The sequence below is a fragment of the Flavobacterium sp. 3HN19-14 genome (assembly GCF_051373205.1).
Taxonomy (GTDB): domain Bacteria; phylum Bacteroidota; class Bacteroidia; order Flavobacteriales; family Flavobacteriaceae; genus Flavobacterium.
Genome location: NZ_JBPPZT010000001.1, coordinates 807,402 through 865,072, shown reverse-complemented (window position 1 = coordinate 865,072; position 57,671 = coordinate 807,402). Strand labels below are relative to the sequence as shown.

46 protein-coding genes and 16 pseudogenes (2 of these 62 cut by a window edge) are annotated in these 57,671 nt (G+C 40.2%); 23 read left to right on the top strand and 39 right to left on the bottom strand.

The window, feature by feature from the left end:
• The 7 genes and pseudogenes from hppD to uvrC all read right to left on the bottom strand — a co-directional run.
• A pseudogene (hppD, locus tag ACSLFW_RS04515) lies at positions 1-833 on the bottom strand (4-hydroxyphenylpyruvate dioxygenase); it reaches 323 nt to the left of the window's first position.
• Positions 834-890: 57 nt separating this feature from the next.
• The gene (locus tag ACSLFW_RS04510) at positions 891-1,253 is read right to left on the bottom strand and encodes a four helix bundle protein (RefSeq protein ID WP_436554811.1); all 363 of its coding nucleotides are present in this window, start codon (positions 1,251-1,253) and stop codon (positions 891-893) included.
• An 83-nt stretch (positions 1,254-1,336) separates the two neighbouring features.
• A complete protein-coding gene (locus tag ACSLFW_RS04505) occupies positions 1,337-2,494 on the bottom strand; it encodes a homogentisate 1,2-dioxygenase (protein ID WP_436554810.1) in 1,158 nt (385 codons plus the stop codon).
• A gap of 292 nt (positions 2,495-2,786) precedes the next feature.
• Positions 2,787-4,235 carry an amino acid permease gene (locus ACSLFW_RS04500; RefSeq protein WP_436554809.1) on the bottom strand — a complete coding sequence of 483 codons (1,449 nt, stop codon included), beginning with the start codon at positions 4,233-4,235 and terminating at the stop codon, positions 2,787-2,789.
• Positions 4,220-4,432, bottom strand: a complete 213-nt coding sequence (locus tag ACSLFW_RS04495) for a hypothetical protein (RefSeq protein ID WP_436554808.1) — start codon at positions 4,430-4,432, stop codon at positions 4,220-4,222. The genes ACSLFW_RS04500 and ACSLFW_RS04495 overlap by 16 nt, the downstream gene beginning before the upstream one ends.
• 245 nt (positions 4,433-4,677) lie before the next feature.
• A pseudogene (locus ACSLFW_RS04490) lies at positions 4,678-6,902 on the bottom strand (patatin-like phospholipase family protein).
• Between the two features lie 30 nt (positions 6,903-6,932).
• Positions 6,933-8,739, bottom strand: a pseudogene (gene uvrC, locus ACSLFW_RS04485) (excinuclease ABC subunit UvrC).
• A gap of 325 nt (positions 8,740-9,064) precedes the next feature.
• Here uvrC and ACSLFW_RS04480 point away from each other — a divergent pair.
• From ACSLFW_RS04480 to ACSLFW_RS04465, 4 genes are all read left to right on the top strand, one after another.
• A complete protein-coding gene (locus tag ACSLFW_RS04480; protein ID WP_436554807.1) occupies positions 9,065-9,238 on the top strand; it encodes a hypothetical protein in 174 nt (57 codons plus the stop codon).
• Positions 9,216-9,551 (top strand): hypothetical protein, encoded by a 336-nt coding sequence (locus ACSLFW_RS04475; protein WP_436554806.1) that lies wholly within the window; start codon positions 9,216-9,218, stop codon positions 9,549-9,551. The genes ACSLFW_RS04480 and ACSLFW_RS04475 overlap by 23 nt, the downstream gene beginning before the upstream one ends.
• A gap of 3 nt (positions 9,552-9,554) precedes the next feature.
• Positions 9,555-10,547 (top strand): succinylglutamate desuccinylase/aspartoacylase family protein, encoded by a 993-nt coding sequence (locus ACSLFW_RS04470; RefSeq protein ID WP_436554805.1) that lies wholly within the window; start codon positions 9,555-9,557, stop codon positions 10,545-10,547.
• 87 nt (positions 10,548-10,634) lie between these two features.
• Positions 10,635-11,201, top strand: a complete 567-nt coding sequence (locus ACSLFW_RS04465) for a 5-formyltetrahydrofolate cyclo-ligase (RefSeq protein ID WP_436554804.1) — start codon at positions 10,635-10,637, stop codon at positions 11,199-11,201.
• A gap of 88 nt (positions 11,202-11,289) precedes the next feature.
• Here the strand turns inward: ACSLFW_RS04465 and ACSLFW_RS04460 are convergent.
• The 12 genes and pseudogenes from ACSLFW_RS04460 to gdhA all read right to left on the bottom strand — a co-directional run bounded on the left by ACSLFW_RS04460 (position 11,290) and on the right by gdhA (position 22,475).
• Positions 11,290-11,936 (bottom strand): annotated as a pseudogene (locus ACSLFW_RS04460) (lipoprotein signal peptidase).
• Positions 11,937-12,087: 151 nt separating this feature from the next.
• Positions 12,088-12,468: a TraR/DksA family transcriptional regulator gene (locus ACSLFW_RS04455; protein ID WP_436554803.1), complete on the bottom strand. Its 381-nt coding sequence runs from the start codon at positions 12,466-12,468 to the stop codon at positions 12,088-12,090.
• Positions 12,469-12,475: 7 nt separating this feature from the next.
• Positions 12,476-12,931 (bottom strand): DUF5915 domain-containing protein, encoded by a 456-nt coding sequence (locus tag ACSLFW_RS04450; RefSeq protein WP_436554802.1) that lies wholly within the window; start codon positions 12,929-12,931, stop codon positions 12,476-12,478.
• Entirely contained in the window at positions 12,876-13,751 is an 876-nt protein-coding gene (locus ACSLFW_RS04445) for a class I tRNA ligase family protein (RefSeq protein WP_436554801.1), read from the bottom strand. The genes ACSLFW_RS04450 and ACSLFW_RS04445 overlap by 56 nt, the downstream gene beginning before the upstream one ends.
• Positions 13,748-15,873, bottom strand: a pseudogene (ileS, locus tag ACSLFW_RS04440) (isoleucine--tRNA ligase). Before ileS ends, ACSLFW_RS04445 begins: the two are co-directional and overlap by 4 nt.
• Positions 15,874-15,972: 99 nt before the next feature.
• Positions 15,973-16,687 (bottom strand): annotated as a pseudogene (recO, locus tag ACSLFW_RS04435) (DNA repair protein RecO).
• A 77-nt stretch (positions 16,688-16,764) separates the two neighbouring features.
• Complete coding sequence (locus ACSLFW_RS04430; protein WP_436554800.1) at positions 16,765-17,364, bottom strand: T9SS type A sorting domain-containing protein; 600 nt, start codon at positions 17,362-17,364, stop codon at positions 16,765-16,767.
• Positions 17,309-17,566, bottom strand: coding sequence for a two-component regulator propeller domain-containing protein (locus tag ACSLFW_RS04425; protein WP_436554799.1), 258 nt, complete (start codon positions 17,564-17,566; stop codon positions 17,309-17,311). Before ACSLFW_RS04425 ends, ACSLFW_RS04430 begins: the two co-directional genes overlap by 56 nt.
• Positions 17,567-17,570: 4 nt before the next feature.
• Complete coding sequence (locus tag ACSLFW_RS04420) at positions 17,571-19,061, bottom strand: hypothetical protein (protein WP_436554798.1); 1,491 nt, start codon at positions 19,059-19,061, stop codon at positions 17,571-17,573.
• A gap of 82 nt (positions 19,062-19,143) precedes the next feature.
• The gene (locus ACSLFW_RS04415; RefSeq protein WP_436554797.1) at positions 19,144-20,277 is read right to left on the bottom strand and encodes a hypothetical protein; all 1,134 of its coding nucleotides are present in this window, start codon (positions 20,275-20,277) and stop codon (positions 19,144-19,146) included.
• On the bottom strand, positions 20,277-21,017 hold the full coding sequence (locus ACSLFW_RS04410; protein WP_436554796.1) for a glycosyltransferase family 2 protein: 741 nt from the start codon (positions 21,015-21,017) through the stop codon (positions 20,277-20,279). The genes ACSLFW_RS04415 and ACSLFW_RS04410 overlap by 1 nt, the downstream gene beginning before the upstream one ends.
• Before the next feature lie 114 nt (positions 21,018-21,131).
• On the bottom strand, positions 21,132-22,475 hold the full coding sequence (gene gdhA, locus ACSLFW_RS04405; RefSeq protein WP_436554795.1) for an NADP-specific glutamate dehydrogenase: 1,344 nt from the start codon (positions 22,473-22,475) through the stop codon (positions 21,132-21,134).
• Positions 22,476-22,741: 266 nt separating this feature from the next.
• On the opposite strand from gdhA, the pseudogene ACSLFW_RS04400 reads away from it, so the two are divergent.
• Positions 22,742-23,549, top strand: a pseudogene (locus tag ACSLFW_RS04400) (THC0290_0291 family protein).
• Positions 23,550-23,696: 147 nt separating this feature from the next.
• Here ACSLFW_RS04400 and ACSLFW_RS04395 read toward each other — a convergent pair.
• Positions 23,697-24,838 (bottom strand): annotated as a pseudogene (locus tag ACSLFW_RS04395) (cystathionine gamma-synthase).
• Between the two features lie 168 nt (positions 24,839-25,006).
• Between ACSLFW_RS04395 and ACSLFW_RS04390 the strand changes: the two are divergent.
• Positions 25,007-25,750, top strand: a complete 744-nt coding sequence (locus ACSLFW_RS04390) for a DUF3298 domain-containing protein (RefSeq protein WP_436554794.1) — start codon at positions 25,007-25,009, stop codon at positions 25,748-25,750.
• Here ACSLFW_RS04390 and ACSLFW_RS04385 read toward each other — a convergent pair.
• Complete coding sequence (locus ACSLFW_RS04385) at positions 25,743-26,198, bottom strand: DinB family protein (protein WP_436554793.1); 456 nt, start codon at positions 26,196-26,198, stop codon at positions 25,743-25,745. The two genes, ACSLFW_RS04390 and ACSLFW_RS04385, sit on opposite strands and share 8 nt — an antisense overlap.
• 73 nt (positions 26,199-26,271) lie before the next feature.
• Between ACSLFW_RS04385 and ACSLFW_RS04380 the strand changes: the two genes are divergently transcribed.
• The 6 genes and pseudogenes from ACSLFW_RS04380 to ACSLFW_RS04355 all read left to right on the top strand — a co-directional run bounded on the left by ACSLFW_RS04380 (position 26,272) and on the right by ACSLFW_RS04355 (position 30,767).
• On the top strand, positions 26,272-26,622 hold the full coding sequence (locus ACSLFW_RS04380; protein WP_436554792.1) for an arsenate reductase family protein: 351 nt from the start codon (positions 26,272-26,274) through the stop codon (positions 26,620-26,622).
• A 123-nt stretch (positions 26,623-26,745) separates the two neighbouring features.
• A pseudogene (locus ACSLFW_RS04375) lies at positions 26,746-27,605 on the top strand (YicC/YloC family endoribonuclease).
• Positions 27,606-27,646: 41 nt separating this feature from the next.
• Positions 27,647-28,220, top strand: a pseudogene (gene gmk / locus ACSLFW_RS04370) (guanylate kinase).
• The gene (nadD, locus tag ACSLFW_RS04365; protein ID WP_436554791.1) at positions 28,220-28,801 is read left to right on the top strand and encodes a nicotinate (nicotinamide) nucleotide adenylyltransferase; all 582 of its coding nucleotides are present in this window, start codon (positions 28,220-28,222) and stop codon (positions 28,799-28,801) included. Before gmk ends, nadD begins: the two are co-directional and overlap by 1 nt.
• Positions 28,802-28,803: 2 nt before the next feature.
• Positions 28,804-29,217 (top strand): hypothetical protein, encoded by a 414-nt coding sequence (locus ACSLFW_RS04360; RefSeq protein ID WP_436554790.1) that lies wholly within the window; start codon positions 28,804-28,806, stop codon positions 29,215-29,217.
• A gap of 553 nt (positions 29,218-29,770) precedes the next feature.
• Positions 29,771-30,767: pseudogene (locus ACSLFW_RS04355) on the top strand (NAD(P)H-dependent glycerol-3-phosphate dehydrogenase).
• A 151-nt stretch (positions 30,768-30,918) separates the two neighbouring features.
• On the opposite strand, the gene ACSLFW_RS04350 reads toward ACSLFW_RS04355, so the two are convergent.
• From ACSLFW_RS04350 to ACSLFW_RS04335, 4 genes and pseudogenes are all read right to left on the bottom strand, one after another.
• The gene (locus ACSLFW_RS04350) at positions 30,919-31,329 is read right to left on the bottom strand and encodes a hypothetical protein (RefSeq protein ID WP_436554789.1); all 411 of its coding nucleotides are present in this window, start codon (positions 31,327-31,329) and stop codon (positions 30,919-30,921) included.
• Between the two features lie 146 nt (positions 31,330-31,475).
• Positions 31,476-32,496: pseudogene (gene pheS, locus ACSLFW_RS04345) on the bottom strand (phenylalanine--tRNA ligase subunit alpha).
• A 125-nt stretch (positions 32,497-32,621) separates the two neighbouring features.
• Complete coding sequence (locus ACSLFW_RS04340) at positions 32,622-33,152, bottom strand: hypothetical protein (RefSeq protein WP_436554788.1); 531 nt, start codon at positions 33,150-33,152, stop codon at positions 32,622-32,624.
• A 7-nt stretch (positions 33,153-33,159) separates the two neighbouring features.
• On the bottom strand, positions 33,160-33,516 hold the full coding sequence (locus ACSLFW_RS04335; protein WP_436554787.1) for a hypothetical protein: 357 nt from the start codon (positions 33,514-33,516) through the stop codon (positions 33,160-33,162).
• 108 nt (positions 33,517-33,624) lie between these two features.
• Between ACSLFW_RS04335 and ACSLFW_RS04330 the strand changes: the two genes are divergently transcribed.
• Positions 33,625-34,131 carry a CvpA family protein gene (locus ACSLFW_RS04330; RefSeq protein WP_436554786.1) on the top strand — a complete coding sequence of 169 codons (507 nt, stop codon included), beginning with the start codon at positions 33,625-33,627 and terminating at the stop codon, positions 34,129-34,131.
• Between the two features lie 81 nt (positions 34,132-34,212).
• Here the strand turns inward: ACSLFW_RS04330 and ACSLFW_RS04325 are convergent, their stop codons facing one another.
• The 10 genes and pseudogenes from ACSLFW_RS04325 to ACSLFW_RS04280 all read right to left on the bottom strand — a co-directional run bounded on the left by ACSLFW_RS04325 (position 34,213) and on the right by ACSLFW_RS04280 (position 43,144).
• On the bottom strand, positions 34,213-34,956 hold the full coding sequence (locus ACSLFW_RS04325; protein WP_436554785.1) for a tetratricopeptide repeat protein: 744 nt from the start codon (positions 34,954-34,956) through the stop codon (positions 34,213-34,215).
• A 7-nt stretch (positions 34,957-34,963) separates the two neighbouring features.
• Positions 34,964-35,152, bottom strand: coding sequence for a hypothetical protein (locus tag ACSLFW_RS04320; RefSeq protein ID WP_436554784.1), 189 nt, complete (start codon positions 35,150-35,152; stop codon positions 34,964-34,966).
• Entirely contained in the window at positions 35,149-36,624 is a 1,476-nt protein-coding gene (locus ACSLFW_RS04315; RefSeq protein WP_436554783.1) for a BatD family protein, read from the bottom strand. The genes ACSLFW_RS04320 and ACSLFW_RS04315 overlap by 4 nt, the downstream gene beginning before the upstream one ends.
• A 150-nt stretch (positions 36,625-36,774) precedes the next feature.
• Entirely contained in the window at positions 36,775-37,332 is a 558-nt protein-coding gene (locus ACSLFW_RS04310) for a tetratricopeptide repeat protein (RefSeq protein WP_436557369.1), read from the bottom strand.
• Positions 37,221-37,466, bottom strand: coding sequence for a hypothetical protein (locus tag ACSLFW_RS04305; RefSeq protein WP_436554782.1), 246 nt, complete (start codon positions 37,464-37,466; stop codon positions 37,221-37,223). Before ACSLFW_RS04305 ends, ACSLFW_RS04310 begins: the two co-directional genes overlap by 112 nt.
• A gap of 6 nt (positions 37,467-37,472) precedes the next feature.
• A complete protein-coding gene (locus tag ACSLFW_RS04300) occupies positions 37,473-38,513 on the bottom strand; it encodes a vWA domain-containing protein (RefSeq protein ID WP_436554781.1) in 1,041 nt (346 codons plus the stop codon).
• Between the two features lie 73 nt (positions 38,514-38,586).
• A pseudogene (locus ACSLFW_RS04295) lies at positions 38,587-39,587 on the bottom strand (vWA domain-containing protein).
• A pseudogene (locus tag ACSLFW_RS04290) lies at positions 39,587-41,201 on the bottom strand (hypothetical protein). Before ACSLFW_RS04290 ends, ACSLFW_RS04295 begins: the two co-directional pseudogenes overlap by 1 nt.
• Before the next feature lie 5 nt (positions 41,202-41,206).
• On the bottom strand, positions 41,207-42,073 hold the full coding sequence (locus ACSLFW_RS04285; protein WP_436554780.1) for a DUF58 domain-containing protein: 867 nt from the start codon (positions 42,071-42,073) through the stop codon (positions 41,207-41,209).
• Between the two features lie 67 nt (positions 42,074-42,140).
• Positions 42,141-43,144 (bottom strand): annotated as a pseudogene (locus ACSLFW_RS04280) (AAA family ATPase).
• A 211-nt stretch (positions 43,145-43,355) separates the two neighbouring features.
• Between ACSLFW_RS04280 and ACSLFW_RS04275 the strand changes: the two are divergent.
• The 3 genes and pseudogenes from ACSLFW_RS04275 (at position 43,356) to ACSLFW_RS04265 (ending at position 46,307) form a co-directional block, all read left to right on the top strand.
• Positions 43,356-44,279, top strand: coding sequence for an aldo/keto reductase (locus ACSLFW_RS04275; protein WP_436554779.1), 924 nt, complete (start codon positions 43,356-43,358; stop codon positions 44,277-44,279).
• Positions 44,276-45,025: an SDR family NAD(P)-dependent oxidoreductase gene (locus ACSLFW_RS04270; protein ID WP_436554778.1), complete on the top strand. Its 750-nt coding sequence runs from the start codon at positions 44,276-44,278 to the stop codon at positions 45,023-45,025. Before ACSLFW_RS04275 ends, ACSLFW_RS04270 begins: the two co-directional genes overlap by 4 nt.
• A gap of 135 nt (positions 45,026-45,160) precedes the next feature.
• Positions 45,161-46,307, top strand: a pseudogene (locus ACSLFW_RS04265) (ATP-binding protein).
• Between the two features lie 75 nt (positions 46,308-46,382).
• Here ACSLFW_RS04265 and ACSLFW_RS04260 read toward each other — a convergent pair.
• From ACSLFW_RS04260 to ACSLFW_RS04245, 4 genes are all read right to left on the bottom strand, one after another.
• Positions 46,383-46,703, bottom strand: a complete 321-nt coding sequence (locus ACSLFW_RS04260; protein ID WP_436554777.1) for a hypothetical protein — start codon at positions 46,701-46,703, stop codon at positions 46,383-46,385.
• Between the two features lie 171 nt (positions 46,704-46,874).
• Positions 46,875-47,531: a response regulator gene (locus ACSLFW_RS04255; RefSeq protein WP_436554776.1), complete on the bottom strand. Its 657-nt coding sequence runs from the start codon at positions 47,529-47,531 to the stop codon at positions 46,875-46,877.
• A 15-nt stretch (positions 47,532-47,546) separates the two neighbouring features.
• Positions 47,547-49,535, bottom strand: coding sequence for a tetratricopeptide repeat-containing sensor histidine kinase (locus ACSLFW_RS04250; RefSeq protein WP_436554775.1), 1,989 nt, complete (start codon positions 49,533-49,535; stop codon positions 47,547-47,549).
• Between the two features lie 29 nt (positions 49,536-49,564).
• Positions 49,565-51,211: a tetratricopeptide repeat protein gene (locus ACSLFW_RS04245; protein WP_436554774.1), complete on the bottom strand. Its 1,647-nt coding sequence runs from the start codon at positions 51,209-51,211 to the stop codon at positions 49,565-49,567.
• A gap of 231 nt (positions 51,212-51,442) precedes the next feature.
• Here ACSLFW_RS04245 and ACSLFW_RS04240 point away from each other — a divergent pair, with 231 nt between their 5' ends.
• The 7 genes from ACSLFW_RS04240 to ACSLFW_RS04210 form a co-directional block, all read left to right on the top strand.
• Positions 51,443-52,243 (top strand): metallophosphoesterase family protein, encoded by an 801-nt coding sequence (locus ACSLFW_RS04240; RefSeq protein ID WP_436554773.1) that lies wholly within the window; start codon positions 51,443-51,445, stop codon positions 52,241-52,243.
• Positions 52,244-52,727: 484 nt separating this feature from the next.
• Positions 52,728-52,928: a hypothetical protein gene (locus ACSLFW_RS04235; RefSeq protein WP_436554772.1), complete on the top strand. Its 201-nt coding sequence runs from the start codon at positions 52,728-52,730 to the stop codon at positions 52,926-52,928.
• Entirely contained in the window at positions 52,919-53,488 is a 570-nt protein-coding gene (locus ACSLFW_RS04230) for a LytR/AlgR family response regulator transcription factor (RefSeq protein ID WP_436554771.1), read from the top strand. Before ACSLFW_RS04235 ends, ACSLFW_RS04230 begins: the two co-directional genes overlap by 10 nt.
• A gap of 225 nt (positions 53,489-53,713) precedes the next feature.
• Positions 53,714-53,908 (top strand): hypothetical protein, encoded by a 195-nt coding sequence (locus ACSLFW_RS04225; protein ID WP_436554770.1) that lies wholly within the window; start codon positions 53,714-53,716, stop codon positions 53,906-53,908.
• Between the two features lie 75 nt (positions 53,909-53,983).
• Entirely contained in the window at positions 53,984-56,041 is a 2,058-nt protein-coding gene (locus ACSLFW_RS04220) for a tetratricopeptide repeat-containing sensor histidine kinase (RefSeq protein WP_436554769.1), read from the top strand.
• 192 nt (positions 56,042-56,233) lie between these two features.
• Positions 56,234-56,392, top strand: coding sequence for a hypothetical protein (locus ACSLFW_RS04215; RefSeq protein WP_436554768.1), 159 nt, complete (start codon positions 56,234-56,236; stop codon positions 56,390-56,392).
• A 35-nt stretch (positions 56,393-56,427) separates the two neighbouring features.
• Positions 56,428-57,671: the 5' portion of a tetratricopeptide repeat protein gene (locus tag ACSLFW_RS04210; RefSeq protein WP_436554767.1), read on the top strand. The gene runs 304 nt beyond the window's last position; the window shows 1,244 of its 1,548 coding nt (coding positions 1-1,244); it begins with the start codon at positions 56,428-56,430; the stop codon falls past the right edge of the window.

Sequence of the window (57,671 nt, the reverse complement as noted above, 5' to 3'; positions counted from 1 at the left end):
TTGATAATATCATCAGTAGCGATGGCAACATGCTGGATGCCGGGCCGCCATAAAAATCTAAGTATTCTTCGATTTGGGATTTTTTCTTGCCTTCGGCCGGTTCGTTGATCGGGAATTTGATACGTCCGTTTCCGTTTGACATTACCTTACTCATCAATGCGGAATATTCAGTATTGATTTGCTTGTCGTCGAAAGATAGGAAATTCACGAATCCCATTACATCTTCGTACCATTTCACCCAGGTGTTCATTTCGCCCAGCCTACGTTTCCAACCATGTGGTCGATATATTTGAGTCCGGTTGGTGCCGGGTTGTAATCAGATTTCCATTCTTTATAGCCAGGAAGAAACACGCCTTTGTAATTTTTTCTTTCAACGAAAACGTGAACAGTTTCGCCATAAGTGTAAATTCCGGAACGCACCACTTCGCCGAATTCGTCAGATTCAACGGTTGGTTCCATGAACGGTTTTGCGCCTCTTTTACCGTTTCTTCGAAAGCGCTTCTGGCATCTTCAACCCAAAGGGCAGCTACTTTTACGCCGTCACCGTGTTTTTTCAAATGTTCGTTGATTGGCGAATCTGCGTTTAAAGGCGTAGTCAAAACCAAACGGATTTTGTCTTGTTTCAACACATAAGACGCGCGGTCTTTGACGCCGGTTTCGAGTCCGGCATACGCCAATGACTGGTAACCGAAAGCTGTTTTGTAGAAATGCGCCGATTGCTTGGCGTTGCCTACATAAAATTCTACGTAATCTGTTCCGAGCAGCGGCAGGAAATCCTGTGCACCTTCGAATATTTTTTCTAATCCGTATTCTACTGATTTTACTTCTTTCATTTTTAATTAGATAATTTGAAAATTAGATAATGAGATAATTATTGGATTGTCTATAATCTAATTTTTCAATTTAGTTGTTGCTATAATTTTATTTAAGATTTTTGTTATCTCTGATAATTCGCTTAGTAAAAATCCGCAGTTCGGATAAGAATGATGCGCGTCACACAAAAACAACCAATATTCTGTTTCATCTGCTTCTTTTATTGCAATCTTCAACTTGTGAATAAAATCAGCTTTGCTCTCAGCGTTTTGAGCTTCTTTGGAATTGGCTCCAATTGAAGTACCTGATTTCAAAATCTGATTCGCTAAAACGAATTTTCGTTTTTCCTGAAGTTCTTCTGCAAAATTGATAATCTTCAAAGAAAATTCAAACGATTTCAGCAGAAGCACATTGCCCTTGTACTTTTCGTTAAATGTCATAATATCTTGAATGGCTTGTAAAGTTTTATTTTGGCTTGAATGTCAATTTTCTAATTGACTAATTATCTCATTTTCTAATTGAACTATTCTGTCCAGGATTTATAATACTGCCCGTCATCCAATCCCATAGCAGCTTCCGTAACTTTTAACGGACGGAATGTATCCACCATTACCGCCAATTCTTCAGTTACTGTTTTACCAATACTGCGTTCCATCGCACCTGGTGCCTGTCCATGCGGAATGCCTTTTGGGTGCAATGTAATATGTCCTTGTTCTATATTATTCCGCGACATAAAATCGCCATCCACATAATACAAAACCTCATCGCTGTCGATGTTGCTGTGGTTGTATGGCGCCGGAATGGATTTCGGATGGTAATCGTATAATCTCGGGCAGAATGAACAAACGACAAATGTAGACGTTTCAAAAGTCTGGTGCACCGGTGGCGGCTGGTGAACCCTTCCTGTAATCGGCTCAAAATTGTGAATGCTGAAGGCGTAAGGAAAATTATATCCATCCCAACCCACAACATCAAACGGATGCGTCGCATAAACGACTTCGTGCATCATGCCTTCTTTCTTGATTTTGATAAGGAAATCGCCTTTTTCATCGTGTGTCTCTAATTCTTCTGGCATTTTGAAATCTCGTTCGCAGAATGGCGAATGTTCGAGTAATTGACCTGAAGCATTTTTATAGCGTTTCGGCGTATAAAACGGCGCATGTGATTCTACATAAAAAAGCCTGTTCTCAGCAGTTTCGAATTCAATCTGGTAAATGATGCCGCGTGGAATGATCAGGTAATCGCCGTATTCAAAAGGGATATTGCCCATCATGGTGCGCAATTTTCCTTTTCCTTTGTGGATGAAGATCATTTCATCTGCATCTGCATTTTTGTAGAAATATTTGGTGAGTGATTCCTGCGGCGCGGCCAACCCGATGGTGCAGTCTGTATTGACGAGCATGTCGGTGCGGCTCTCGAGGAAATCGGCTTTAGGTTGTAGCTCAAAGCCTTTGAATAATAATGATTTGATGTTTTTACCGATAGCGATTTTCGGCTCAACGGAATAAGAATCCCGGATTTCCTTTACCTGTGTCGGACGGTGAACGTGGTATAATAATGACGAATGTCCGTGGAAACCTTCAGTACCGAACAATTGTTCGTAGTAAAGTCCGCCTTCGGGTTTCTCGAATTGCGTGTGCCGTTTTTGCGGGAATTTCCCAAGTTTATGATATATTGGCATGAGATTTAATTAGATAATTTGAAAATTAGATAATTAGAAAATGGCTGAATCCTAACTGCAGATAATTAGCTCATTTTCTAATTGACTAATTATCTGATTGCGCTTCATTCAGGATTTCTCTTGATGAGGAACTTCAGCATGCTTAATAAGCCCGTCCATTTTTTATTCATAACCATACACAAATATCGGAAAAATTTAATTTTTGAGGCGGTTTGTTGGGAAATATTTATAAAAGTAAAAAGGGATTAAAACTTACAAAAGCCTTAATCCCTTTTTACTTTTATATTATGATTTATGCTTGTTTTGCCTTCTTAAAGCTAAACGCATATACAAATGCATGTAAAGCTGCAAATATCAATGAGAAGTAATATAGAAAGTGGTCATCAACAGCGGGATCAGAATGATGTACGAAAGCTACTACTACCAACGCCAAAACCATTCCTAAACCTGATCCTGCAACAACTTTATAGCTGTCAAAGTTAAAGTTTCCTTTGTTCAGGATACTGTTTTTCATTCCGTAGAATAAATAGAAATCAAATCCGATCATCATCCATACAATTAAACGAATCCAAGTATCTAAAGGAAGGAAAACCATCATAAACAGACACACCCCAACACCTAGAATCGGAACAATTGGAACCAACGGCGTTCTGAAAGCGCGCGGTGCTTCAGGCATTTTCTTGCGCATTATCAACACCCCAATACATACCAAGATAAATGCAAACAGTGTTCCGATACTCGTCATTTCACCAACCACTCGAGCTGGCACAAATGCAGCAAACGCACTAACTAATACCATGAATAGCAAATTATTTTTTGCCGGAGTTCGGAATTTCGAATGTACTTCTGAAAAAACTTTTGGCATCAATCCGTCCTTACTCATGGAGAAGAAAACGCGGCTTTGCCCCATAAGCATAACAAGAATTACAGATGCATAACCTCCTAAAATCGCCAATAAAATAGCATTATTAAGCCATGGATAAGCAGGCGTAATCATACCATCCGCCCCGGTAGTTCCCATTGCTTCTACGGCAATTGCTACAGGTGCTATTCCATCTTTTCCGGCAAAAGCCTGATAGTTGACAACACCTGTCATGACGTGAGCGAACAGAATATATAAAACAGTACAGATTCCCAGTGAAAGCAATATCCCGATTGGCATATCACGCTTTGGGTTTTTCGCTTCCTGCGCTGCAGTCGAAACGGCGTCAAAACCAATATATGCAAAAAATACGATGGCAGCCGCCCTGATTATTCCTGAAAATCCAAATGCGCCAAATTCCCCTGTATTATCCGGAATATAAGGGTGGTAGTTTTCGGGTTTAATATATTGCCAGCCCACCGCAATGAAAACTAATACAACACTGACCTTCAATAGAACTATTATACCGTTTACGAAAGCAGATTCTCTGGTTCTGCGTATTAATATCAATGACATAATCATTACAATGAGTACCGCAGGAACGTTAATAATTCCGCCTTCGAAAGGAGAAAGCATAAAATTATCCGGCAAATCGATCCCATAACCGTGAAGGAATTTTCCTAAATAACGTGACCAACTTATAGAAACGGTTGCGGCACCAACAGCATATTCGAGAACCAAATCCCAACCAATTATCCAGGCTACAAATTCACCCATTGTTGCAAAGGAATAAGTATAGGCACTTCCTGCCACCGGAATCATTGATGAAAATTCGGCATAACACAAGCCCGCAAAAATGCAACCTAATGCCGCGACCAAAAATGAAATGGTAATGGCGAGGACACCGCATTCGTAGCAGCTGCCATTCCGGTAATTGAAAATAATCCGGCTCCGATAATGGCTCCAACACCAAGGGCAACAAGTCCTGTCGCCGACAATGTTTTCTTCAATCCTTTCTCAGAATCAGAAGCTTCTTCAAGTAATTGATTTAATGGTTTTCTTCTCCAAATAGACATATTCCTATTTTAAATTGGTTAATAGCATCCAAATATATCGTTTTTTTTAAATAGAAGGGAATTTATTGTTGAAAAGAGAAGAAAGACCGCTTCGCTGTGAGACCGTTGCACTGCAGGATCGCTTCGCTGTAAGATGAAAGACACAAAAGATTTTCCCAGGAAAAAATGGTATTTTGGTAGATTTTGCTATAAAGTCTTTCAGCGAAGCGGTCTTGATTCTTTCAGCGAAGCGGTCTTTTCTCTTCCTAAAACCAAAACCCTACGCTAAACCAGGTAAATCCCCGATTCAACTCAGGTGACCAGGTATATTTCACTTCTGCCTAACCGATAATCGTTTCGAGTCCGTAACCGATGGCATATCCGCTGTAAGAAGGTTTAGAAATCCAATCGGTATCACCAAAAAGATTGTCACCCATATTAGCGTAGTTAGCGGCAAAATTCAGGTGGTGTTTCCTCAAAAATTCGTAGTCGACCGTGAAAGTTGTTTTGATGTAACTGTCTGCCGAAAGGCTCAGGAAATCATAGCCATAAAAAGGCTTGATATTATTGATTTCATTAAAACCATAACCGCCGAGAATGAAATTAAAAAAATCGATACTCCGTTTTCCAAGCGCAAATCCGGCTTCGGCATCAACCCTGAAAGTTAGTTTCCTGAAAATCGTCTTGGCATACCCCACATTGCTTTTGGCAACCGAAAATGGCTCGAAAGTATTGGTATAATCTGTAGAAAAAAGGTAACTCTGGAAATCTCCGCAAAACGTCCACCCTTTATTCGGGAAATATTTATTGTCAAAAGTATCAATCCTGTAATATCCGAAAGCGCTCCAGTAATCACTCATTTCAAAAATCGGGCCGTATTTTGCAGCGTCTGCGATTTGATTTTGAGGTATTTGTATTCCAATCCGGCGCCAATGAGGTATTTCTCTGCAAAAATCGTCTGCATGTAGGCCTGGTTCGTAAAATCGGTAAAATCAACGTTGATAGAATTGATATTCAGCAATTCCAATAACGCGCCATCTTTAAAATCAGTCGATATATTGCGGTTGAAACTGTTGTATTTCGACTTAAATCCGTAACTCAGGTAAAACCCATTGTCGATATAATAATCAAAATTATACCGGAGATTATCACCTAAAATCATATCAAGTGACGCTACGTCATTTTTCAGAAATGTATTTTTATTGGTAAGATTTACCAAAATCGCGCTCTTGTAAAGTCCGTCGTAGTGCAAGCCGAATTTGAGGAAAGTCTTGAGTTTATTTTCCGTAAGATGCAATTTCAGATCGTCGCCGCCATCGTTTTTTTCAAGCGAATAACTGATGGCACTGAAGTTTTGCGTCGCACTCAGGTTGTTGATGCCGTTTTTCAAATCATCATAACAAATCTCGCTATCCTGCTTGAACCGCAATTTCCCAATCACATAAGACCTTGTGTAGCTGCTGAGTTTATCGATATTGATTTTTTTGATGTTGAGGCTGTCGTTGGTTACTTTAAAAGGTTCGCGGTGTGATTCGCCGGTCTTTTCAACCAAATCCTTTATTTTTTCATAGACTGCGAAAGTCGCTTCTTCGCCTTTTTTGATGATGGCCTGCCCGTCGTCAAACGAAATGACATTAAAATCGCTGATGTCGGGTTTGATATAAATATCGGTTTTCTTCACCTTCTGCTTCATCTTCTCGATCATCTGCAGGTTTGATATCTGCACCAGAATCCGCGTGGCATCTTTGAGGCCTTTCCTGTCCTTCAGATCGTCCTGAACATCAACACCGATGATAATATCTGCACCCAAAGACCTGATTTCATCCACCGGATAATTGTTCGTCACGCCGCCGTCAACCAGCAACCTGCCGTTGACTTCAACAGGTGAAAACAAACTCGGGAAAGCAGAACTCGCCAGCATCGCCTGTGCGAGGTAACCATTGTCCAGAATGACTTCTTCGCCGGTTTCGATGTCGGTTGCAACACATAAAAACGGAATCGGAAGTTCATTAAAATTGCGGATGTGGCGCACTTTATGCGTCAGTTTAGCCAAAAGGTTGTAGTTGTACATGCCTTTGGAATAAGCCGTCGGAATACCAAGACGGAATTTCGCAAAAGGCAACGAAAGCGCATACAATTCATCATTGCGCTTTTCGAAAAAATTCTTCGAGGAACGCGGAATATAATCCCGCAGCAATTCGTCAAAATCTGTCGTCTGGAAAATCGAATCGATCTGAGCCGCATTCCATCCCGAGGCATACAGACCGCCAACGACCGCACCCATGCTTGTCCCACCGATGTAATCGATCTTGATGCCGGCCGCCTCCAAAACCTTTAAAACGCCGATATGTGCAAAACCTTTGGCACCGCCACCGCTGAGTACAAGCCCGATTTTTGGTTTTTTGATGGAATCCTGTGCGGAAATAAATGGGGAAAACAGCAAAATTCCCAGTAACAGAAATGCATACAGGAACAAATTTTGTCGCTGCATCCTATCCCTCCGCCCCTGAAATATTGCCATTTATGGTTTTGAATTATTATCCTTGTAAAAGTCGGTAATTTTTTTCGCTTTTGAAAGCCCGACCACGGCAGAAATTTCACTTTCCGGCGCCAGTTTCAGCCTTTTAACAGATTTGAAATGCTTGAGGAGCGTGACCATGGTTTTTTCGCCGATTCCGGGAATATTTTCTACTGAAGAATTGAGTGCCGCCTTGCTCCTTTTGTCACGATGAAAAGTGATGCCGAAACGGTGCGCTTCATTCCGCAATTGCTGGATCACTTTAAGTGTCTCCGATTTTTTGTCGAGGTACAACGGCACGCTGTCACCCGGATAAAACAATTCTTCGAGCCTTTTGGCGATACCGATAATTGCGATTTTTCCGCGCAAGCCTAAATCGTCGATGCTTTTTAAGGCGGATGACAATTGCCCTTTTCCACCGTCGATGATGATGAGTTGCGGCAGCGGTTCTTTTTCGTCTAATAATCTTTTGTAACGGCGGTAAACGACTTCTTCCATCGACGCGAAATCATTCGGGCCTTCAACTGATTTGATGTTGAAATGACGGTAATCCTTCTTACTCGGTTTTCCATCCTTAAAAACAACGCACGCCGCGACCGGATTGGTGCCCTGGATGTTCGAGTTATCAAAACATTCAATGTGGCGCGGCTCTTCCGAAAGGCGCAAATCCTTCTTCATCTGTGCCATGATGCGGTTTGTGTGGCGGTCGGGATCGACAATCTGCATTTGCTTCATCTGCTCCGATCCTGAAGTATTTCGCATTGCGGATAGACAGTTCCAAAACCTGCTTTTTATCGCCTAATTGCGGCACGGTTACTTTTACATTTTCACCCAAATCGACTTCAAACGGCACGACGATTTCCCTGGAGCGCAGATTGAATCTTTCGCGCAATTCTACTATCGCGAGTTCTAAAAGCTCTTTATCGGTTTCGTCGAGTTTCTTTTTCAATTCGATGGTATGCGAACGCACGACGGCGCCGTGGGCAATCTGCAGGAAATTGACGAATGCCGCGGCTTCATCGGAAACAATTGAAAATATCTCGACGTCAGAAACTTTAGTGTTCGCAACGATCGAACGCGATTGGTAATTTTCGAGGATTTCGATTTTATTCTTGATTTTCTGGGCTTCTTCATAACGCATTTCCGAAGCCAGCTTGGTCATTTCAGCCTTGAAGTTGCGCATGCTTTCCTTGAAATTCCCTTTCAGGATTTCGCGGATGGCGTTGACCTGCGTAATATAATTTTCTTCCGGCTCATGCCCTTCACACGGGCCTTTGCAATTGCCGATGTGGTATTCGAGGCAGACCTTGAATTTTCCGGCTTCGATGTTCTTCGGCGCCAGATCATAATTGCAGGTACGCAGCGGATACAACTCGCGAATCATATCCAAAATGGTATAAATCGTTTTGAAGCTTGAAAACGGCCCGTAATATTCCGAGCCATCTTTGATCATTCTTCGTGTAGTGAAAATTCTCGGGAACGGTTCTTTCTTGATGCAAATCCACGGATAGGTTTTATCATCGCGCATCAAAACGTTATACCGTGGCTGGTGCGTTTTGATCAGGTTATTTTCGAGCAAAAGCGCCTCAGCTTCCGTCGCCACGACAATATGCTTGATGTTGACGATTTTGCGCACCATGACGTTGGTCTTGCCGTTGTCGTGCACTTTATTGAAATAGGAAGAAACGCGCTTTTTGAGGTTTTTCGCCTTGCCGACATACAACAATTTATCCTCTTTATCATAATACTGATAGACGCCGGGTTTGTCGGGTAAAGTCTGTATCTGTAAGGATAACTCTGGAGAAGCCATTGGTGAAATTTGATACCCGAAGGAATAGGTTGTGCTTCGGCTTTACAAAGATAATTATAAATATAGTTTTCCGATAGCAGGTTTCTGAAGATATATACATTCAAATCTAAATATATAATTATCATTTATTTTTTAATAAAAATTATATATTTTTATATAGTTGTAATTTATATTTTTATATAAAACATATTAATATAAATTAATTTTGATTTAACTTTTATAAAATAAATAAAAATATTAACAGATTTATTTTAAATTTTATTAATTTAGATTTATATTTAAATGAAATTCAATTATTTATAGATGAATTTAATTCTTTTCGCCTATGTCATTTGATAATTTAGGAAACACACATTTCAATGAGGAGCAAAAGACCGTCATTTTTGAAGCACTGCAGCTTGCAATTGTTAATCTAGAAGGCATGAGTGCTAACCTTAGTCCAAAAGAGCGCAGCAAATACGGCAAAGTGGTGCCCGATGCAGGAACTATTGATCGATAAGGTAAAAGATTTTCAGGAAAACCAGCCTGAGAATTGTGCCCCTGAAGTAGACTGGCACGAATTCCATAACGATTACAAAGACCGCAAGCTGGCGGCGCAAATGCTTAGCATGGTAAAGACGCTTGAAGGATTGTTGCTCGATATTCGGATACTCCGCGATCATGACAATTATAAAGCAGCGCTTTCTGAATACAAGTATGTGCAGTACCGAAATCGCTTTACGAGCGGTTCAGCCGGCTTTGAACACAAAATAGCCGAAATCAGGCAATTTTTTCCAAAAACGGGTAAAAAATCAAAAGATAAAAATCCTTAAGTAATGGCAAAAACGAAATATAAGCCGCTTGTGATTTTAGGCGAGGAGATCTTTCCGGGCGAAAGCAAGACGCTCAACATGGAAATCGCCAAACTGCATACGACGACCAAACTTAAGATTCCGGTCATCATCGAAAGGTCAAAAACAGACGGGCCTGTAGTGCTTTTTTCGGCAGGCATCCATGGTGATGAAATCAATGGGGTTGAAATCGTACGGCAATTGATTACGAATAAAGTCAACCGCCCAAAAACCGGCACGATCATTTGCATCCCGATTGTCAATATGTTCGGCTTTGTCAACAAATCAAGGGATTTTCCTGACGGAAGGGATCTGAACCGCGTGTTCCCCGGAAGCAAGTCTGGCTCGCTCGCCAGCCGTTTTGCCTGGCACATCCTGACAGAAATAATGCCGGTGGTTGATTATGCGGTCGACTTTCATGCCGGTGGCGCGAGCCGTTTCAATGCGCCGCAAATCCGCATCGTGCCTAATAATCCTGAGCTTAAAAAGCTGGCTGATATTTTCAATGCGCCTTATACTTTATATTCTAAAAATATTCCGGGTTCCTTTCGCAGCTCAAGCGAAAAGCTCAACGTGAAAATGCTGCTTTTTGAAGGCGGGAAGTCGCTCGACATCAATATGGCCATTGCCGATGAAGGTGTCGCCGGCGTGATGCGGCTTTTGGATTATTTAGGAATGTTGAACCCGAAACTGAAGGCCGGGCAGCCGCAGCACAAATCGATTTATATTGAGCGTTCTGCGTGGATCCGCGCCAAAACCTCGGGATTATTTCATGACCATAATACGATTGGTACTTTTGTCACGAAAGGGTTTGTCTTGGGCTATATTACTGACCCTTTCGGGAAATTCCAGCAGAAAGTGAAGGCGCCGAATGACGGTTATATCATTAACGCGAACCTGTCTCCGATTGTTTATGAGGGGGATGCGATTTATCATATTTCGGGGGTTAATGAGATAATTAGCGAATTAGATAATTAGCGAATGCCACCCCTGAACGACAATACTTTTTACGCAATCTGCACATTCGCTAATTCGCTAATTATCTAATTCGCTAATTGAAAAAAAATGAATAAGAAAAATCTCCGCATAAAATACAAATCACTCCGGCAACAGCTTTCAGAAACCGAAATCGAAGAAAAAAGCCTCGCAATCGCCAATCAGGCTTTAAAACTTCCGGTTTGGGAGAAGACGTATTTCCATATTTTCCTTCCGATTGCAGAGCAGAAAGAAGTCGACACCGAGTTTTTACTGCACCTTTTATCCGGAAAAGACAAAGAAATAGTGGTTTCGAAAAGCGATTTCAAAACGCATGCAATGATTCATTATTTATTGACCGACAATACGAAAATCAGGAAAAACGATTACAATATCCCTGAACCCGTTGACGGAATTGAAGTACCATCTTCAAAAATCGATGTGGTTTTTGTGCCGCTGCTGGCCTTTGATAAAATCGGGCACCGTGTTGGTTATGGCAAAGGGTTTTACGATAAATTTCTTTCAGAATGCAAACCAGATGCAATCAAAATCGGCTTGTCTTTTTATGAAGCAGAAGATTTGATTGAAGATATTTTCGACAATGATATCCGGTTGGATTATTGCGTGACGCCGGAGAAAATCTGGGAGTTTAATTAGATAATGAGTCAATGAGAAAATGAGGTCAATGAGAAAATTATCGACAATACAACACATTATCTAATTTTCTAATTATCACATTTTCTAATTAACTCGGTGACCCGACAGCGTCTTCACTAACCTCAGTAGTACCTTTTAATTCCGGTTTTCCGAAAGCTCTTTTGTTAAAAACAATCAAAATCCCAACACCGGTTGAAATCGCCATATCGGCAATATTGAAAATTGCATTGAAGAACTTGAATTCCTCGCCGCCAACGCCCGGCATCCACTCCGGCCAACCGGGCTCGAAAAACGGGAAGTACAGCATATCGACTACATTTCCGTGGAAAATCGTACCGTAAGCATCGGGTGAAAATAAGGTTGCAACCTGGTGGTGGCTGTCATTAAAAATTATGCCATAAAAAATCGAATCGATGATATTTCCGGTAGCCCCTGCGAATATAAGGGCAACGGCAACGATCAGATAATTCGAGCTTTTGCTTTTCACTGCTGACCAAAGCCAGTAACCAATGGCACCAATGGCAAGGATTCTAAATCAGGGTAAGGCCAGTTTTCCGTAATTTCCGGGAATTTCGGTGCCCAGGCCATTCCCTTGTTTTCGATGAATGTAATCCGGAACCATTCGAATACTTTGACCTCATCCTGCAATTGAAAATGCGTTTTGATGTAGATTTTCGTAATCTGATCTACCAATAAAATCAGGAATATGATGAGATAAGCTCTTTTTAATGACATTTTTTTGATTTTGAAGTGCAAATGTAGTTAAATTCCAAAAGACAAATATCAAATTTCAAATAAATACCAAAAAGCAAATTCCAAATCCTGGCTTCCGGAAAAGCAGCATTTGGAATTTATTTTTTGTTATTTGAAATTTGCCGTCAGGCTTTTATCTCTGTAAGTTTTTAGCCTCGATGCTCATCGTAGCGTGCGGAACGATTTTTAACCTTTCCTTGCCAATCAGCTTTCCGGTTACTTTACAAACACCGTAAGTTTTGTTCTCTACACGGAAAAGCGCGTTTTTCAAGTCGCGGATGAATTTCTCCTGACGGATGGCCAGTTGCGAATTCGCTTCTTTTGACATTGTTTCGCTGCCTTCCTCGAAAGCCTTGAACGTTGGCGACGTGTCGTCTGTACCGTTGTTCAAATCGTTCATGTAGGCGCTTTTTATAAGGTCTAAATCAGACTGTGCTTTTTGTATTTTTTTAAGGATAATTTCTTTGAACTCCGCCAGATCAGCGTCAGAGTATCGTGCAACTTCATCTACCATAGTGATACTATTTTGTAATTAATATATTTGTTTTTATGTCGTCAAACTCAATTTCCGTGCCGTTAACTTCGTCGGCAAAAATCAGTTCTTCGGTTAGTGTTTCGGACTTTACATACGCAGCATTTGCGTTTATGGCTTGTTCGAGTGCGCCATTTTTCTGCAATTGCACTTTTATCTTATCTGTCACCTCAAAACCGGAGTCTTTCCGGATGTTCTGGATGCGGTTGACCAATTCCCTCGCGATGCCCTCATTTTTCAGTTCTTCAGAAATGGTGATGTCGAGCGCCACCGTGATTCCATTGGCATTGGCAACCAGCCAGCCTTCAATATCCTGCGATGTGATTTCCACATCAGCCTGAGTTAAAAGTACAGTATTTCCTGAAATAACAAGCGAAAGTTCGCCTTCTTTATCGAGCTGTGCGATCTGTTCTTGCGTAAAGTTTTGTATCTCTTTGGAAATCAATCCCATATCTTTGCCAAAACGCTGGTCCGAGTGCCTTGAAATTCGGTTTTATTTGTTTCACCAAAACCCCTGAAGCATCGTCTAAAAGCGCCACTTCTTTCACGTTAACTTCCGCTTTTATGAGGTCGGAAATGGCTTCAATTTCAGTCCGTTGTTGCTCGTCAAGCACCGGAATCATTACCTTTTGCAGCGGTTGACGCACCTTGATCATCTCTTTCTTTCTAAGCGATAAAACGAGTGACGAAATGGTCTGTGCTTTCTGCATTTTGCTCTCAAGCGATTTATTAACAAAGTTTTCAACGAATTCAGGGAATTTCGCAAGGTGAACCGATTCAAATGCCTCAGAATTAGTGGCTTTTGTCAAATCGCGGTACAGCTTGTCCATGAAGAATGGCGCGACCGGCGCACTTAATTTCGCTACGGTAATCAAACAAGTATAAAGTGTCTGGTAAGCGGCAATCTTGTCCTGTGCATAGTCGCCTTTCCAGAAACGGCGGCGGCACAAACGCACGTACCAGTTGCTCAGGTTTTCCTGAACGAAATCGGTAATGGCACGTGTGGCTTTCGTAGGCTCGTAATCGGCGTAGAAAGCATCGACGTCCTTGATTAAAGTGTTGAGTTCTGAAATGATCCATTGGTCGATTTCAGGGCGCTCATTTAACGGGATTTCCGCTTCCGCGTATGTGAATCCGTCGATGTTGGCGTAAAGTGAAAAGAATGAATAGGTATTGTAAAGTGTCCCGAAGAATTTTCTGCGAACCTCAGCGATTCCTTCAATATCGAATTTCAGATTGTCCCACGGATTCGCATTGGAGATCATGTACCAGCGTGTCGCATCCGACCGTATTCCGCAATGGTTTCGAATGGATCTGTGGCATTGCCGAGACGTTTTGACATTTTCTGCCCGTTTTTGTCTAAGACAAGTCCGTTTGAAACGACGTTTTTATAGGAAATCTTATCGAAAACCAAAGTAGAAATGGCATGCAAAGTATAAAACCAACCGCGTGTCTGGTCAACGCCTTCTGCGATAAAATCGGCAGGAAAATCTTTGTTTTCATCGATTTTGTCTTTGTTTTCGAAAGGATAATGCCATTGTGCATACGGCATCGCGCCTGAATCGAACCAAACGTCAATCAGGTCGGTTTCACGTTCCATTGGTTTTCCCGAAGGCGAAACAAGGACAATTGCATCGACTACATTTTTATGTAAATCGACCAAATCATAATTTTCTTCAGACATATTGCCAATTTCAAAACCTTTGAACGGATTTTCTTTCTGGATGCCTGCTGCGATTGATTTTTCGATTTCATCGTATAATTCTGCTACAGATCCGATGATGATTTCTTCCTGTTTATCCGAAGTTCTCCAGATTGGCAACGGGATTCCCCAGTATCTTGAACGGGAAAGGTTCCAGTCATTGGCATTCTTCAGCCAATTTCCGAAACGCCCTTCGCCGGTGGCTTTCGGTTTCCAGTTGATGGTGTCGTTCAAATCAAACATCCTGTCGCGAACATCGGTGATTTTAATGAACCACGAATCTAACGGGTAATACAAAAGCGGCTCGTCGGTTCTCCAGCTGTGCGGGTAACTGTGCACGTATTTCTCAACTTTGAACGCGCGGTTTTCTGTTTTAAGTCGGATAGAAATTTCTACGTCAACTGATCTTTCCGGCGCGGTTCCGGCGTCGTAATATTCATTTTTGACATATTTCCCGGCATATTCACCAACGTGTGAAGTGAATTTTCCTTGCAAATCTACAAGCGGAACGGGATTTCCGTATTCATCCAGCACCAGCATTGGCGGCACTTCCGGCGTGGCTTCTTTGGCAACTTTCGCATCATCTGCACCGAAGGTCGGCGCGGTGTGTACGATTCCGGTTCCGTCCTCTGTCGTTACAAAATCTCCTGTGATGACGCGAAAAGCATTTTCAGGATTTTGGTATGGGAGTACGAACGGCAGGAGTTGTTCGTAGCGGATTTCTGCCAAATCAGTTCCTTTGCATGCTGCTAAGATTTGATATGGAATATTTTTATCGCCTGATTTAAAATTATCAAAATCTGCAGCATCGTTACTTTCAAAAAATCCTTTGGCGAATTGCTTTCCGACAAGATTTTTCGCCAAAACAACATTTACCGGCTCGAAAGTATATTGGTTAAAGGTTTTCACCAATACATAATCGATTTTCGGTCGACAGTCAACGCTGTGTTTGAAGGCAATGTCCAGGGTGTGGTCGTCCAGGCTGAAAATATATACATCACCGAATCCTTGTAAGAATGACGGCAACGTTTCAGGCAAAGTCTTGAATTGCGCGACAATAGTAGTGTCCGTCACATCGCGGTAACTGCCCGGCTGGTTGACTTCGTGTGAAGACAATCCGGTTCCGGCTTTCGGTGAATACGGCTGTATGGTGTAGCCTTTGTACATCAATCCTTTGTCGTAAATCTGCTTCAACAGCCACCAAACCGACTCCATGTATTTGGATTTGTAGGTCACGTACGGATCTTCCATATCGACCCAATAGCCCATTTTTTCGGTGAGGTCGTTCCACACATCGGTATAGCGCATCACGGTGCGTTTGCAGGCTTCGTTGTATTCTTCAATGGAAATGGTTTTCCCGATGTCTTCTTTGGTGATGCCGAGTTCTTTTCGGTACCCAATTCAACAGGCAATCCGTGTGTATCCCAACCGGCTTTTCTTTTTACCTGAAAGCCTTTCTGGGTTTTATAACGGCAGAAAATATCCTTAATGGCGCGCGCCATAACGTGGTGGATTCCGGGTAAGCCGTTGGCCGAAGGCGGGCCTTCAAAAAATACGTATGGCGGGTTGCCTTCGCGAGTGGTGACGCTCTTTTCGAAAATATTTTCTTTTTTCCAGAAATCAAGCACTTCAGACGCTACCGTCGGCAGGTCAAGTCCTTTATATTCAGTAAATCGGGTACTCATTTTGTCGTTTTGTAAAATCAATTTGCGAAAGTAAGGAATTTTGGATAATTAACGGTATATTTTGTAAAGCTTCCAGCCTTTGGAAGGGTGGAAGCTTTTTTAAGAGAAAACCTCTTTTAAAATTTCAAGGGATTTTGGCCGTTTGAAGCCATCGAGATGAAAAGCGTAATAATCAATTAGGATTTTCAAAAGCTGCTGGCGGTCGGGATTAGTGAAAAGTTTGCGATTGTCACTGAATTTTAATCCGATGAGTTTTTTCAGCAATTCTGTTTCGGGTGAAGACAGCGAGCTTATCGCATGAAATGACGAAAAAACGCCTTCTGTCATTTCAAAATAGGGCTGGTTTATTTCCGAGACATCGGGGTAAAAACCGAGATATTTGGTAGTTTCAAGTAGTAAAATCAAATGAAAATCGGCAATTTGGTCGTGGTTGTCGAGCCAGGGTAAGTGCGGTTTCGAGAAAGGCGAAAAGATGCTCGTTTTTTTCTTCTTCATGAATCGAATGATGCAATATTTCTGAAATGAACATCACGATGGTGCTTTTGACAATATCCGCGTGAATGGAGTGAAAAGGCGCGCTGATCTTAATCTCCCTAAAATATTCAAGTGTGCCTTTGTTCTTATGAACCGCTTCAATTTCTAAAATCGTGAGCGGCTGGAAATAGGCATTTCTCTGGCTGGTTTTTCTCGATGAAAAGGCATCGCGCACAAAATAGGATTTCAACCCGTCAGATTCTGTGAAGCACTTTACAATCAGGCTTTTTTCCTGGTATTTTAGTGCGGAAAGGACTATGGCGCGGGTTTTTATGTTCATGGTGCTGGGTACTGGATACTGGGTACTGGGTTTCAGAATCGCAGGAATACCTGAACCTTGAACCCAAAACCCTGAACCTAACGAATAATCATCACTTTCTTCACTTTCGTAAGCGTTCCGTCTTCAGAAGATATAAAAATCATATAAACGCCCGATGCGACGCGGTATTTGCCGAAAGCTGTAGTGTCCCATTCGATGGTTCCGCCTTCGGCTACTTTTTCGTAAACGAGGTTGCCTTCGATATCAGTAATTTTTATCGTGGCTTTGTCAATCAGATTGGCTATTTTTACGGTTCCTGAAAATTCGGGCCTTACGGGATTCGGATATACGAGTACACTGTTCAGGTCGTTTTTGCCGCCGGTCGATACGCCTTTATAAGAAACCATTCCTTTGTCTGTGGCGAAAAAAACTTCGCCGGTGACCGGATTGATGTCGATGTCGTTTACCGCATTACTTGGCAAAGGTGAATTGGCCGAAGTAAAGCGATGCAAAGTCTGTTGCCCGTTCGAAGAGACGTGAAACACACCGGCTTCAGCAGTGGCAATCCATTTATTATTAGCGCCGTCAACAACGATATCGGTGATGAACTGATCGTTGAGCAATTCCTGTGCGACGCCGCCTTCATCCAGGAAAATCACCGGATAAGCCTGCAGGCTCCTGCTCGCCGAGGAAGGCATCTACACTTGACATTACCCGCAATCCTTCAATGGTACCGATCCATAATTGGTTGCGATTGTCGACGGCAAGAGCGCGGACATCTTTGTTGGGCAATGATCCGTTTTCTGTTCCGACTGCGACTTTCTTAAAAACATCGTTATATCCTACAAGGCCGTTGTGGTCTGTTGCCATCCATTTGGTGCCATTCTTATCAATAACCATGCGGTTAAAGCTGTTTTCGCCAGGAAACGTCGAGAATACTCGCCATTGAGAAAGACTGCCATTGGTTGCCTGATTTCAGTACTTTCAATCCCTTTTCAATATTGCTGTTGGTTACCCACAGGTTGCCCGATTTGTCAAAAGCAGTTCCGTTAATCCTTATGTCAATGTAATCCGGACTTCCGAAAAATAACGATTCAAGACCGCTGTTGGTGGTGTTATAAAGTACTGTCGGCTCTCCATTTTCAATTTTGAGCAATCCGGAAAAAAAAGAACTGATATACAATTCATTTTCATTATTGGGATTAACGGTAATATGTACCAATGCTTTTGCGCCGAACAAATTGTCATACGGAATATCCGTCCATTGCTGCTCTGAAAACTTACTTACAGGAAAAGAATTGGGTAATGTCCCTGCGTATGCATACGGATTGTACCTTTGGGAATATCCGCCATAAACCGCCCAAAGTGTAGGTGTAGTGGCGTTGATGCCGAAAATTGCGTTTCTATACGGTCCGTCAGGGCTTATGAATTGAAAAGTGCCCGGGCTTTGAAGCGAAGTAGTTATTACGCCATGTTCATTTGTTCCGATGTAAAGCGTATTGCCCACTACTGTTGCACATGAAAACGCATCAGTAATTTCCGGCAACTGACTGGCGTTGATTTCTATCGGACTGAATTGCTCATTATAACAATATACCTTATTGGCGGTTGTGAGGATGAGGCGATCTTCTGCCGCCCTCATATCTAAAGCATAAGCGCCAATTTGGCGGTAATTGCTGAAAGAACTTCCATTAAATTTACTCAGGAAACTATTGTCATTGTTGAATGCATACAGCCCGCCTGCAAACGCTTCGATACCAGACCATCCGCCTGTGTTTATTTGTTGCCATTGATTGGCATCGATAAGATTCGGATTATCGATTGCAGCACGCTTAATGCCATCGGTGTTAGAAGCGGCATAAATATATCCGTCGAAAAAAGCAGTCTGAGTAATTACGATTTCAGAAACGCCGGTGCCGATAAAATAAGTGTCGCCGAACTGCAATGTCGCCAGGTTGTATTGTACAATTCCGAAATCACACGAAATATAAACAATCCCTTCGTGTTCCATGAAATGGTTGATTTTCTTGATATTCGGCGGAAGCTGTTTGTTGATGATGTCTACGACTGTACGCATTGTCCCATCATTTTCATTGATGACAATCATGAGTCCGTTTTCGTAACCGACGAGTGTTTTGTTGAAGGCCGCGCTGTAATAAACCGAAGATATGGTCTGGCTCGGAAGTCCGTCAATCGTATTGACTGTTTTGATTTCGTTGGTGGCTGTGCTTCTGGAGAATAAAGCATTTTCCGAAGCTGCGATAAATTTTGCCGGCGACGACGACATGTCTTTGATTTCATTATACGAAAAGTAACCTTTCCAGAGCAGGCTGTTTTGTGAGAAGCCGACTTGCAGGCATCCGAAAAGTAAAAAGACCAGCCAGTAATTTTTCATTTGTAAATAAATTGAGGTACAAATATACCATGAAACGGGATTAATCTCAATTTCATATAATAATTAGGCGATATTTTCGGATTTATGAGGTTGGCGATTCCGGATTTTCGGTTAAAAAAAGCCGATACATTAAAAAAGGTGTGCAAAGAATGAAATAAGATATGTCGGCTTCACTTCCGAACAATGCCGCATCAAAACTGGTTTTTGAAATGGTATAAGCCAGGTGAAATAAGATGGTGAGGAACAAAACCAATCCTGCATAAAAATAAATATCGGATTCTTTCTTGCATGCTGCGACAACAACTGCTGCCAGTAATATAAACATCAAGGTATATTTAAACGGCAGCAAAAACGACGATTGTATAACGAAAGGATTCATTTTCAGAAAATCGTCAAAATGCCCGTAAATGAAAGGAAGAAAAGTCAATCCAAAAGTCATTACCGCAATAAAACCCAGGAAAATCATATTCTTAAAATCGATTTTATTTGTCTTCAGCGCAAATAAAAATGTGACGATGTACGGAATCACAAAAACATTCCGCGTTGACAGCAATAATCCGATAATGACGCCAAATATCAGACTCGCTTTTGCAGATTTACCATGCGACTTAAAAAAATAAACTACCGACAGTAAAACAAGGCAACCGTTGACAAATAAGTTGCTTCTGGAACACAATTCCCAAAGATAGAAAAGAGAAATTCCGGTCAGCAAAAATGCAATTTCGCGTTGCGCAATCCGGCATTTTTTCATCAGAAAAACAAAAAGCAGTATTCCCGAAAGCGAGAAAATCCCTAATTCGCCAATAAGATAAAAAGGTAGCGCCAGAATAAAATAAAACGGCATCGGCCCGGGATAATTGCCGTCAAATGATTTGGCGTAATAAACATATTCTCCTTTAAAATAATTGTCCCAAAAAGAAGTGATTACGCTCCAGCGATCAACGTTAAGCATTTCTTTCGGGATATAATACAGCAGTAACAATGCGGCAATTATGTAAAAACCATACAGCCAGTAATTGGAATATTTTATTTTTGAAATCAGTAGAGAAAAAAGTTGCCTTTTATACCAGATTATTGCATAAAATACAACAACCAATACCGAAACAAGCCAGTAATAATCAGTAAATCGGCTGGTATATTTAAGCGCAAAAATGAAATTGATGAAAAGAAAAATAAGCATTGAAGCACTTTTCTGATTGACAATGCCTGCTTTCATTACCTGAAAATTGAAAATTTATAAATTCCGTTTTTTGATAAGAAATACTGCAATGAGGTTGCCACTACGCCCAAACCATATTTTACACTTCTTTTAAAATTGATAGACGACGCTTCTTCAAAATATTTTGTCGGGCAGGTGATTTCTGCAATTTCAAAGCCTTTGTAAAATATCTGCGCCAGAAATTGGTTGTCGAAAACAAAATCATCTGAATTTTTATCGAAGTCGATTGTTTCGAGAACTTCCTTACTATAAGCCCTGTAACCGGTATGGTATTCCGAGAGCTTTTGGTTCATCAATATGTTCTGTGAAAGCGTAAGGAAGCGGTTCGCAATATATTTGTAAATAGGCATTCCGCCCTTAAGGGCGCCTTTTCCTAAAATTCTCGAGCCAATCACAACCGGATACACATCATTCGCAATCAGATAAGCCATTGAGTGGATGAGTTTTGGTGTGTATTGGTAATCAGGATGCAGCATGATTACAATGTCTGCTCCGTTTTCTAATGCTGCTTTGTAGCAACTTTTTTGGTTGCCGCCGTAGCCTTTGTTCTTTTCGTGATGCACGACATGGCCAATTCCTATGTTTTTGGCAACTTCATGGGTGTTGTCGAGGCTGTGGTCATCAACGAGAATCACTTCATCGACGATGTCAAACGGAATCTCATTATGCGTTTTTTCTAAAGTTTTTCCGGCGTTATAGGCGGGTAAAACGACAATAATTTTTTTGTTGTCAATCAAAATATAACTTTCGGTAAATTTATAGAATCTGGTTAAACCAAAGTCAATTCATTAAAAATAAAAAAAGCCCTTTTTTCAGATGAAAGAAGGGCTTTTCAATTATTTTGAAAGTGATTAAACCACACCTTGCGCCAACATCGCATCGGCAACTTTTACGAAACCGGCGATATTCGCACCTTTTACGTAATCAACGTGGCCAGTCGAATCAGCACCATATTTCACACATGAAGCGTGGATCGCAAGCATAATTCCTTTTAATCTTTGATCAACTTCTTCTGAAGTCCAGCTCAAACGCAATGAGTTTTGTGACATTTCAAGACCTGAAGTTGCAACACCGCCGGCGTTAGACGCTTTTCCAGGCGCGAATAAGATTTTTGCATTCTGGAAAACCGTAACAGCTTCTGGAGTTGATGGCATGTTAGCGCCTTCCGCCACACAGATACAACCGTTGGCAACAAGCATTTTCGCTTCGTTTTCGTCCAATTCGTTTTGAGTTGCACATGGCAAAGCCACATCACATTTCACTTCCCACGGACGTTTTCCGTCTACGTATTTTGCGTTTGGATATTTGTTTACGTATTCGCTGATACGGCCGCGCAATTCGTTTTTCAATTCCATTACGAAAGCCAGTTTTTCAGCATCGATTCCGTCTGCATCATAGATATAACCGGCAGAATCAGAAAGCGTTACAACTTTTCCGCCCAATTGCGTTGCTTTTTCAGCAGCATATTGCGCTACGTTTCCAGAACCTGAAATCACAACGGTTTTTCCGGTGAAGCTGTCGCCTTTAGTGCCTAACATCGATTGTGCGAAATAAACATCGCCGTAACCAGTCGCTTCTGGACGGATCAAAGAACCTCCGAAAGAAATTCCTTTTCCGGTTAAAACGCCGGTGAATTCATTGCGCAATCTTTTGTATTGTCCGAACATGTAACCTACTTCTCTTCCTCCGACACCGATATCTCCTGCAGGAACGTCGGTATCAGCACCGATGTGTTTCGACAATTCAGTCATGAAAGCCTGGCAGAAACGCATTACTTCGTTGTCTGATTTTCCTTTCGGATCAAAATCAGCGCCACCTTTTCCTCCGCCCATTGGCAAAGTCGTCAATGAATTTTTGAAAGTCTGCTCAAAAGCAAGGAATTTCAAAATCGAAAGATTTACTGAAGGGTGAAAACGGATTCCGCCTTTGTAAGGCCCGATTGCAGAGTTCATCTGGATTCTGTAACCGCGGTTTACCTGCGTATTTCCGGCATCGTCAATCCATACGACACGGAAAGAGATGACGCGCTCGGCCTCGACCATACGCTCCAAAAGCATTTTGTTCTGGTATTTTTTATTTTCCTCGATAAACGGGATTACTGTTTCAGCAACTTCGTGTACAGCCTGCATGAATTCAGGCTCATTTGCATTTCTTTTTGCAACTGCTTCAACAAAAGATTGAATACTTTGTGACATGATTATTAAGTTATTAACGTTTTAAGAAAACGTTTTCGTTTGCGGATACAAATATACATCATCTGCAATTTACTGAAAGAAAATTTTTGCATATCCGCAATAGAATTATCTTTTTGGTAAGAAATATTGATAAAAAGTGTATTTAATCTAAGTTTTTAAACCAATACATTATAATTTTCGTAGCTAAATAAGTATTTAAGATTTTATTTTTCAAGTGAATGATGTTTTTATATCTTTGTCGGGATTTGAACTTTACAGCCTCAGTAATGCTTAAAAACGCCCTTGTATTTCTTGCCGTATTGGGTTTTTCCAATATTGCCACTGCACAATTTCGCGGCGGTTTCTCTCACGAAGTCGGATTAATTGCAGGCCCTGTAGCTTTTCAGTCTGATTATGGCGAAAGGCATGACCTTAAGACGAATGCCGGAAATACGGGTTTCGGCATCGGAATCGTTCACTATCTCAACTTTTCTTACACGGCACAATGTAATTGTTATACTCCTGAAACTTATTTCAACGATCACTTTAAATTCCGTACCGAACTTTCGATGAACAGGACGGAATTGAAGCATTTCGGAAGATGGGTTGACAAAAACAGTAATGATTTAGGCGTACGACAATTGCGTGCGATGCGCGGTTCGGCAACGCTTTTCAATGCAGGCGTGCAAATTGAATATTTCCCTTTGAGTATTCGTGATTTTACTGCGACAACAGGAAGTTTTGGCCCATATATCAGCCTTGGCGGACAATACAGCCATTTTGTGCCGACAGCAACTTCAGAATTACTGACCACTTGGAATTCCACAGACTACTTTCCCAAAATACCTCGATCCTTCTGACGGAAGGCCACATGGTTATTCTACTGAAGCCGGCAATGTCTGGTCAGTCGTCTGGAGCGTAGGAACCCGTTATAAATTGGCACCACTATCTGATTTACTACTTGACTTGAGGTGGCAATATTACTTCTCGAACTGGGTTGACGGACTCAATCCGAACCCTGAAAAATATCCGGAAAACCGCGCGAATGACTGGATTGTCTGGTTTAATGTCGGGTATATTTATTATTTGCAATAGGAGAAAGTCAAAGTCGCAAAGACTCAAAGTTTTGGCCATATTATGTAATTATGTATAAAAAAATCCGCATTAGCGGATTTTTTACTTATGGAATATATTCGTTTCAATTGACAATTTTGAAACTCTGAAATTTTGCACCTTTGAAACTTACGACAAAGCCTGCTCAATATCAGCAATTAAATCTTCAATATCTTCAATGCCAACGCTCAGTCGCACCAAATCATCAGTAATACCGATTTCTTTTCTTTTGTCTTCCGGAATTGAAGCATGCGTCATTAAAGCCGGATGATTTGCTAATGATTCTACGCCGCCTAAAGATTCTGCCAAAGTAAAAACCTCGAGTTTTTCAAGGAAAGCAATTGCTTCTTCTTTTTTGCCTGAAGTGAAAGTAAACGACACCATTCCGCCGAAACCTTTCATCTGCTTTTTCGCAATTTCATGGAATGGATGATTTGGTAATCCCGGATAATAAACCGTCTTAATTTTTGGATGATTGTTCAGGAATTCTACCACTTTTTCGCCATTTTCACAATGGCGCTGTACACGAAGCGACAATGTCTTGATGCCTCTTAAAACCAAAAACGAATCCATCGGCCAAGCGTTGCTCCGGTTGCGAATTGCTGAAAATGCAATTGTTCTCCTAAAGATTCATCGCGAACAACCAAAGCGCCGGCAATTACATCAGAATGTCCGCCTAAATATTTCGTAGCAGAATGCATGACGATATCCGCGCCTAAATCGAGTGGCTTTTGCAAATAAGGTGTTGCAAAGGTATTGTCAACTGCAAAAAGAATTTTTTTAGCTTTTGTGATTTTCGAAATCGCTTCGATGTCAGCCAGTTTCATCAGCGGATTTGTAGGCGTTTCCACCCAGACCAATTTCGTATTTTCGTTGATTAGTGACTGGAATTTGTCCAAATCGTTCATATCAACAAAATGAAATTTGATTTCGAAGTCTTTATAAATCCTTGTAAACATTCGGTAAGTTCCGCCGTAAAGATCGTCCATCGCAATGACTTCATCGCCTGCCCTGAAAGATCTCAGCAAGCAATCTGTTGCCGCCAATCCTGAGGAAAATGCGAGTCCGCGCATTCCGTTTTCAATGCTTGCCAACGCATTTTCAAGTGCCGTTCTCGTCGGATTCGCAGCACGGCTGTATTCATAATCGCCAACCGGTTTTCCCGGACTGGTCTGCAAATAAGTTGAAGTTTGATAAACCGGCGGCATGACAGCTCCTGTCGTTTCATCGTGGTGTTGCCCGCCGTGTATGACTTTTGTATTGAATTTCATTTTTCTTTTTTGTTCAGGGTGTTGGGTTTAGGGCGCAAGGTCTTGTTTCGTGGAGAAACCCTGAACCTTGAACCCGATACCTTGGACCAATTTTAGCACAAATTTACCTTTTAATTTATTTTAACCAAGCAGCAAATTCTTACCTTTATTATAAATTAACATTTTACGATGAAGCATTTCCTGACTTTCGCGCTGTTGGCGCTACTGGTGACAAGCTGTAACAACGAATTGCAGTTTGAAGAAAAATCTTATTCCAAAAAATCTAGCGTGCCTTGCAGTGCCGATTGCCCGCATGTCGATATCAAAATTCCCGTCGCTAAAAATGTGCCGATTGTCGCCGACAGCATCAATAAAAAGATTTTTGCTGTGATGAAGGAAATCGTATTTGTAGGCGAAAAACCATTCCCTTCGACAGATTACAACGGATTGACATCGGCGTTCATCCAATCTTACGAAGAAATCCAGAAAAAAGAACCTTCGGAAAAAATCGGCTGGGAAGCGGAAATCACCGGAAGAATCACTTACCAATCTGACAATATCCTGAATATCGGACTGAAATCATACGCCTTCACAGGTGGCGCACATGGTTACGGCGGCGAACGTTCACTGATTTTTGATCCCGAAACCGGAAAGAATATCCCGAATGACAAATTGTTCAAAGATGTTCCCGCTTTCGAGGCCTTCGCCGAAAAGAAATTCCGGAAAACTTATAATATTTCCGAAGGAAAACCGCTCAATGAAAGCGGATTCATGTTCGAAGACGAAAAGTTCACTTTACCGCAAACATTCTTCTTTACCGATAAAGGTTTCCTTTTATATTACAACGTTTACGAAATCGCTTCGTATGCCGATGGTGCGAAACAAGTGCTGATTCCTTATTCAGAAATGGAGCCTTATTTGGCGGTTAAATAAACTTCCTGATGCTCATCATCATTCCGGTGTGCACCGCTTCATGATAAATATTGAAGGTTATCGCATCATTGACACTTTTCATTGTATAGCCTGTCATTGTAGTGAATTCCGTGAAATTTTCAAAACCTCCGGCGTTGAAATCGGTTTCGGTTTTTTCAATTGCTGTAAAAAGCAATGATTTGATGAAATCGACTTCTTCCTGCGTCACATCTGATTCTGGCTTGGTGCCCCGCTTGTATTTGGCAACCATTTCTCCATCAACCATCATCGGTAATCCGAACAAATTATAAACGAGCATTTGCTGTACAACTATGATGTGAGCAATGTTCCAGATCAGGTTATTATTAAAGCCTTCCGGCACTTTATTGAGTTGTTCAAGCGAATAATTGTCGAGGAATTTTGCAATGACACTACGGCTGTAATTGGTAATTTCGAAAGTGGATTTCATTTGTTTTTTTGATAAAAATACTGCTTTTGAATGTCAAAATGGACTTACTTTTGTAAAAAATAATCCGCTTCACATGAACAAAATTTATTACCTCGCTTCCTGCGATACCTGCCGGAAAATCATCAAATCGCTTCCGAATGCCGATAACCTTGAATTCCACGATATTCGCCAAAATCCGATTAACGAAGACGAACTTGAAGAAATGCAAAGCCTTTCCAGAAGTTACGAAGCGCTTTTCAGCAAGAAAGCACAGCTTTACAAATCGTTGGATCTGAAGAATAAATCACTCACCGAAGCCGATTTCAAAAAATATTTGCTTGAACATTATACGTTTTTAAGCCGTCCGGTTTTTATCATCGACGGGAAGATTTACATCGGCAACAGCCAGAAAAATGTGAATGAAGTGATTGCGGTTTTGAAATAAGAATTAAGTTCATTCGATTTAACACGAATTCCACAAATTTACACGAATTAATTTGTGCAAATTCGTGAAATTCGTGTCCACCTTTACCGTTTTCACTACATTTGTAATTACACAAATTTTTGTATGATACAATCAATGACCGGTTTCGGCAAAGCGACACTACAATTGCCGACCAAAAAGATCACCGTCGAAGTAAAATCGCTGAACAGCAAAGGGCTCGATTTAAATGTAAGAATGCCGTCGGTTTACCGCGAAATGGAACTTGGCCTGCGCAACCAGATTGCCCTGAAACTCGAGCGCGGCAAAATTGACTTTTCTATTTTGTTGAAAATTCTGCCGAACAGACTGCAACGAAAATCAACGCGCCAATCGTAAGAGCTTACATCGAGCAGATGAAGGAAGTCATTCCCAATGCAGATGAAACCGAACTCATGAAAATGGCCGTCAGAATGCCAGATGCGCTCAAAACCGAACGCGACGATATTGACGAAAATGACTGGAGCGAAATCCAAAAAGTTGTTGATGAAGCTTTGGTGAATATCGTGCAATTCCGCACTTCAGAAGGCGTCGCGCTCGAAAAGGAATTCCTGCACCGCATCGCCAACATTATGACGATGATGAATGACACCGTAGCGCTTGACGGCGAAAGAATCCAGACCGTAAAAACGCGCCTTTCAAATGCAATCGAAGAATTAAAAGTGAATCTTGATGAAAATCGTTTCGAGCAGGAACTGATTTTTTATTTGGAGAAATATGATATTACAGAAGAAAAAGTACGCCTTGAAAACCACCTCAATTATTTCATAGAAACCCTTGCCGGGACTGAAGCCAACGGACGAAAACTAGGTTTTATCACGCAGGAAATGGGACGTGAAATCAACACGATGGGTTCTAAATCGAATCATGCGCAGATGCAGAAACTCGTCGTCCAGATGAAAGATGAACTCGAAAAAATTAAGGAACAGGTTCTGAACGTGCTTTAAAATTGGCAATTAACAATTGACAGTTTGACAATTAAAAAACAATGAGCAAAGGAAAATTGATTGTATTTTCTGCACCTTCGGGTTCCGGAAAAACCACCATAGTAAGGCATTTACTGGAACAAAAAGAGCTGCATCTGGATTTTTCCATTTCGGCGACTTCACGTCCGAAACGCGGCGAAGAGATTGACGGCAGGGATTATTATTTCATTTCGGCTGAAGCTTTCCAGCAAAAAATCGATGAAAATGCCTTTGTAGAATATGAAGAAGTTTACAAAGACAATTTCTACGGCACTTTAAAAAGCGAACTCGACCGCATTTGGGCGCTCGGAAAACACGTGATTTTCGACATAGACGTGATTGGGGATGAGCATCAAAAAACAATATCCGGAACAAACATTGGCGGTTTTCGTTAGTCCGCCTTCAGTGGAAGAACTCGAAAGACGGCTGCGCTTCCGCCAGACGGAAACTGAAGAAAAAATCCAGATGCGCATCGCAAAAGCCGAAAGGGAAATCGCAAGTTCAGGCGAATTTGACGTGATTTTGAAAAATTATGACTTGGAAAACGCGAAGAATGATGCGTACGAACTCGTCTCAAATTATTTAAAAATCAGCTGATGAAGGTCGGATTGTATTTCGGAACTTTCAATCCTGTTCACGTCGGGCACATGATTATTGCCAACCATATCGCCGAGTTTTCGGATTTGGATAAAATCTGGATGGTCGTGACGCCGCACAATCCGCTGAAACAGAAAAGCACTTTACTCGATGACCGCCACCGTTTGCAGATGGTATTTCTGGCGACAGAAGATTACACTAAAATCCAGCCTTCTGACATCGAATTCAATTTGCCGCAACCGAATTACACCATCAATACACTCATCCATTTAAAGGAAAAATACCCGCAGCACGAATTTGCGCTGATTATGGGTGAAGACAATTTGAATTCGTTCCGGAAATGGAAGAATTATGATGTGATTTTAAATGATTACGACATTTATGTGTATCCGAGAATCGGTACTTCGGAAGTCGATGCAGAATTCGCCAATCATCCGAAAATCCACAAAGTTGATGCGCCGGTAATTGAAATTTCGTCAACACATATCCGCGAAAGCATCAGAAACAAAAAGAATTATATGCCATTATTGCCACAAAAAGTCTGGGAATATATTGATCATAATAATTTTTACAGAAAGTAAAAATGAGTTTTTCGACGCGCATTTTCGTTCCTGATTTGCCGAAGCGCTTTACACTTACGCGTTCTCAGAAAGTCAGTACCGCGGCATTCCTGCTGTTCATTTTCACAGTAATTATTGGTTTGATAAATGGTTTCTTCGATATTAAAATCATCAATTATTTGCTGATCGGATTTACTTTATTGGTGCTTTTGGGCCTTATTGCGTCAGATGTGATGCGGCTTACGGAATACGAAAATCTGAATGGGCATCTGGAAGGCATGCTGGAAATCGATATTGAAACAATCAGAATCAATGACGCTTCTTATTTTTTCAATGAAATAACCGATTTTAAAATTGGCATTCATAATTACAGCGGGCAACGGACAGGCAACAGGCGAAGTGGCCGGCATATTTTCAGGGCATTTCAAATACATTAGCATTTGAGCATTCCGGAAAAGTCATCAGCATTCAGTTTTATATTGATTCGGAAGCGGCAATGGCGCAGTTATATTATACGCTGATTCAGATCATAAGCCGGGAAAAATTGCCTTACACTAGGAAATTGCTCAATTTGATTCCGGAAACGCTATCGGTATTTGCCGGGATTTCGCGACTTCATTATTAAATTACTGGCAGAAAAAAGGATTTCCTGTACCGAAGGACTTTTGATAATCGGCTATGATTCAGATGCCGAAGCAGCGGAACTGCGCGAAAAATATTGCGGCTAAACAAAAGGCGCTCCGAATACAATCCGGAGCGCCTCAAAACACCAAAAACAAATTTAATTAACTTTATTAATTATGTATAAAATGTAAACCAGCCATTACATCATATACTTTATTAACGGCTGTTGTCGCGCCAAATTGCATTGAAAATCTTAAAAATGCGTTAAATTCACGGTTGATTTTACGGAAACGTTTTCGTAAAAGCTGAAACGCTTTTCAAATCCTTCAAATTTGAGTATTTTTGACCAAACAAATTTGACCAAAAATGAGTGGACAACCAAAATTTGCAGTAATTGGCGGCGGAAGCTGGGCAACGGCAATTGCAAAAATGTTATGTGTCAACCTTCCTGAAATCGCTTGGTATATGCGAAATGAAGAAGCTATTGAGCACATCAGAACCCACAGACACAACCCAAATTACTTGAGTTCTGTTGAATTTGACAATAATAAATTAAGGTTAACGAGCGACATCAATGAGGCAGTTGCTTATGCCGATTATGTGATTTTTGCAATCCCGTCGGCGTTTTTGAGCGGTGAACTCGACGCGCTCAAAGTTAGTTTAAAAGATAAAGTTATTTTTTCTGCGATTAAGGGAATTGTCCCTGAAACTTTCCTGATTGTGGGCGAACATTTTCATAATAAATACGAAATTCCGTATAAAAACATTGGCGTGATTACAGGCAGCTTGCCACGCTGAAGAAGTCGCACTCGAAAGGCTCTCTTATCTTACGATTGCCTGTGGTGATGCGGCAAAAGCCAAAATAATGGCCAGGGAACTCGAGGGAAATTACATCAAAACCAAAATTTCAGACGACATTATCGGTACGGAATATGCGGCGATGCTCAAAAATATCTATGCAATTGCTGCCGGAATGGCGCACGGATTGGGTTACGGCGATAATTTCCAGTCTGTTTTGATGAGTAATGGCATTCGCGAGATGAAAAAATTCATCCGGAAAGTGCATAAGATGAAACGTAACATCAATGATTCTGCATATCTGGGCGATTTGCTCGTAACCGGTTATTCTGTATTTTCAAGAAACCGGATGTTTGGCAATATGATTGGAAAAGGCTATACCGTAAAAAGCGCGATGATGGAAATGAGCATGGTTGCCGAAGGGTATTATGCCGTGAAAAGCGCTTATAAACTCAACGAAGAATATGGCGCGAAAACTCCTATAATCGATGCCGTTTACAGCATTTTATATGAAGGAAAAGAGGCGCGGAAAGTATTTAAAAAATTGACTGACAAACTGGATTAGTATTCAGACTGCAGGTTGCAGATAGCAGGATTCAGTTTGTCTATAAAGAGGAAAAAGCAGAAAGAATTTATCTTTACTGCTTTTTTTATTATTGTCTTTTGTCTTTTGTCTTTTGTCTTTTGTCTGCTGTCTGCTGTCTGCTGTCTGAACACTATCTCACCACAAATCCGTCTTTAAACAAAATCGGCACTTCCTCGAAATGGCTTTTATCGTTGAAGAAATTAGCCCTGAAGATGAATTTCTTATCGTATAAAGTATTTCCAATGAAATAAGTCAGCATGAATTCATTGTTGAGTTCGAGGACATTTTTCTCAATCATTTCGATCTTTGCGACTGAAACCGAGGGCAATCGCGTAAAAGCGTGGCGCAAAAGCGAAGTTTTTTTCATTTCGCCGTTTAATGTACCGAAAGCTTTTGAAACGACCATAACACCGTCAAGGTCAAAATCGCTGTCGTTGACGAGATAGACATTCCAGATATTTTCCATTAAATCATCGCTCCATTCTGAGATGGCGGCGAAGAAAACATTTTCTACTTCGGGGATTTTGATATCTTTTTGCATATAAGTAAATCAATGTCGTGATATTCCCTTCCTTTGGAGGGGTGCCTGAAAAGGCGGGGTGGCCTAGCCCGGATAGCAGTGGAAATCCTTTTCTTTTTTTCTTTAAAAAAGAAAAGATTGCAACGTATAGCCGGATTAGCTTCTAATTAAATACTTGACTTAAATTGCTCAAGGAAACGCAAGTCATTCTCATAAAACATACGGATATCGCCGATTTGGTACAGCAACATCGCGATTCTTTCAATACCCATTCCGAATGCGAATCCGTTGTATTCGTCGGGATTGATGCCACAGTTTTTAAGAACGTTAGGATCTACCATTCCGCAGCCCATGATTTCTAACCAACCGGTGCCTTTGGTGATGCGGTAATCGGTTTTCGGTCTTCAATCCCCAATAAATATCGACCTCTGCGCTTGGTTCTGTAAAAGGAAAGTACGACGGGCGAAGGCGGATTTTTGATTTTCCGAACATTTCTTTGGTGAAATATAAAAGCGTCTGCTTCAGATCGGCAAACGAAACGTCTTTGTCAATATAAAGTCCTTCGACCTGGTGAAAAATACAGTGCGAACGCGACGAAACGGCTTCGTTGCGAAAAACGCGTCCCGGAGAAATCGTGCGGATTGGCGGTTTGTTGCCTTCCATATAACGCACCTGGACCGACGAAGTGTGCGTCCTGAGCAGCACATCGGGATTGGTCTGGATGAAGAACGTGTCCTGCATGTCGCGCGCCGGATGGTATTCCGGAAGGTTTAATGCGGTAAAATTATGCCAGTCGTCTTCGATTTCCGGGCCTTCGGAAACATTGAATCCGATGTTTGAAAATACATCAATGATCTGGTTCTTTACCAAAGAAATCGGGTGACGGGAACCAATGTTTATCGGCTCTGACGGACGTGTCAAATCGCCGTAAAAACCTTTGATTTCTTCTTTGCTTTCGAAAGTTTCGGTGAGTGATTTTACCTTTTCTTCAGCGGTATTTTTTAATGTATTGATGACCTGACCGAATTCTTTTTTGAGTTCGTTCGGGACGTTTTTGAATTCGGAGAAAAAGTCTTTTAAAAGGCCTTTGCTTCCTAAATATTTGATGCGGAATGCCTCGAGTTCTTCTTTATTTTTGGCGGAAAAAGCTTTTGCTTCGCTGATGTGCGCTTTGATCTTGTCTATCATCTTCTTTGGTAAAGGTGCAAATTTAAGGAAAAGAAAGTTTAAAGTTGAAAGTTTAAAGTCGAAAGTCAGGCATATTCTACTTATGGCTTTGACCGATAAGCCCAATCGGCTATTTTGGTAAACGATTAATCCCGCAATCTGAAACTTTCTAATATCGTTTCGGAATCTGAATAGCGTTGGGTGAATTTACTTTTAACTGTACGGAGGGATAATGAAAATCCGAATCCATTATTAAAGTAAATTCTGTGGTGGACTGTAATGACGTTATTGCCAGCCTTTTTCTCATAAACCAGTAAATAATAAGACGGCTTGGCGTTGCACTTGACAAATCTGCTTTCGATAACTTCTGATTCACGTTTTATATTCTCTTCTATCAATGATGCATAATAAAGAATATCCATCGTTTCATATTCCTGAAGGTTTTCGGTCGTTAGGCGTATACAATCCAGAAAATCATCACTTTCGTTCGTTGACTTGAAAAACAAGACAATTCCGTCATTTTCCAGTGGATAAACATCGAACATTGACTTGTTGTAATGCATTTCATATTGGGCCTTGACCATTGTATCGGCTGCCGCATTTTGCTTTTCTTTTTGGGAAAACAATAATTGTGAAGCAAAGAGAGCAATAAAAATCAGACTGTTAAGTAACTTCATAGGCAGGCTATTCAATCAATTCTTTTTCAAGGAAATAATCAACAATCGCGCCTTTCATCAAAACCGATTGTTCTCCTGCCTTAAGCGTGGGCAATTCTTCTTTGACAATATAATGCGGCCATCCGTCTTTGTCGAAATAATCGAATTCGTAGTAACCGTAAGGCTCCAGCAGGCGGCAGATAGCGATATGCATCAGGTTGAGCTTTTCGTCCTTTTTGAATTTCTGGTGTACTTTTCCGAGTTCCTGAACTCCGATTAAATATATAATTGCATCGAGATCAAGGATGTCGCCTTCTGCAAATTGATTTGAAAGCAGCGTTACGACCTTGTCCCAGCGTTGTTTTAATTGTTCGTCTCTTGACATTTTTAGATTTCAGAATTGAGATTTTAGATTTAGATTTCCCAAATCCGGCACAAAGATAGTGTTTGTTTTTATGAATTTTATTACTGTATTTTTGCTGAAAATTTTCTGATGGTTTTCCTCGATTTTGTATTGGGCGCTTTTCTGGGTTACGGCTGTTATAAGGGCATGCGTAACGGTTTGTTTGTTGAGTTGGCGTCGCTGGTTTCATTCGTAATCGGAATTTACATTGCCGTGAAATTTTCTTACCTGATGCGCGATTTTATTGTAAAACACATTTCGTGGTCACCGAAAGCAGTTCAGGTTACGGCATTTGTGCTAACGCTTGTCTTGGTGATTGTCGGGATATTCCTTCTGGCGAAAGCTTTTACAAAAATTGCCGATTTTGCTTTTTTAGGTTGTATGAATCGTATTGCCGGCGCCGTTTTGGGTATTTTCAGGATGGTGATTTTTCTGGGAATATTTTTGGGATTGTTGCAGAAGATGAATTCCGGAAACGGATTGATTTCGGCAGAAACACAAAAAAAATCATTCTTTTTTAATCCGATCTTGAAGACGTCGGAATTTACTTTGCCGGTTTTGAAAAACTGGTTTGAAGAGTTGACGAAAACCGTTTAGTTTTTTTAACCATTAAGGGATTAAGCTGAATTAAGCGTCATTCTTGATGTCCTTAATCCCTTAATGGTTCAAACTATAAAATTACTTCAATTCCTTAATTGCCGAAGCTTCAACCCAGCCTTCAGTTTCATCAGGGAGTTGTACTTTCTTCCAGTCGTCTAAAACTTCAAGCACATAAACTTTTGTTCCTTCGTGCAGCACAACCGCGTCTTGTGCATCTGATTTTGGTTCATTTTTCACCGGAGTTACTTCTGCAAAAACAACCGCTGGCCTGTCATTTTTATAAGCATCAATCTGGAAAATCGCCGACGAAATACTGATGACAATCACGACAAGCACCAAAAACATTCCTACAAAGAACAGTCGTTTGTATAAAGTATGTCGCGAAAAATAATATCCTACAAAAAGCAACAGGAAAACTGCCGCAAATCCAATGGCAATCCAGGCCCAGGTATCGTAATAAAAAGTTGCTGTCAAATCTTGCAGCATTTTTCGGAAACCGACTTTCGGCACTTCCTTAAAATCGTCAATTGCCAGTTTTTGGGCGAATTTGAGGTTGTTCTGAATTTCTGTGTCGTTCGGATTTAGCAATAACGCTTTTTCATAATTATAAACCGCAGGTGCGACTTTGTTGAGTTTGTAATAGCAATTTCCGATGTTGAAATACAATTCAGCAGAGTGTTTTTTCGTTTTCAATACACTTTCATACGCCGAAACCGCTTCGCTGTAATTGCCTTTGCGGTACAAATCGTTGCCTTTTTCAAAAGCGTTCTGCGCCCAGAAAACCTGGGTGAAAAACAAAAATATATAAAGTAGCTTTTTCATTTTTCAATTATTTAATCTGCTTTTCTAAATCGGAGATGATTTGCGCCGCTTTTTCATAATCGTGCTGGATTTCACCAATTGTCGATGGTGCGTAACGGGCAAATTCACAGCTTTCCGTCAGATTGATAAATGCTGCAACCGTTTCCGGATTGGCGTTTCGCGCCAATAAAATCTCGGTAATCTTATCTTTACTCATTTCCGAAGTTTCGATGTGCAGCTTAGCGCGAAGGAAATTGTGCATGGCTTTTTCGAGTGCGATGTAGAACAATTCTTTGTTATTGATGTGTTTTTTCGCTTCCGAAAGGAATTTTTTGGCGAGTTTATTCGATTGCCTGATTTTATTGCCGGCAACATCGCTGTCGATCGCTTCTTCTTCTTCCTGAAAATCACAATCAGCGGAATGAAAGCCAGTGGCAGGAACGATAACGTCCAGAATAAGGTTGAGCCGAAGAAATCTTTCTTATGGATGGCCTGCAAATGCGTTTTCAATTTGATGAACTGGAAATGGTCATTTTTTGAAAGGGTGTGTTTCGCAACGCCGGTTTCTGCCACTTCTCCTGAACCCGCAGTTGGCCCATCTAACACTTTTACGATAATATCAGGCGACGTTATGGTTTTATAGCTTCCGAATCCCAAATCAAAATACGAAAACGTCAATCCTTTAATCGGATAATCGCCTTTATATTGCGGGATAATCGTGTATTTGTCGGTGATACTGCCGTTCATTCCGGAAAGCGGCGTATTGACTTTTTCAGAATGCACCGGATCGTACATTTCGAGTGAATTCGGCACGATTGGTTTTGGCAGATTGAACAGTTTCAGGTTACCTGTTCCGCTGACGCTTATGTTTAAATCGAGGCTTTCGCCGTTTTTCAACGTTGTTTTAGTCGGCGTTACTTTAAAGCTGAATTTCCCAACCGCACCTGAAAAATCAATTGGTTTTCCGAATTCCGGTAACGCTCTTACATTGATGCTTTTTGCTCCGGCAGACACACGCTTGTTGCCTTCCGTAAGCAAATATTGCCCAAAAATATTCCTTCTGTTGGTTGGAATCTGCAGGTCGATATCGAGCGATAATGGTTCAATGACAAGTTTTCCTGATTTCTGCGGATAAAGAACGGTTTTCCTTAAAACTACGTAATGAAATCGCTCGCCGTTAAAAGTGCCTTCTTCGACCTGAAGCTGTTTGATATCGATGTTCTGGCTCCAGAAATCATTATATTTCGGCTTGTCGAGCTCGCGCCAGTTCGTGATGTTGACATTCCCGAAATAGAGTTTATAGACCACTGTAATTGGTTCATTGATATACGGATTGGCTTTCGAAACATCGGCAACCAAATGAATGGCGTCATCAATATTCGCCTGAACATCATTCGGGTCTTTTGGAAGCTGGATCGCATTCGTCACCGTGATTTTTACCGGAGAAGTTTTATAAACCTGTCCGCGAATTTCAATAAATGCCTGGCGGATAACCAGATTTCCTTTTTGCATCGGCATCAGGAAATAGGTGTAAATTTTGTTGAAGGAACTTCTTCCGTTAACCCACGACTGGCTGATCTGCTGGCCCGGACGGCCAACAACCTTAAATCCTTCAAAATTCGGCGGGATGAAATTATCACCGTCGTCATTCATCGAAAAATCAACACGCAGGCGCTCGTTGAGACCCAAGTTCGTTTTGCTGACTTTGGCTTCGAACTGTACCCTGGGCGAAAATGGCCTGAGAGGTAATCAATAAAAGAAAAATGTACTTTTTCATTTTTAAGTGCTCCTTATATGCTGCGGCTTACCAGTCTTTTTCGGCTTTTACCGGTCGGCCTTTTACTTTGTTTTTGTTGACTTTATCCTGGACTTCTTCTCTTCATTGTTCACGGCTTCGAGCAGGTTTTGAAGGCGCTGCTTTGAAATTCCGCCTTCTTTCGGCTTCGGTTCGCCCTGGTCTTTCGGCTTGTCTTCTTTCGGTTTGCCTTTATCCTTGTCCTTATCGCCTTTGTCGTCCTTTTTATCTTTGTCCTTATTTTTATCCTTGTCGTCTTTTTTGTCTTTATTCTTGTCCTTATCTTTCTTTTTATCGTCTTTTTTCGGAGGATTGTTCTTGAGATACATTTTCGCTAAAGCGTAGTTATAGCGCGTTTGCTCATCATTCGGATTGTTGATTAAGGCATTTTTATACGTCTGTACCGCCAATTCGTAATTTTTCGCCTTCATATAAACGTTCCCGAGATTGTGATAAGCTTTGTGCTTTTCCTCGCGCGTTTTAGCTTCTTTTATTGCTTTTCCGTAAGCCCAGCCGGCATCTTCGGGTTGATTGATTTTATAAATGGCGTTGCCGCGGTTGTAAGCAGAAATGGCTTTTTTCGGAAATTTCGATTCAGAAATACGGTAATCCGCTTCGGCATCTGCATACTTTTTCTCGGCAAATTCCTGGTTGGCTTTTGGCAGATAGGCGTCTTTTCCTGCGCATAAATCGCGGAAACAGCCAAAAACATGATATATACGAGAATCTTCTTCATCGGATTTTATTCCTTTTCATTAAATAAATTCAGCTTTTTCACCCATTTCGTCTTTTTCTCCAACAGGAAAATATCAATGCACAATAATACTAAAGCTATTCCTAAAAACCATTGAAATTGTGAATTGAAATCGGTGTATTGCTGCGACTGGAATTCGGTCTTCTCAACATTATCGAGCGCTTTCTTCACATATTCGACAACTTCTTTGGTATTATTTCCGTTGACGTAGCCGCCTTTCGTGGCTTTTGCAATCGTTTCGAGCGATGCCTGGTTCATTTTCGTAATCACGACATCATTGTTGTTGTCGCGTTGAAAACTCTGCACGACGCCGTTATTCTTTAACGGAATTGGGCCGCCTTTTGGAGTTCCGATGCCGATGGTGATGATTTTCAATCCGGCTTTGCGGGCTTCTTCAGCGGCATCTTCCGCCCCGTCGGTATGGTCTTCACCGTCAGAAATCAGGATGACGAGCTTGCTTACTTTCTTGTCTTCATTTTCAAAATACGAAGCCGAGATTCGGATAGCATCATCAAGCGATGTGCCCTGCGAGGAAACCATTCCCGGATTCATGCTCTGCAAAAACATTCTCGCTACACCATAATCGGTCGTGATCGGCAAAACCGGGTAAGCACTTCCTGCGTAAGCCACGATTCCTATTCGGTCGCCCGCCATTTGGTTGATGAGTTGCGAAACGATTTGTTTTGATTTTTCAAGCCGGCTTGGTGCAACGTCTTCGCAAAGCATGCTTTTTGATACGTCGACGGCAAAAACGATGTCGATGCCTTCGCGTTTGGCGGTTTCAGATTTGAGTCCGATTTTCGGGTTCACGAGCGCGATGATAAGGCTTGTAATCGCCAAAGCCAAAACACACAATTTCAGGATCGATTTGAATGTAGATTTCTCCGGACTCAGTTTCCTGACCAGTGCGATATCGCCAAATTCGCGTTGTTTTTTTCTTTTCCAATATAAATTATACAGGAAAATCAATACCAGAAACGGTATGAAAAACAAAAGGTATAAATATTTTTTTTCGTCTAATTCCCACATAATTTTTTAAATTCCAAAAGGGCAAATCTCAAATGACAAATAAATTCCAATTTTTTAAATCACAAATTCAAAACTATATAAAACTCCTGAAAATCGTTTTTCTAAGCAATACTTCAAACATTAAAATTCCGCAAGCTACAATCGCGAAAAGTCTGAATTTTTCGTCGTAATCGTAAAATTTGAGTTCTTCGATTTCTGTTTTTTCGAGTTTGTTGATCTCTTTATAGATGGTTTCGAGTTTCTTGTTGCTTGTTGCACGGAAATATTTTCCTCCGGTTTTAGCGGCGATGCTTTTCATTAACGCTTCATCGATTTCGACTTGCATCATCCTGAAAATGAATGATCCGTTTGGTGCATAAGCGACCGGAAATTCTGCCATTCCGTTCGTTCCGATTCCAATTGTATATACTTTGATGCCATATTCTTTGGCGATGTCTGCGGCGGTTTCAGGCTCAATGAATCCGGCATTGTTGACACCATCTGTCAATAAAATGATGACGCGGCTTTTGGCTTTGCTGTCTTTCAAGCGGTTGACTGCGGTGCTCAATCCCATTCCGATTCCGGTTCCGTCCTGCAGAACCTGATCGTATTTTACGCTTTTCAATGCATCTTCTACAACTGCTTTATCACTGGTGACAGGCGTTTTCGTATAGGCTTCAGAAGCGTAAACGACCAATCCGATACGGTCATTCGGTCTGGCTTCGACGAAATCTTTGGCGACATCCTTTAGCGCTTCCATACGATTCGGCTTCAAATCTTTGGCAAGCATACTTCCCGAAACGTCGATGGCCATAACGATGTCTATTCCTTTAGTCGTTTTCGTTTTACTGCTGATATCAACAGTTCTCGGACGCGCCATTGCAACAATTATAAGACTCAAGGCCAACAATCGGAATACAAATAACAATGGTTTTAATTTGGCTAGGAATGACGATTTGCCCTTAAATCCTTTCAGCGAGCTTATTTTCAAAGTTGCCGTCTGGTTTTTGCGCTGCCAGATCTGCCATGCAATCAGCACCGGAAGCACCAAAACAGCCAGAAAAATCCCGGGTTCATAAAAGTGATGTTGGTCATCATATTGCGGGTTTTTTAAGTTCGACAGATTTTAATACTTTTTCGGAAATTTGCTCGGCATATTTATCGCCTTCTTCGTGCAGGATCATGATTTGCTGCATACCGCCTTCCTGGCTGAACATCAGGATTTCAAAATACATCCTGACGCTTTTTTGCTGGATCGGGTCGATTCTGGAGAAAGTACCAAAACCTTTTCTTCCCGAAATACCGTCTTTGGTTTCAAACTCGGCTTGTTCGCTCAGGATATTTTTTGCGCCTTGCATTTCCAGCGTATGAATGCCTGCTTCCATCGATTTTTCAAGGTCGACCTGTGTCTGTTGTTTGAAAGTGGTTGTAGAGACAATTATTGCAAAATTGTCAAGCAGACTTCCATAGGCAAAATTTTGCATGCTTTTGATTAATGCACCTGCGCCTTCCGGAATCTGTTTTGAAAGGTCGACTCTTTTCAGGACTTTCGGTGTTTCAATGCGTACCGGCGGATTGCCGTATTCGCTTGTGATCCATTCGCTTTCGAGCAATTCTTTGGTAGGATGACCGATGAAATTGTCTTTTACGTAATCAAAACCTTTGGTTGCAATAAGGATGATGATGGTTGCAAAAAATAAAACGATGACTGTCAGGACTGAATAGATAATTCGCCTCTGGCGTTTCTTTTTGAGTAATTTTTGTTTGAGCAATTCGTCGAGTGCGGCGTCTCCGGGATCTACGACAACTTCAGGAACGGCTTCGTGAATGCGCACAATTGAAGTGACGATGCGTTTTTTATCTTCTTCGATTTCAAAATCGAGCGGTTGTACTTTGGCAAATTTCACCAAATCTGCTTGTTTCAAAACTTTCTCGAGATTGACAAGCGTTTCTTTGGAAAGTGACATGTTCTTCTTCTTGCCACATTCCGCAATCCGGTGATGAGTTCCGTTGTTGTGCTTTCCATTGCCGGAATCTGGATTTCTTCTTCGATGTAATTGCGCGCGATATCCGTCAATTCTACATAATAACTCTTGATTTCACCTTTCTGCCAAAGTTGCTTATTCTCGAGGTTTTTAAGCAGGGAAGTCGCTTTTTCGATAGGTGTTTTATAAATCTCTTCGTCGAGTTTTTTAATCTGGTATCTTTTAATCAGTTTGTAAACCAAAAATCCAACACCAATAATGGCAAGGAATAGCAAAACATAAATCCACCAGCTTCCAATCGGTTCATCAACTTTGGTAATCTCTTTAATGTCATACATCTGTTGCTTGAGCGTATCGACTTTCACATCAGAAACGGCAACCTGGAATTGATTCGAATAGAACGGTTGCTTGTTGATTAAAACCTTCAAAGGCGGCACGACAAAACGGCCTGAGTCGAATTGGGCAAGTCCGTATTTTTTGATTAATTCGTATTTGTCGTTTTTCCTGATCGTATCGATGACAAAATCACGAATGACTTCCATCTGCCCGAAATTGGTGCCGCGTGGAAAATCACTTCAGAATTCGTATCAACAGTCGTTTTCAAAGTAAGGTTGAACTGCGCACCAATCTTATTTTTGGTCTTGTCGATATGCGTCGTGATTTGCTGCGAAAAGGCATGGCAACCGACCAATAAAAGCAAAATATAGAGTACCTGTTTTTTCATTTCAATTAGCTTCTTGCCTTAAAATAGCCCAATAATTTGGTTACATAGCTTTCGTCAACCCTTGTATTTACTACTCCTGAACCACATTTACTGAATGTTTCCTTAAAGTATTTTACTTTTTCGTCGTAGTATTTTGAATATTCCATCCGCACTGATTTTGAACCGGTGTTGATAACGCGGGTTTCTCCGGTTTCGGCGTCGGTCATCGGCACCATCCCGAGATTTGGCATTTTCGCTTCGCGGATATCATAGACACGGATGCCGGTCAAATCATGTTTTTTGGAAGCAATTTTCAATGGTTGTTCAAATTCGTCACTCATGAAATCCGAAATCAGGAAAACAATCGCTTTTTTCTTTTGTGTTCCTGAAAGGAAACGCAACGCTTGTGCAACGTCGGTTTTATGGCTTTTCGGATGGAATTCTATCAATTCACGGATAATACGAAGTACGTGCGATTTTCCTTTTTTCGGTGGAATGTACAATTCAATCTGGTCAGAAAACAAAATCAGGCCGATTTTATCGTTATTCTGAGTAGCTGAAAATGCCAATGTCGCCGCAATTTCAGTAACGATTTCATTCTTAAATTGATTCTTCGTACCGAAACTTTCAGAACCCGAAATATCAACCATCAGCATCATCGTGAGCTCGCGTTCTTCCTCAAAAACCTTGACGTAAGGCTCGTTGTAACGAGCGGTCACGTTCCAGTCGATTGCCCGGATGTCATCGCCGAACTGGTATTGGCGCACTTCCGAAAATGTCATTCCACGGCCCTTAAAAGATGTGTGGTATTCGCCCGAAAAGATATGATCGCTCAATCTTCGGGTCTTGATCTCGATTTTCTTTACCTTTTTAAGTAATTCCTTTGTATCCATTTTTTCAGATTGCAGGTTGCAGACCGCAGATTTCAGTCACACTGAACACCGACCACTGCCTACTGATTTAAGGTACTTCGACTTCGTTTACGATTTTGTTGATGATTTCAACGGAAGTGATATTTTCAGCTTCGGCTTCATAAGTCACGCCGATACGGTGGCGCAAAACGTCGTGTACAACGGCGCGAACGTCTTCCGGAATCACATAACCCCTTCTTTTGATGAAAGCGTAGCATTTTGCAGCGTTCGCCAAATTGATACTTCCACGTGGAGAAGAACCGAATGAAATCAATGGTTTAAGATTTTCAAGTTTGTATTTTTCAGGATAACGCGTCGCGAAGACGATGTCGAGGATGTATTTTTCGATTTTCTCATCCATATAGACTTCACGGACGGCTTCCTGTGCGCGTAAAATCTGCTCGACAGAGACAACCTGTTGTACTTTTTCGTAAGAACCTTTTAAATTCTGGCGGATTACAAGACGCTCTTCGTCCATTTTTGGGTAATCGATAACGGTTTTAAGCATGAAACGGTCGACTTGTGCTTCCGGTAACGGATAAGTTCCTTCCTGCTCGATTGGATTTTGTGTTGCCAGTACAAGGAAAGGTTTGTCCAATTTGAAAGTCGTATCGCCGATGGTCACCTGCTTTTCTTGCATCGCCTCAAGCAATGCCGATTGCACTTTTGCAGGAGCACGGTTAATCTCATCTGCAAGGACGAAATTGGCGAAAATCGGGCCTTTTTTTATCGAGAATTCATTGGCTTTGATGTTGTAAATCATGGTTCCGACAACATCGGCAGGCAATAAATCCGGTGTGAACTGGATCCTGCTGAATGTGCCGTGAACTGCCTGTGACAAAGTGTTAATGGCGAGTGTCTTCGCAAGTCCCGGAACCCCTTCGAGAAGGATGTGTCCCTGCCCAGAAGACCGATCAATAATCTTTCAATCATGTGCTTTTGCCCGACAATGACTTTATTCATTTCTAAAGTCAGCAAATCGATAAAAGCGCTTTCTCTTTCAATCTTTTCATTAATTGCCCTGATGTCTAAAGCGGCAGTATTTTGTTCCATAATCTACTGTTTATAACCTTTAATTTGAGTCGTTAATTTAACCGGTCAAAATTGAATTTTTTTTCATCAGCAAGATGTTAAAAAATGGTTAAAAAATTCGTGAAAACCTTGGTTTTAAGGATGAATTGTGATTTTGTTTTTATATTTTTAAGAACTTTGAAAAAATTACCGATTAACAGCAATTTTTACCGATTATTTAAACACCAAAACCTTGACAAAAACAACACTTTCGCCTGTAATCGCAGGCACGATGAATTGGGGTGTGTGGGACAAAAAACTCAGCACAACAGAAATGGAGCACATGATCCATATTTGCCTTGAAAACAAAATCACCACTTTTGACCACGCCGATATTTATGGCAGTTATACGACCGAAGCGGAATTCGGGAAAGCGTTCGCTTCCTCTGAAATAAGCCGGGAAAAATTACAGCTGATATCCAAATGCGGCATCCAGCATATTTCGCCGAATCGCGATAACAAAATCAAGCATTATAATTACAGTAAAGATTATATCATCTGGTCTGTTGAGCAGTCGCTTAAAAATTTGCAAACTGATTTTCTGGACGTTTTGTTGTTGCACAGGCCGAGTCCGCTGTTGCAAACGGAAGAGATTGCCGAAGCAATTTCAAAATTGAAATCTGACGGAAAAATTATTGATTTCGGACTATCGAATTTCACAGCTTCACAAACAGAACTGATTCGTAAAAACACTGAAGTTGCTTACAATCAGGTACAGTTTTCAGCAACGCATTTCGAACCGATGCTTGACGGCAGTTTTGATTATATGCAGGTGCATAACATCAGGCCGATGTCGTGGAATCCGCTTGGGACAATTTTCAGGGAAGATAATGAACAGACGCGACGACTGAAAAAATTACTGGCGAAGCTTGTGGAGAAATACCATTTGGGTTCGGATACTATTTTGCTGTCGTGGGTTTTGCAGCATCCGGCGAATGTTTTGCCTGTTGCAGGAACTGTAAATGTGGCGCGCATTCAGGCGTTGCATAAAGCGGTGGAATTGCAGCTTGATAAAGAAGATTGGTTTGCGATCTGGACGGAAAGTATGGGAAAGATGTGCCATAATATGGGTGCAGGGTTTTGGGTCTCGGATTCTAACGATATAAATTGTAAATGAAAACAGCATTAATAACCGGGGCGACCAGCGGCATTGGAAGGGCGACAGCAATTAAACTGGCTGAAAATAATTACCGACTCGTAATTTGCGGCAGACGTGAGGAACGTCTGGAAGAACTCAAAAGCCAATTGTCGCACTTCACCGAAGTGCACACATTAGCATTTGATGTTCGTGATAAGGAAGCAGTTTTTGCAGCGATTGAAAGTCTGCCGGAAGCGTTTTCAACGATTGACATTTTAGTGAATAACGCGGGAAATGCGCACGGACTCGATCCGATTCAGACTGGGAACCCGGACGATTGGGATGCGATGATTGATATTAACGTGAAAGGATTACTATATGTTTCGAAAGCTGTTATCCCGCAGATGACGGAAAGAAAATCCGGGCATATCATCAATATCGGTTCGATTGCCGGCCTTGAGGTTTATCCGAATGGGAATGTATATTGTGCGAGTAAACATGCGGTTGATGCCATTACCAAAGGCATGCGCATGGATTTGAATCAATTTGGAATAAGGGTTGGTGCGATTAATCCCGGAATGGTGGAAACCGAATTTTCAGAGGTACGGTTTAAAGGCGATACGGAACGCGCGGCCAATGTTTATAAAGGTGTTGCCGCACTGCAACCAGAGGATATTTCTGATGTGATTCATTTTGTGGTGTCGCGGCCTTATCATGTGAATATTGCCGATTTAATGATTTTGCCAACGGCTCAGGCTTCGGCGACGATTTTGAAACGGGATTGAAAAATTATTTGAATGATAAATTTTAAGTTATCAGGTGCAGGATGTGCAGCCCCGATTGAGGCGGCATCCTTTTACCCGCTGCTGCCAGCGGGAAAAGATAAAGCCGAAAGCGGGAGATGTCTGCCCCATAAAAATATGATAAACAAACGTCTCTTAATTAAAAACCTGCTTGCTCACAATGATGAGTCGAGTTTTTATGATAAGAAACGGCAGCTGAATCTGCATACGCGCGAGGGAAAGGCGAAGTTTTTGAAGCATATTTGTGCATTGTCGAACTCGAATCCGGCGAACAATTCTTATATCGTCGTTGGGGTTGAGAGCAGATGACAATGAGATTGTGGGCGATGATTTCTTTGATGACAGCCGCATCCAGAATCTGGTGAATGCGTTTTTGGAAAATCCGCCGAAAATCCAGTATGAGAATGTGCCTTTTCCGAATTTACCGAAAGACCGCGTGATTGGATTGGTGACGATTAAGCCGAAAAACAGAACTTCGTTTTTTAAAAAAGGGATTCATACTATTTTGGCGAATACAGTTTTTATGCGGCGCGGCAGCAATTCTGTTCCGGTTGAAGGTGCGGTCGAAAAGAATTACCAGAATACGGCGACGGTAATCAGTATCGAGAACAGTTCGCGCAACAGCATTGGGTATACGCTTGACGGCGTTATGGATTTTATGAACCACCGGCATCGCGATATGGCACCGAAATATAAGGTTTTCAAGGAACTTTTTGTGATTTGCTGGGCGGGTGTCCAGAAGAAAGTCAAAGACAAAATCTATCTTTCGCGTGTTGACATTAAACTCATCAATGAGCAGGTGAAGCTTTTTTATTCTGCGCTGGACGAGGTTTTAATTGAATATGACGAGCATAGTTTTACGATTACCGAATACATTGCGCTCGGATTGAATGACAAGACGAGTTATTATCCACTGGAGCAGCAGACGATTCGGTTTTTTGAAAACGGCTATTATAAGATTGAGAGCAGGATGTTGTTTGAGCCGCCGGAATACAACCGGAAATTACTGCATCATATTTATAATTCTAATTTGGCTTTGCTGGCTAAACTCCAGAAAGGTGTGGGGTTGAGTGAACGGGAGCATGCTGATCTGGTGAACGTACCTTCGACGTTTATGATCTGTTACCTCAACGGTTTTGAAGAAGCCAAACAAAAATTGATTGAGGCGAAACCACTTTTGAAAGCATTTCCCGACCTTACCGTTTACGTGAGTTTTAAGGAGGCGATGCGGGTTTTGCGGAAAATGAAATATAATGAGGGTTGATTTTAATTTTCCTTCTTGACGGTGATTATTACATCATCGTCAAATTTATATTCGCCTTTCTTGTAGGTTTCTTTGTTAGAGAATGACTTCGTAGGCGTAAATTCCTTTGGGCAGGTTGAAAACGCACTCTTTTCCGTCATTTTGCACCACGAGTTCTTTTTTTACGTCATCGCCCAGAGTATCTTTCCCTTCAATTTTGAATGTGATTTTTTCGCTTAATTTATTTTTTACGCAGACACTTTCTATAAACTTACTGTCTGACTTATTGGATTTTGCAGCTTTGATAATACTGAATCCGCTCAGGATTATTTCGCCGGCTTTGATTGTGGTTTCAAGTCCCGATTGGGCAAATGAAAGCATGGGCAATACAAGTATCGCCAGATATATTTTTTTCATTTTGGTGGATTTAGTTAGTTAAACATGATAGTGTTTCCAATAAACAATCATTGCACTATTCTTTCTCTGTTAATTCATTAATTGACCAACGTTCTCGAGTAATTTGGGCATATGTAAAGTTATAACTAAATCAAGTTCAGCGGTTACGGGTTTCCCGTAATTATTGTTAAATTAAATAAAGCCTCTTTTTCTGGCTTCGCGAACAATTTCTTCGTCAGTGCTGCCTTTTTTGATTCTTAAAAAGTCTCTTATATTGGCTTTTCGCTTTTCTACTGCGCTTTGTGAAAGCAACAGCATCTCCGGCATGCTTTTGGTCTTGACGCCGTCTGCCAATAAAGAGATAATGCGACGATTAAGGTGGTCAAGGTATTTTTCTGTCGAAAGTAACTCGCCGATACTTTGCTTTACCGTTTCGCTGTAATAAAGTTTCCCGCTCATGATCAGGTCGAAAGCTTTCAACAATTCGTCACCACTGAAATCGCTCTTAACCAGAAGTCCCGCCGGATGGATGTCTTTGACGATATTATACAGCATGAACGCTTCGGCATGTGATGTCAGCATAACTATTTTGGCATTTGGAATATGTTGTTTGGCCAAAACGGCAAGATCTACGCCAGATTGAATATTTTGTTCGGCGAAAGCCGGTAAACTTCTGTCGAGGAAAATCACGTCGAAGTCTGCACCGGAAACAATTATTTTGTAGGCGTTCTCAGCGGTAAATGCAGTTGTCGCCTGAATTTCGTATCCGGATGTATTGTACTCTAAAATTATTTTGTAACCTTCTATCTGAGAAGGATGGTCGTCGACCATTAAAATTCTTACCTGCATAATCCTGAATTTTCGTTAAACCTGAACTTTTAACCTTACGCTGGTGCCTTGGCCGGGCGCGGAATTGATGAAAATTTCGCCCGCAATTTCCTTAGCGCGTGTGTACATGCTTTTGATGCCGATACCTTTTTCGATTTTCGATTCGTCAAAACCGACGCCATCATCTGTGATTTCTATGAGTAATGTATTGTCGAGTGCTCTCATGGTGATGTTGACATTTTGAGCGGCGGCATATTTGTCGATGTTTTGGATGGCCTCTTGTAGAATCCTGTATATCTGCATCTTGACCTTGCTATCGACTCCAACCCAATCAATGTTGACATCTGAATGCAATTTAAAATTTATATCCGAATGGTTTTCTACGTCAGTGAAGATTTTTCTAACGACGTGGTCGAAATTTATGGTTCCGGAAAGCACATTTTTTTGCAAATCATATGTGATCGCGCGGATTTCCTTTTCAATATCCTGAATTTCGTTGATATGCCCGATGCATTTTTGAATGGTTTCGGGATCTGTTTTTTTGCGGAGTATGAACAAATTCAGGCGTATGCTCGTGAGTCTGCTCATTACGCCGTCGTGGAGTTCTTGTGATATGCGTTTTTTTTCGAGTTGTTTCCCTTCTTCGACTTTTTTGCCTTGTTCGAGCATGAGGCGGTAGATTTCGGCGTTGGCTTTTTCCTGTTCGCGCTTGAGTTGGGTTTGGCGGTTTTTGAGGACGTAGTAACCGAAAACGACGAATACCAATACTAGTAGCAAAAATCCGATACTGCTGTAAAGGTAATTGTCTTTTTCTTCGATCAGGTTTTTCTTGTCGGTGATGAGTTCTTCTGTTTCGTATTCTATCCGGGCGAATTTGTCGCGGTTTTGGCGTTCGGCGAGTTGGAGGGAGTCGTTGATTTTGTTGAATTCTGTGAAGTATTTTGAGGCGTTGGCGGGGTCGACTTGCGTGAGTGTCTTAAGAGATTTTAAAATACTTCTAGAAATCTCCTCTTTTTTAGAAATATTATAAGCTTCTTTTGCAAGTTTTCTGGCTTCATCATCAATATTAGTTTGTTTATAATATTCCGCCATATTTATTCTATAGGCAATTTTGCTACTAGTCGTCGTTAAACGATCAGAAACCTTTTTAGCCTCACTGAAATCTTTAAAAGCACTTTTATAATTACCTAATTTAAAATTTGAATAGGCTATGTTATTTTTTAATTGAGCATATAAATTTGGGCTTATGTCTCTTAAGTTTTTGTCAAAAAGAGCTACTTCATAGCATTCAATAGCTTTTTTATAATCTTTCATATGCTCATATGCTATTCCTATATTATTAAATACCACTTCATTACGTTCATAATATTGTAAATATTTCGAGGTTTTCCATAATTTAATAGCCATTTTATAATAATTAATGGCAGCCGGAAATTCTTCTAAATCAGTATAAATCGCCCCCATTGTTAGATATGCATTCCAAACAACTTGCTGACTTTTATTATTTGGATTAGAGATTTTAATTAACTTTAAAGCTGCTATAGTTGATTTCTCACAACCTATATAATCTTTTTGAGAGTATTGTAATCCTGCTTTGTTCAATAAAACAGATGCTAAATATTCATAGTTTTTTATTTTGACGAATAATTTTTCAGCTTGAAAATAGTAATAAAAAGAACTGTCAATTTTAGAAATGTCTCCTAGATATTGGTAACCTTTAGCTAATGAGAATGTATCATTCGATATAACCGCCCTTTTTATAATTTTACGTGTAGTTATTTCATATTTTCTACGATTTCCTAAATAAAAATATCTATTTGCTACTTTAAAATAATTAACACGATTCATCGAATCATCAACTTCATTTGATACAATCGTTAAAGCCTTATCTGCATATAAATATTTCTGTCTTTTAGGAACGGTATCATTGTATGACTTTTCTAAAAAATAATCCAAACTATCATTTCTTTTGAGAGAAACTTTAGCTTTCTTAGAACTGTCAGAACATGAAAGTATTCCAGTCATCAAAATTAATCCTATTAGAAATTTGTAACTCATAATCTTTCAGCATTTAAATCTTCCGAAACATTATTATGCAAATCATAAGCAATTGCCCTAATTTCTTTTTCAATTACCTGAATCCCGTCAATATATTCTAAACATTTATCAATAGTTGCGGCGTCCGATTTTTTATTTAATACAAAAAGATTGAGCCTGATGCTTGCCAGTTTTCCCATGACACCATCATGCAATTCCTGCGCGATGCGCTTTTTTTCGAATTGCTTGCCTTCTTCGATTTTTTGCTCTTGTTCGAGTTGCAGGCGGTAAATTTCTGTCGTGGTTTTTTGTTTTTGTTGTTTGAGTTTGATTTGGCGGCGTTTGAAGATTAGGAAACCTAATAGGCTTGTGATAATTATTACTAAGAATACTATTGTTGCCGTTAGAATGTAGTTATACTTTTGTTCAATTAATTGGGCTTTTTCCTTGGCGAGTTCTTCCGTTTCGTATTCTATGCGGGCGAATTTGTTGCGGCTGCGACGTTCTGTAAGTTGTAGAGAGTCTGTGAGTTTATAATATTCTTGGGCGTATTTTGAAGCATTTTTTTTATCAGTTTTTATTAATTGTTTTGTAGCTGTTAATCTGTCAATTGGCAAATGATTTTTACCTGCTAAATCATAAACATTTTTAGCGAAATAGATTGCATTCTTTAAATCGCCTTTATACTCATAGAATTTTGAGAGATGGATTTTACTTTCAACTATACCTGGTATATTATTCAAGGAATCTCTGATACGTAAAGATTTATAAAATGAGTATTCCACCCCATTTAATTGATTTGTTCGTAAAAGTGAATAACCTAAATTATCATATAAAACAGCTTTTGTAATTAAATTCAAATCTTTAAGGTTTTTTAATCCTTCTTTAAAATTTGCAATTGCTTTTTTATGATGATTTTCCTTCTGATACACAGTACCAACGTTATTTAAAACTAAAGCTGTATATATAGAATGGTTTAACGTTGTACTATTGGCAACAATTTCGAGTGACTTTTTATGATAAAACAGAGATTTTTCTAATTCGTTCATTCCATAATATACTGCACCCAATAACGCATAAGCTTTGAATTTTAATTCATCATCTGGAACAAAATCTAAAAATTTGAGCGTTTCGAATAGTGATTTTTCACATCCTGTAAAGTTATTGTTTGCTAATTGAAGTTCGCTTATCATCAAATTTTCAGTAACTGCTTCGTGATAGTTTCCAATTTTAATATGCAGTTGTTTACTTTTATAATAATAGAAATATATACTGTCCAAATTTTGATTCTTGAGGAAATATTCTCCTAAGTATTTGAAAGCTTTAGCTGTAGAAAAATCATCTTGCTTTTTTGTAGATAAAGCGATTAACTTACAAACTGTCTTATTATATAAATTAAAATCACCTATATTCCAATACCGATTTGCCACCTTAAAATAATTCACCCGATTCATAGAATCATTAGGTTGTTTCTCAACTATTGCCAGCGCCTTTTTTGTAAATTTTAAACGTTTCGCATACGGCAAAGTATCAACATTCGCCTGCTCAAAAAAATAATCCAAACTATCATTCTCACCTTTACTCTCACCAAACTCCCCAGAATCCCGCACGCACGACAAAACCCCCACCACAAAAACCACCGCTATAAAGATTTTCCAGTTCAAAATAATAAGTCTTAACAATCAAAAATAGCAAAATACCGATAGCTTTTTGCCATCAGTACAAGTAAGAAAAAGAACGGGAGCCTTCACCTTTTCACCCTAAATTGGTTCTGGCCCCGGTAATGATAAAATTACTTTGTAAAAGTAACAGGGGTTTTAAAAATCCGGTTACGGGTTTGCCGTAAAAAATGTTAAAATTTTTTCTTCGTATTTTTGTGTACAATCTATAATATAATGAGACGCACTTTAGTCATAGGCGACATTCACGGCGGTTTGCGCGCGCTCGAGCAGGTTTTGGAACGTGCCGAAGCCAGCAAAAACGACCTTTTAATTTTCCTGGGCGATTATGTGGACGGCTGGAGCCAGTCGCCACAAGTGCTCGATTTCCTGATTAACCTTGCCACCACTCACAACTGTATCTTCATTCGCGGTAACCACGACGAGCTGCTCCAGCAATGGCTTTCCGAAAACAACAAAGATATCGACGAGACCATGTGGTACAAACACGGCGGCGAAGCGACCGTCAACGCTTACAAAAATGTATCGCCAGAAACCAAGAAATCGCACATCGCTTTTCTTGAATCGCTTCAAAACTATTATATAGACGAGCAGAACCGGCTGTTCGTGCATGCAGGATTTACAAACATGAATGGCGTCGCTTATGAATATTTCCCAAAAATGTTCTACTGGGAGCGCACGCTTTGGGAAACCGCACTTGCGCTCGACGAAAACATGCCGGTCGACCATATTTTTTACCCGAAAAGGTTCACAATCTACAAGGAAATCTTTATCGGTCATACGCCTGTGAGCCGCATCGGAAAGACGGTTCCGGTGCAGAAAGCGAATGTCATTAACGTAGATACAGGCGCCGCGTTCAAACGGCCGTTAACGGTCATGGATGCTGATTCCAAGGCGTTTTGGCAGAGCGATTTTTTGCCTGATTTGTATCCCGGTGAGCGGGGCGGAATTAATCTTTTTATTTTTTTTGGGCGTGACCCGTTATTGAAAATCCTACAAAACCAAACGCTTGGTTAACGGGTCGGGCTTTCGGCTATAGTCCTCACCTTCGCAGTCCCGGAAAAGCGGGACCGCGAAGGTTCCGGGCTGACGCCTCTATCCCTCACGCGGAAGAGAAGAAAGAGGCAAGACCACTTCGTTGTAAGATTTCACTTGTCGTTTTTAAAATTCTAAATCTTGAAGCGAAGTGTTCTTGTTTCTTGCAGCGCAGAGGTCTTGTCTCTTGGAACGAAGTGGTCTTGCTTCTTTCAACGCAGCGGTCGCTCTTCCGCGTGAGGGATGGGTGCGGAAAGCCCGCAGCGACACGAGAATTTTCTGTTTTGCAGGGAAGTTCCCGCGAGGACTTGGAGGGACAGCCCGGCCGCGTAGCCAATGCCGGAACTGGGCACTTTTTTCCTAACGCGGACACGTCCAAAACTTTAAAAAAACGTTTGATAACTTTTTGGTAACTGCCTGCAACGCAATTATAACGTTGTGCGAATATGTTGTATTTTTAGCGGTAATGAAGTATTCTTACATTATCGTTGACGACGATGCTGCCAGCATTTCGAAGACCGCCAAGGTGTTTGCGGGGTTTTCGAATTACTTTCTGCTGGGTACGGCGAACACTTCTGACGATGCGGTGAACCTGGTGCTCGAGCACAAGCCAAAGATGATTGTGCTGGAGATTGACCCGACCAAAAGGACAGCGGATTGTCGCTAGGGATTATCAATGAATTGTACCGGTTCATGAAGGTGGTTCCGAAAATCGTGGTGCTTACCAAGGGGAAAGAACTGGCGTATCAGGCGATCAAGCATGAGATTTTTGACTATCTGATTAAGCCTTTGAATGTGAATGAGCTTCGGAAGACACTGATCAAGTTTGAAAGGAATACAGAGGCGCTTCCAACGACGCTTTCGATCAAATCGTATGGCGATTACCGTTTTATTGATACTGAGGACATTGTTTATGCGAAGGCCGACAACAACTCGACTGATATTTTTATGGCCAACGGCGATATGGTGACGGCGTTTAAGACGATGAAGCATTTTGAGAATACGCTGCCGGATGAGTTTATCAGGATTCACAACAGTTATATTGTTAATATTAATTATGTGGGCAGGATCCATTTGGGGAATAATACTTGTTATATTAAGAATAGTAAGATTCAGATTCCGTTCTCGAAATCATATAAGAAGAACATTGATTTGCTGATCAACCTGATTGGCGCGAATGAAGATCGAAACATTCGAAATATTTTAGATCTCGACAATCTGAATTGATCTATTTCCCGTAAATATGTATTTAGCCGATGAAAAGTGTCTTTTTGTCGGTAAAATCTTCTTTTGCCAAAAATCAATAACCCTTAAAACCCAGTCGTTTACTACCATACAGGCACCATCTACAATATAGGAGGGGGAAAGTTTTTTTTGGGTGTATTGGCGTGTTAGTTTTACACCATAATAATAAAACAAAACACAAAAATATAAAAGCAAAATCCCCACCCTATGAAAAAATTTATTTTAATCGCAGTAGTATTGTTAGTTGCAGTTGTTGGTTTGACTTCTTATAATGGGAAGGAAGAGGTGAAAAATGACGGCAGACTAATTGCCCAAATAAAAGGTGAGCCTGGTGGTGTCAGTGTAGGAACCACTCAAAATCCTACTCCTCCGGGAGGTGGTGGAACACTTAAAAAAGATTAAATATTATCGAAATAAAAAAAGGCTATCTTTCTGATAGCCTTTTTTTATTCGTGCATTTTTTTACTTTTGTGAAATATGAGACAAGCTTTCACTTATTCTGCTTTTTTTTTATCTGTAATTATAATTTTTAGTTGTAAGAAAACCAATTCTTCAAAACTCATAAATGAAGAAAAAAATCACGATAGTCTTTCTGTTTTTTTTGATCAAGCAAATAATTTTTCCTTATCCGAGACCAAGAGAATAGAATACATTTCTAAAGCCCTACATATATTAGAATTGCAAAAAAATGACTCATTAAATCGAATAAACTATTTCAAGTTAGCAAATAGATATTTTAACAATAATAAACTTGCTGAATATAAGAAGACTACAGAACTAATAGTCAAAAAAGCTGATCAAGTTAATGATAAAGTAAGTCAAGCTAAAGCTTATAGTTACTTAACAGATTACTATATACAAATCGACAATCCAGATAGTGCATACTACAACAATTATAAGGCCGAAAGTTTATATAAAAAGCTTAGTGATAAACCTAATATAATAAAAACCCTATTAAACAAAGCAATATTTCAACATAACCATAGTGACTATTTAGGATGTGAAAAAACAGTTTTTGAAATGCTTCACTTTTTAAAATTTAGTAATAATGATGAAATGAAGTACGAAGCAAATAATTTATTAGGTATAGTATATGGTGAATTATCGGAATATAATCTTTCAATAAAGTACTACAATTTAGCGCTTGAAATTGCTAATCATAAAAATATGCCGCGTGAATACCAATTAAAAGCAAGCCTTTTTAATAATATTGGTATGTTATATGTTAATCAAAAAAAATATGAAAAAGCCAATTCACAATTTGAACTGGCTCTAGAACAATCTAACTTATTTAACGATAGACCAAACATCTATGCTATGGCACTTGATAATCTTGCTTACTCAAGATTCAAAAAAGGAGATTTTCGAAATATTGAAGATGATTTGTTCAAGTCGCTCAGAATTAGAGATAGCTTAAATATTAACCAAGGAATAATTATTAATAAGTTGCATTTATCTGAATATTACGCCGAACTAAAAGACAGCGTCAGAGCTTTTAAATTTGCCAAAGAAACTTTTGACTTCGCAAACCATTTGGGTGAGAAAAGAGAACTTTTAAATATATTAAAACAATTATCAAAAGTAAATCCGCGAAAATCTTTTGTATACTCGACAGAATTTTATAGAATCAATGACAGCCTTGAATTAAAAGAAAGACAGATTCGAAATAAATTTGCCCGCATCGAATTCGAAACAGACGAAATCATCACTCAGAAAAACCAACTCGTTGAGCAACGCAAAACTATTATCTATATCAGTCTCGCAATCATATTATTAGGCGTCTTAATATTCATTATCCGAATGCAGGCCTCCAAAAACCGCGAACTCAGATTTGTTCAGGAGCAGCAAAAAGCCAATGAGGAAATCTACCAACTCATGCTCAACCAGCAAAACAAAATTGAGGAAGTGCGCCAGCTTGAAAAGAAACGTATCGCGCAGGAATTGCATGATGGTGTTCTCGGCAAGCTTTTCGGCACGCGTATGAATCTTGGCGTATTGAACAACAAAGACGGCGAAAAGGCGAAGTCTGAAAGGGTAATTTATATTGATGAACTTCAAACTTTAGAACAGGAAATAAGGGAAATCTCGCATGATCTTAATTCAGAGAAAATGGCGGTTTTCAATAATTTCTTACTGATGGTTGGCAATTTCATCGAAACGCAACGCAAGGTTTGCAAAGCCGCCATTACTTTTTCAGCAGATGAAACTATCGAATGGAATAATGTGGAGAACATGGCGAAAATTAATTTTTACCGCATTCTACAGGAAGCCTTTCAGAATATTAATAAACACGCAAATGCTGAGAATGTCATTGTTTCTTTTACAATTAACGACAATCTACTCACATTGGACATTCAGGATGATGGTGTAGGTTTTAATTATGCCAAGAAAAAGAAAGGCATTGGATTGCTCAACATGAAAGCCCGCATTACAGATTCTAAAGGCAATATGCAGATTATCACCGCGCCTGGCGAAGGTACATTACTCAAATTTGATATTCCTTTATACCATACTGAGTTGGTTGATGTACAATAAACCAGATTGAAAGTTACTTACTAAAAAATCATCCACCCGCAAAACACATCCATCTACACTTATACAGATGTTATCCACAATTTAGGCTTTTTTTTGTTTTTTTTTGAAACACTACTGTTTTAGTTTTACCCCATCGAACAATACAACGTTTGATCAAAACACAAAAAAACAAACCCCTAAATTGACAATATCATGAAAAAAATTATCTTAATCGCAGCAGTTTTATTAGTAGCAATCGTTGGTTTGACTTCTTATAGTGGGAGAGAGGTTAAGAAAGATAAGGCAGATGGAACGTTAATTGCACAATTCAAAGGAACTCCTCAATTACAAGGTGGTAAAAAATTAGACTAATCCATTACATTGAAATATATTAAAAAGGCTATCGAATGATAGCCTTTTTTATTGAGATAGATTTCCTATTTTTGATGGATATGATTTTTGTGGATAAAAATTACTTAACATATTTGTTCTTTATATTCTTCATGATATCTTGTCATAATGACAATCGCTTATCCATCAAAACAAACAATAATGATTCTCTCTCTAAATATCTAGAAAAAGCAAATGATGAGCAATTATCATTTGAATCGCGTCATAAATATAATTCAAAGGCACTATACATCATTAATTCTCAGCAAAACGATTCAATGAATCGTGTAAACTATTTTAAAGTTGCAAATCGATACTTCAATATGAATGCAATGGAAGAATATAAGAGAATTGTTTTTGTAATATTAAAAAAGGCCGAAGAAAAAACCGACAGCCTCAGTTTAGGCAAAGCATACAATTATCTTGGTGATTATTATGGAAACAGGTTCGTTTCCGACAGTGCTTTTTCATATTACAGAAATGCAGAAAAAATCTATAAAAATCTAAAGGATAATACAAATATCGCAAAAACGCTATTGAATCAATCTGTATTACAATTTAATGAAAAAGATTTTGTTGGTAGTGAAAAATCAGTTTTCGAGGCCTTGAGATATTTAAAAACATCAAATGATGACGTTATGCAATTTGAGGCAAATAACATTTTAGGGATAATCTACAGCGAATTGTCCGAAACCGACAAGGCACTTGAATATCATCAAAGAGCTTTAGAAATTGCAAATAAACAAAATATATATCCAGAATATCAAGCAGTTGCTACATCTCTAAATAATTTAGGTTATCTTTATTTAAAACTTAATCACTATAATAAGGCTATAGAATATTTTAAAAAAGGGTTAGCGCAAAAAAACATTTTTACCGATAAAACCTCGTTGTATGCAAATTTAAAAGATAATTTGGCTTATTGTGAATTTAGAAGCGCCCAACTAACAACGTCGCCAGCATTATTTTATGAAGCGCTTAAAATTAATGATAGCATAAATAATATCCCTGGAATTATAAGTGGCAAATTAAATCTTTCAGAATACTACGCATATAAAAAAGATACTATAAAAGCAATAGCGCTAGTGAATGAAGCTTATCAAGTAGCAAAAAAAAATAAAATTGCTACAGACGTTTTAAAAAGTTTAAAACAAAAATCCATCTTAGAGCCAAATAAGAAAGGAATCTTTTCCGATGAATATATACGCATCAACGATTCTATGCAATTAGGAGAACGTAAAGTGAGAAATAAATTATCACG

What these genes read in the sequence shown, in the direction of transcription:
- ACSLFW_RS04510 (WP_436554811.1), bottom strand. Translation starts at nt 1,253, where the DNA reads ATGACATTTAACGAAAAGTACAAGGGCAATGTGCTTCTGCTGAAATCG.
- ACSLFW_RS04505 (WP_436554810.1), bottom strand. Translation starts at nt 2,494, where the DNA reads ATGCCAATATATCATAAACTTGGGAAATTCCCGCAAAAACGGCACACG.
- ACSLFW_RS04495 (WP_436554808.1), bottom strand. Translation starts at nt 4,432, where the DNA reads ATGTCTATTTGGAGAAGAAAACCATTAAATCAATTACTTGAAGAAGCT.
- ACSLFW_RS04480 (WP_436554807.1), top strand. Translation starts at nt 9,065, where the DNA reads ATGTCATTTGATAATTTAGGAAACACACATTTCAATGAGGAGCAAAAG.
- ACSLFW_RS04475 (WP_436554806.1), top strand. Translation starts at nt 9,216, where the DNA reads ATGCAGGAACTATTGATCGATAAGGTAAAAGATTTTCAGGAAAACCAG.
- ACSLFW_RS04470 (WP_436554805.1), top strand. Translation starts at nt 9,555, where the DNA reads ATGGCAAAAACGAAATATAAGCCGCTTGTGATTTTAGGCGAGGAGATC.
- ACSLFW_RS04465 (WP_436554804.1), top strand. Translation starts at nt 10,635, where the DNA reads ATGAATAAGAAAAATCTCCGCATAAAATACAAATCACTCCGGCAACAG.
- ACSLFW_RS04455 (WP_436554803.1), bottom strand. Translation starts at nt 12,468, where the DNA reads ATGGTAGATGAAGTTGCACGATACTCTGACGCTGATCTGGCGGAGTTC.
- ACSLFW_RS04445 (WP_436554801.1), bottom strand. Translation starts at nt 13,751, where the DNA reads ATGATCTCCAATGCGAATCCGTGGGACAATCTGAAATTCGATATTGAA.
- ACSLFW_RS04430 (WP_436554800.1), bottom strand. Translation starts at nt 17,364, where the DNA reads ATGCCTTCCTCGGCGAGCAGGAGCCTGCAGGCTTATCCGGTGATTTTC.
- ACSLFW_RS04425 (WP_436554799.1), bottom strand. Translation starts at nt 17,566, where the DNA reads ATGGTTATTGATAAGAATGGCACCAAATGGATGGCAACAGACCACAAC.
- ACSLFW_RS04420 (WP_436554798.1), bottom strand. Translation starts at nt 19,061, where the DNA reads ATGAAAAATTACTGGCTGGTCTTTTTACTTTTCGGATGCCTGCAAGTC.
- ACSLFW_RS04415 (WP_436554797.1), bottom strand. Translation starts at nt 20,277, where the DNA reads ATGAAAGCAGGCATTGTCAATCAGAAAAGTGCTTCAATGCTTATTTTT.
- gdhA (WP_436554795.1), bottom strand. Translation starts at nt 22,475, where the DNA reads ATGTCACAAAGTATTCAATCTTTTGTTGAAGCAGTTGCAAAAAGAAAT.
- ACSLFW_RS04390 (WP_436554794.1), top strand. Translation starts at nt 25,007, where the DNA reads ATGAAGCATTTCCTGACTTTCGCGCTGTTGGCGCTACTGGTGACAAGC.
- ACSLFW_RS04385 (WP_436554793.1), bottom strand. Translation starts at nt 26,198, where the DNA reads ATGAAATCCACTTTCGAAATTACCAATTACAGCCGTAGTGTCATTGCA.
- ACSLFW_RS04380 (WP_436554792.1), top strand. Translation starts at nt 26,272, where the DNA reads ATGAACAAAATTTATTACCTCGCTTCCTGCGATACCTGCCGGAAAATC.
- nadD (WP_436554791.1), top strand. Translation starts at nt 28,220, where the DNA reads ATGAAGGTCGGATTGTATTTCGGAACTTTCAATCCTGTTCACGTCGGG.
- ACSLFW_RS04360 (WP_436554790.1), top strand. Translation starts at nt 28,804, where the DNA reads ATGAGTTTTTCGACGCGCATTTTCGTTCCTGATTTGCCGAAGCGCTTT.
- ACSLFW_RS04350 (WP_436554789.1), bottom strand. Translation starts at nt 31,329, where the DNA reads ATGCAAAAAGATATCAAAATCCCCGAAGTAGAAAATGTTTTCTTCGCC.
- ACSLFW_RS04340 (WP_436554788.1), bottom strand. Translation starts at nt 33,152, where the DNA reads ATGAAGTTACTTAACAGTCTGATTTTTATTGCTCTCTTTGCTTCACAA.
- ACSLFW_RS04335 (WP_436554787.1), bottom strand. Translation starts at nt 33,516, where the DNA reads ATGTCAAGAGACGAACAATTAAAACAACGCTGGGACAAGGTCGTAACG.
- ACSLFW_RS04330 (WP_436554786.1), top strand. Translation starts at nt 33,625, where the DNA reads ATGGTTTTCCTCGATTTTGTATTGGGCGCTTTTCTGGGTTACGGCTGT.
- ACSLFW_RS04325 (WP_436554785.1), bottom strand. Translation starts at nt 34,956, where the DNA reads ATGAAAAAGCTACTTTATATATTTTTGTTTTTCACCCAGGTTTTCTGG.
- ACSLFW_RS04320 (WP_436554784.1), bottom strand. Translation starts at nt 35,152, where the DNA reads ATGAGTAAAGATAAGATTACCGAGATTTTATTGGCGCGAAACGCCAAT.
- ACSLFW_RS04305 (WP_436554782.1), bottom strand. Translation starts at nt 37,466, where the DNA reads ATGAAGAAGATTCTCGTATATATCATGTTTTTGGCTGTTTCCGCGATT.
- ACSLFW_RS04300 (WP_436554781.1), bottom strand. Translation starts at nt 38,513, where the DNA reads ATGTGGGAATTAGACGAAAAAAAATATTTATACCTTTTGTTTTTCATA.
- ACSLFW_RS04285 (WP_436554780.1), bottom strand. Translation starts at nt 42,073, where the DNA reads ATGGATACAAAGGAATTACTTAAAAAGGTAAAGAAAATCGAGATCAAG.
- ACSLFW_RS04270 (WP_436554778.1), top strand. Translation starts at nt 44,276, where the DNA reads ATGAAAACAGCATTAATAACCGGGGCGACCAGCGGCATTGGAAGGGCG.
- ACSLFW_RS04260 (WP_436554777.1), bottom strand. Translation starts at nt 46,703, where the DNA reads ATGAAAAAAATATATCTGGCGATACTTGTATTGCCCATGCTTTCATTT.
- ACSLFW_RS04255 (WP_436554776.1), bottom strand. Translation starts at nt 47,531, where the DNA reads ATGCAGGTAAGAATTTTAATGGTCGACGACCATCCTTCTCAGATAGAA.
- ACSLFW_RS04250 (WP_436554775.1), bottom strand. Translation starts at nt 49,535, where the DNA reads ATGACTGGAATACTTTCATGTTCTGACAGTTCTAAGAAAGCTAAAGTT.
- ACSLFW_RS04240 (WP_436554773.1), top strand. Translation starts at nt 51,443, where the DNA reads ATGAGACGCACTTTAGTCATAGGCGACATTCACGGCGGTTTGCGCGCG.
- ACSLFW_RS04235 (WP_436554772.1), top strand. Translation starts at nt 52,728, where the DNA reads ATGAAGTATTCTTACATTATCGTTGACGACGATGCTGCCAGCATTTCG.
- ACSLFW_RS04225 (WP_436554770.1), top strand. Translation starts at nt 53,714, where the DNA reads ATGAAAAAATTTATTTTAATCGCAGTAGTATTGTTAGTTGCAGTTGTT.
- ACSLFW_RS04220 (WP_436554769.1), top strand. Translation starts at nt 53,984, where the DNA reads ATGAGACAAGCTTTCACTTATTCTGCTTTTTTTTTATCTGTAATTATA.
- ACSLFW_RS04215 (WP_436554768.1), top strand. Translation starts at nt 56,234, where the DNA reads ATGAAAAAAATTATCTTAATCGCAGCAGTTTTATTAGTAGCAATCGTT.